The organism is Pseudomonas sp. GCM10022186 (genome assembly GCF_042656385.1).
Classification (GTDB): Bacteria; Pseudomonadota; Gammaproteobacteria; order Pseudomonadales; family Pseudomonadaceae; genus Metapseudomonas.
The window spans coordinates 144765-202435 of sequence record NZ_JBHSOU010000052.1; the positions used below are offsets into that span (position 1 = coordinate 144765).

The 57671-nt window shown below is 63.8% G+C and carries 45 protein-coding genes, 4 tRNA genes and 1 pseudogene (2 of these 50 cut by a window edge); 38 read left to right on the top strand and 12 right to left on the bottom strand.

Going from position 1 to position 57671, the window contains the following annotated elements:
* The 17 genes from ACFPU0_RS17800 to ACFPU0_RS17880 form a co-directional block, all read left to right on the top strand.
* Nucleotides 1-74: the 3' end of a succinylglutamate desuccinylase/aspartoacylase family protein gene (locus ACFPU0_RS17800; protein WP_377694588.1), read on the top strand. Its footprint begins 1039 nt before the window's first position; only the last 74 of its 1113 coding nucleotides appear in the window; its start codon lies beyond the left edge, outside the window; the stop codon is at nucleotides 72-74.
* A 19-nt stretch (nucleotides 75-93) separates the two neighbouring features.
* Nucleotides 94-858, top strand: a complete 765-nt coding sequence (gene aotP / locus ACFPU0_RS17805) for an arginine/ornithine transport ATP-binding protein AotP (RefSeq protein ID WP_377694589.1) — start codon at nucleotides 94-96, stop codon at nucleotides 856-858.
* Between the two features lie 96 nt (nucleotides 859-954).
* Nucleotides 955-1944, top strand: a complete 990-nt coding sequence (gene argR, locus ACFPU0_RS17810; protein ID WP_377694591.1) for a transcriptional regulator ArgR — start codon at nucleotides 955-957, stop codon at nucleotides 1942-1944.
* A gap of 582 nt (nucleotides 1945-2526) precedes the next feature.
* Nucleotides 2527-3747, top strand: coding sequence for an aspartate aminotransferase family protein (locus tag ACFPU0_RS17815; RefSeq protein WP_377694592.1), 1221 nt, complete (start codon nucleotides 2527-2529; stop codon nucleotides 3745-3747).
* Nucleotides 3748-3900: 153 nt separating this feature from the next.
* Nucleotides 3901-4917, top strand: a complete 1017-nt coding sequence (gene aruF, locus ACFPU0_RS17820; protein ID WP_377694593.1) for an arginine/ornithine succinyltransferase subunit alpha — start codon at nucleotides 3901-3903, stop codon at nucleotides 4915-4917.
* A 101-nt stretch (nucleotides 4918-5018) separates the two neighbouring features.
* Nucleotides 5019-6041, top strand: coding sequence for an arginine N-succinyltransferase (gene astA, locus ACFPU0_RS17825; protein WP_377694594.1), 1023 nt, complete (start codon nucleotides 5019-5021; stop codon nucleotides 6039-6041).
* Nucleotides 6042-7505, top strand: a complete 1464-nt coding sequence (gene astD / locus ACFPU0_RS17830; RefSeq protein ID WP_377694595.1) for a succinylglutamate-semialdehyde dehydrogenase — start codon at nucleotides 6042-6044, stop codon at nucleotides 7503-7505.
* Nucleotides 7502-8848: an N-succinylarginine dihydrolase gene (gene astB / locus ACFPU0_RS17835; protein WP_377694596.1), complete on the top strand. Its 1347-nt coding sequence runs from the start codon at nucleotides 7502-7504 to the stop codon at nucleotides 8846-8848. Before astD ends, astB begins: the two co-directional genes overlap by 4 nt.
* Nucleotides 8849-8858: 10 nt before the next feature.
* Nucleotides 8859-9146: a topoisomerase II gene (locus tag ACFPU0_RS17840; RefSeq protein ID WP_377694597.1), complete on the top strand. Its 288-nt coding sequence runs from the start codon at nucleotides 8859-8861 to the stop codon at nucleotides 9144-9146.
* Nucleotides 9147-9155: 9 nt separating this feature from the next.
* Nucleotides 9156-10154, top strand: a complete 999-nt coding sequence (gene astE, locus ACFPU0_RS17845; RefSeq protein WP_377694598.1) for a succinylglutamate desuccinylase — start codon at nucleotides 9156-9158, stop codon at nucleotides 10152-10154.
* 200 nt (nucleotides 10155-10354) lie between these two features.
* Nucleotides 10355-11359: a low-specificity L-threonine aldolase gene (gene ltaE, locus ACFPU0_RS17850; RefSeq protein ID WP_377694599.1), complete on the top strand. Its 1005-nt coding sequence runs from the start codon at nucleotides 10355-10357 to the stop codon at nucleotides 11357-11359.
* A 264-nt stretch (nucleotides 11360-11623) separates the two neighbouring features.
* Entirely contained in the window at nucleotides 11624-14248 is a 2625-nt protein-coding gene (gene alaS / locus ACFPU0_RS17855; protein ID WP_377694600.1) for an alanine--tRNA ligase, read from the top strand.
* A 100-nt stretch (nucleotides 14249-14348) separates the two neighbouring features.
* Nucleotides 14349-15584: an aspartate kinase gene (locus tag ACFPU0_RS17860; RefSeq protein ID WP_377694601.1), complete on the top strand. Its 1236-nt coding sequence runs from the start codon at nucleotides 14349-14351 to the stop codon at nucleotides 15582-15584.
* 188 nt (nucleotides 15585-15772) lie between these two features.
* Nucleotides 15773-15958, top strand: a complete 186-nt coding sequence (csrA, locus tag ACFPU0_RS17865; protein WP_003283978.1) for a carbon storage regulator CsrA — start codon at nucleotides 15773-15775, stop codon at nucleotides 15956-15958.
* 61 nt (nucleotides 15959-16019) lie between these two features.
* Nucleotides 16020-16110, top strand: a tRNA-Ser gene (locus ACFPU0_RS17870).
* Nucleotides 16111-16215: 105 nt separating this feature from the next.
* Nucleotides 16216-16292, top strand: a tRNA-Arg gene (locus ACFPU0_RS17875).
* A gap of 71 nt (nucleotides 16293-16363) precedes the next feature.
* Nucleotides 16364-16440, top strand: a tRNA-Arg gene (locus tag ACFPU0_RS17880).
* A gap of 45 nt (nucleotides 16441-16485) precedes the next feature.
* On the opposite strand, the gene ACFPU0_RS17885 is transcribed toward ACFPU0_RS17880, so the two are convergent.
* Nucleotides 16486-16989 (bottom strand): DUF4124 domain-containing protein, encoded by a 504-nt coding sequence (locus ACFPU0_RS17885; protein WP_377694602.1) that lies wholly within the window; start codon nucleotides 16987-16989, stop codon nucleotides 16486-16488.
* A gap of 316 nt (nucleotides 16990-17305) precedes the next feature.
* On the opposite strand from ACFPU0_RS17885, the gene mgtE reads away from it, so the two are divergent.
* Nucleotides 17306-18748, top strand: coding sequence for a magnesium transporter (gene mgtE / locus ACFPU0_RS17890; RefSeq protein ID WP_377694603.1), 1443 nt, complete (start codon nucleotides 17306-17308; stop codon nucleotides 18746-18748).
* 139 nt (nucleotides 18749-18887) lie between these two features.
* Here the strand turns inward: mgtE and ACFPU0_RS17895 are convergent, their stop codons facing one another.
* The gene (locus tag ACFPU0_RS17895; RefSeq protein ID WP_377694604.1) at nucleotides 18888-19217 is read right to left on the bottom strand and encodes an Arc family DNA-binding protein; all 330 of its coding nucleotides are present in this window, start codon (nucleotides 19215-19217) and stop codon (nucleotides 18888-18890) included.
* Nucleotides 19218-19721: 504 nt separating this feature from the next.
* Here ACFPU0_RS17895 and phnN point away from each other — a divergent pair.
* Nucleotides 19722-20306 (top strand): phosphonate metabolism protein/1,5-bisphosphokinase (PRPP-forming) PhnN, encoded by a 585-nt coding sequence (phnN, locus tag ACFPU0_RS17900; protein WP_377694606.1) that lies wholly within the window; start codon nucleotides 19722-19724, stop codon nucleotides 20304-20306.
* A gap of 3 nt (nucleotides 20307-20309) precedes the next feature.
* On the opposite strand, the gene ACFPU0_RS17905 is transcribed toward phnN, so the two are convergent.
* On the bottom strand, nucleotides 20310-20777 hold the full coding sequence (locus tag ACFPU0_RS17905) for an Lrp/AsnC family transcriptional regulator (RefSeq protein WP_377694607.1): 468 nt from the start codon (nucleotides 20775-20777) through the stop codon (nucleotides 20310-20312).
* 201 nt (nucleotides 20778-20978) lie between these two features.
* Here ACFPU0_RS17905 and ACFPU0_RS17910 point away from each other — a divergent pair, with 201 nt between their 5' ends.
* The 5 genes from ACFPU0_RS17910 (at nucleotide 20979) to ACFPU0_RS17930 (ending at nucleotide 27118) form a co-directional block, all read left to right on the top strand.
* Nucleotides 20979-24446: an indolepyruvate ferredoxin oxidoreductase family protein gene (locus ACFPU0_RS17910; protein WP_377694608.1), complete on the top strand. Its 3468-nt coding sequence runs from the start codon at nucleotides 20979-20981 to the stop codon at nucleotides 24444-24446.
* Nucleotides 24447-24558: 112 nt separating this feature from the next.
* A complete protein-coding gene (locus ACFPU0_RS17915; RefSeq protein WP_377694609.1) occupies nucleotides 24559-25611 on the top strand; it encodes a Leu/Phe/Val dehydrogenase in 1053 nt (350 codons plus the stop codon).
* Between the two features lie 108 nt (nucleotides 25612-25719).
* Nucleotides 25720-25796, top strand: a tRNA-Arg gene (locus ACFPU0_RS17920).
* 274 nt (nucleotides 25797-26070) lie between these two features.
* The gene (locus tag ACFPU0_RS17925) at nucleotides 26071-26481 is read left to right on the top strand and encodes a hypothetical protein (protein ID WP_377694610.1); all 411 of its coding nucleotides are present in this window, start codon (nucleotides 26071-26073) and stop codon (nucleotides 26479-26481) included.
* Nucleotides 26474-27118, top strand: coding sequence for a BRCT domain-containing protein (locus ACFPU0_RS17930; protein ID WP_377694611.1), 645 nt, complete (start codon nucleotides 26474-26476; stop codon nucleotides 27116-27118). Before ACFPU0_RS17925 ends, ACFPU0_RS17930 begins: the two co-directional genes overlap by 8 nt.
* A gap of 169 nt (nucleotides 27119-27287) precedes the next feature.
* Here ACFPU0_RS17930 and ACFPU0_RS17935 read toward each other — a convergent pair whose 3' ends face one another.
* The 4 genes from ACFPU0_RS17935 to ACFPU0_RS17950 all read right to left on the bottom strand — a co-directional run bounded on the left by ACFPU0_RS17935 (nucleotide 27288) and on the right by ACFPU0_RS17950 (nucleotide 31612).
* Nucleotides 27288-27488 (bottom strand): helix-turn-helix domain-containing protein, encoded by a 201-nt coding sequence (locus ACFPU0_RS17935; RefSeq protein WP_377694612.1) that lies wholly within the window; start codon nucleotides 27486-27488, stop codon nucleotides 27288-27290.
* A gap of 91 nt (nucleotides 27489-27579) precedes the next feature.
* Nucleotides 27580-30312: a hypothetical protein gene (locus ACFPU0_RS17940; RefSeq protein ID WP_377694613.1), complete on the bottom strand. Its 2733-nt coding sequence runs from the start codon at nucleotides 30310-30312 to the stop codon at nucleotides 27580-27582.
* A 554-nt stretch (nucleotides 30313-30866) separates the two neighbouring features.
* Entirely contained in the window at nucleotides 30867-31313 is a 447-nt protein-coding gene (locus tag ACFPU0_RS17945; RefSeq protein ID WP_377694614.1) for a hypothetical protein, read from the bottom strand.
* Between the two features lie 128 nt (nucleotides 31314-31441).
* Complete coding sequence (locus ACFPU0_RS17950; RefSeq protein ID WP_377694615.1) at nucleotides 31442-31612, bottom strand: hypothetical protein; 171 nt, start codon at nucleotides 31610-31612, stop codon at nucleotides 31442-31444.
* 1013 nt (nucleotides 31613-32625) lie between these two features.
* On the opposite strand from ACFPU0_RS17950, the gene ACFPU0_RS17955 reads away from it, so the two are divergent.
* Both ACFPU0_RS17955 and ACFPU0_RS17960 read left to right on the top strand, forming a co-directional pair.
* Nucleotides 32626-33213: a recombinase family protein gene (locus ACFPU0_RS17955; RefSeq protein ID WP_377694616.1), complete on the top strand. Its 588-nt coding sequence runs from the start codon at nucleotides 32626-32628 to the stop codon at nucleotides 33211-33213.
* Between the two features lie 1492 nt (nucleotides 33214-34705).
* Nucleotides 34706-34948: pseudogene (locus ACFPU0_RS17960) on the top strand (IS30 family transposase); the annotation flags it as partial.
* A gap of 213 nt (nucleotides 34949-35161) precedes the next feature.
* Here the strand turns inward: ACFPU0_RS17960 and ACFPU0_RS17965 are convergent.
* The 3 genes from ACFPU0_RS17965 to ACFPU0_RS17975 all read right to left on the bottom strand — a co-directional run bounded on the left by ACFPU0_RS17965 (nucleotide 35162) and on the right by ACFPU0_RS17975 (nucleotide 39056).
* Nucleotides 35162-35614, bottom strand: coding sequence for a hypothetical protein (locus ACFPU0_RS17965; RefSeq protein WP_377694618.1), 453 nt, complete (start codon nucleotides 35612-35614; stop codon nucleotides 35162-35164).
* Between the two features lie 1168 nt (nucleotides 35615-36782).
* Nucleotides 36783-37574, bottom strand: a complete 792-nt coding sequence (locus tag ACFPU0_RS17970; protein ID WP_377694619.1) for an SDR family NAD(P)-dependent oxidoreductase — start codon at nucleotides 37572-37574, stop codon at nucleotides 36783-36785.
* A 63-nt stretch (nucleotides 37575-37637) separates the two neighbouring features.
* On the bottom strand, nucleotides 37638-39056 hold the full coding sequence (locus ACFPU0_RS17975; RefSeq protein WP_377694620.1) for an aldehyde dehydrogenase family protein: 1419 nt from the start codon (nucleotides 39054-39056) through the stop codon (nucleotides 37638-37640).
* A 280-nt stretch (nucleotides 39057-39336) separates the two neighbouring features.
* Here ACFPU0_RS17975 and ACFPU0_RS17980 point away from each other — a divergent pair, with 280 nt between their 5' ends.
* From ACFPU0_RS17980 to ACFPU0_RS18010, 7 genes are all read left to right on the top strand, one after another.
* Nucleotides 39337-41661, top strand: a complete 2325-nt coding sequence (locus tag ACFPU0_RS17980; protein WP_377694621.1) for an enoyl-CoA hydratase-related protein — start codon at nucleotides 39337-39339, stop codon at nucleotides 41659-41661.
* Nucleotides 41662-41675: 14 nt separating this feature from the next.
* The gene (locus ACFPU0_RS17985; protein WP_377694622.1) at nucleotides 41676-42902 is read left to right on the top strand and encodes an acyl-CoA dehydrogenase family protein; all 1227 of its coding nucleotides are present in this window, start codon (nucleotides 41676-41678) and stop codon (nucleotides 42900-42902) included.
* Between the two features lie 63 nt (nucleotides 42903-42965).
* On the top strand, nucleotides 42966-43391 hold the full coding sequence (locus tag ACFPU0_RS17990; RefSeq protein ID WP_377694623.1) for a Zn-ribbon domain-containing OB-fold protein: 426 nt from the start codon (nucleotides 42966-42968) through the stop codon (nucleotides 43389-43391).
* 1 nt (nucleotide 43392) lies between these two features.
* Nucleotides 43393-44559, top strand: a complete 1167-nt coding sequence (locus ACFPU0_RS17995) for a thiolase C-terminal domain-containing protein (protein WP_377694624.1) — start codon at nucleotides 43393-43395, stop codon at nucleotides 44557-44559.
* 25 nt (nucleotides 44560-44584) lie between these two features.
* Nucleotides 44585-45811 carry an NAD(P)/FAD-dependent oxidoreductase gene (locus ACFPU0_RS18000; RefSeq protein ID WP_377694625.1) on the top strand — a complete coding sequence of 409 codons (1227 nt, stop codon included), beginning with the start codon at nucleotides 44585-44587 and terminating at the stop codon, nucleotides 45809-45811.
* A gap of 10 nt (nucleotides 45812-45821) precedes the next feature.
* Nucleotides 45822-46142, top strand: a complete 321-nt coding sequence (locus ACFPU0_RS18005; RefSeq protein WP_377694626.1) for a 2Fe-2S iron-sulfur cluster-binding protein — start codon at nucleotides 45822-45824, stop codon at nucleotides 46140-46142.
* A gap of 46 nt (nucleotides 46143-46188) precedes the next feature.
* Nucleotides 46189-47346 (top strand): acyl-CoA dehydrogenase family protein, encoded by a 1158-nt coding sequence (locus tag ACFPU0_RS18010; protein WP_377694627.1) that lies wholly within the window; start codon nucleotides 46189-46191, stop codon nucleotides 47344-47346.
* A gap of 60 nt (nucleotides 47347-47406) precedes the next feature.
* Here ACFPU0_RS18010 and ACFPU0_RS18015 read toward each other — a convergent pair whose 3' ends face one another.
* Both ACFPU0_RS18015 and ACFPU0_RS18020 read right to left on the bottom strand, forming a co-directional pair.
* Nucleotides 47407-50085, bottom strand: a complete 2679-nt coding sequence (locus tag ACFPU0_RS18015) for a LuxR C-terminal-related transcriptional regulator (RefSeq protein ID WP_377694628.1) — start codon at nucleotides 50083-50085, stop codon at nucleotides 47407-47409.
* Nucleotides 50086-50143: 58 nt separating this feature from the next.
* Entirely contained in the window at nucleotides 50144-51313 is a 1170-nt protein-coding gene (locus ACFPU0_RS18020) for an aromatic ring-hydroxylating oxygenase subunit alpha (protein WP_377694629.1), read from the bottom strand.
* Between the two features lie 220 nt (nucleotides 51314-51533).
* Here ACFPU0_RS18020 and ACFPU0_RS18025 point away from each other — a divergent pair, with 220 nt between their 5' ends.
* From ACFPU0_RS18025 to ACFPU0_RS18045, 5 genes are all read left to right on the top strand, one after another.
* Nucleotides 51534-52739, top strand: coding sequence for an acetyl-CoA C-acetyltransferase (locus tag ACFPU0_RS18025; protein WP_377694630.1), 1206 nt, complete (start codon nucleotides 51534-51536; stop codon nucleotides 52737-52739).
* A gap of 12 nt (nucleotides 52740-52751) precedes the next feature.
* On the top strand, nucleotides 52752-54911 hold the full coding sequence (locus tag ACFPU0_RS18030; protein WP_377694632.1) for a 3-hydroxyacyl-CoA dehydrogenase NAD-binding domain-containing protein: 2160 nt from the start codon (nucleotides 52752-52754) through the stop codon (nucleotides 54909-54911).
* Between the two features lie 11 nt (nucleotides 54912-54922).
* Complete coding sequence (locus ACFPU0_RS18035; protein ID WP_377694633.1) at nucleotides 54923-56194, top strand: 3-hydroxyacyl-CoA dehydrogenase NAD-binding domain-containing protein; 1272 nt, start codon at nucleotides 54923-54925, stop codon at nucleotides 56192-56194.
* Nucleotides 56195-56231: 37 nt separating this feature from the next.
* Nucleotides 56232-57032 carry an enoyl-CoA hydratase-related protein gene (locus tag ACFPU0_RS18040; RefSeq protein ID WP_377694634.1) on the top strand — a complete coding sequence of 267 codons (801 nt, stop codon included), beginning with the start codon at nucleotides 56232-56234 and terminating at the stop codon, nucleotides 57030-57032.
* A gap of 206 nt (nucleotides 57033-57238) precedes the next feature.
* On the top strand, nucleotides 57239-57671 hold the start of the coding sequence (locus ACFPU0_RS18045; RefSeq protein ID WP_377694635.1) for a LuxR C-terminal-related transcriptional regulator. 2024 nt of this gene lie beyond the right edge of the window; only the first 433 of its 2457 coding nucleotides appear in the window; it begins with the start codon at nucleotides 57239-57241; the stop codon falls past the right edge of the window.

Genomic DNA, 57671 nt, shown 5'->3' on the forward strand with positions numbered 1-57671 from the left:
CACAACCTGGACTGTGGCTGGCCAAGGTGGCCGGCCGTGAACCCATTCGTCAGGGACGCCTGCTGAGCGACTGAGCCAAACGAGACCGAGACCATGTACAAACTGGAAGTCCAAGATCTGCACAAGCGCTACGGCAGCCACGAAGTGCTCAAGGGCGTGTCCCTGGCGGCCAAGGCCGGCGACGTCATCAGCATCATCGGCTCGAGCGGCTCGGGCAAGAGTACCTTCCTGCGCTGCATCAACATGCTGGAGCAGCCCCACGGCGGCAAGATCCTGCTCAATGGCGAGGAGCTCAGGCTGGTGGCCAACAAGGACGGCGGCCTCAAGGCGGCCGACCCCAGGCAGCTGCAGCGCATGCGCTCGCGCCTGGCCATGGTGTTCCAGCACTTCAACCTCTGGTCGCACATGAGCGCCCTGGAGAACGTGATCGAAGCGCCGGTGCATGTCCTCGGCGTACCGAAGAAGGAAGCCATCGAAAAGGCCGAGCACTACCTGGCCAAGGTGGGTGTGGCCCATCGCAAGGACGCCTACCCGGCGCACATGTCCGGTGGCGAGCAGCAGCGTGTGGCGATCGCCCGCGCGCTGGCCATGGAGCCGGAGGTGATGCTGTTCGACGAGCCCACCTCGGCGCTGGACCCCGAGCTGGTGGGCGAGGTGCTCAAGGTCATGCAGGACCTGGCCGTGGAAGGCCGCACCATGGTGGTGGTCACCCATGAGATGGGCTTCGCCCGCGAGGTGTCCAACCAGCTGGTGTTCCTCCACAAGGGCCTGGTGGAGGAGCGCGGTTGCCCGAAGGAAGTGCTGGCCAATCCGCAATCCGATCGCCTCAAGCAGTTCCTTTCCGGCAGCCTGAAGTGATCTCCGACGCGGCGGCCCCAGGGCCGCCGCACCGCATCCGAAGCCCGTATACGCCTTGTTCCTTCCCATTTGCCGGGGTCTGCTAAGCTGCCTGCCATGACTGCCCATCGAATCGCCTTTCTCCTCTGGCCCGGAACCAAGGCACTGACCCTGGCGCTGGCCGAGGAAGCCCTGCGTGTCGCTCAGCGACTGCATCCGGAAGTGGTTTACGAGATGTCTTTCCTGCAGGCCGAACCGGCCGCCGAGGGCGCCTGGCGCCTGCCCGGCGAGGCCTGGACCGGCAAGCTGGAGGGCCAGCAACGCCTGTTCCTGGTGGCCGACGAGCCGCCGGCGCAGATGTCCCCGGCACTGTCGGCGGCCATCAAGCAGCTGGTGCGCGCCGGTTGCGTGGTCGGCGGCCTTTCCGCCGGCGTCTATCCGCTGGCTCAACTAGGGCTGCTGGATGGTTATCGCGCCGCCGTGCACTGGCGTTGGCAGGACGATTTCGCCGAGCGCTTCCCCAAGGTGATCGCCACCAGCCACCTGTTTGACTGGGATCGCGATCGCCTCACCGCCTGCGGTGGCCTGGCGGTACTCGACCTCCTGCTGGCGCTGCTGGCCCGTGACCACGGCGCCGAGTTGGCCGGCGCGGTGTCCGAGGAACTGGTGGTGGAGCGTATCCGCGAAGGCGGCGAGCGCCAGCGCATCCCGCTGCAGAACCGCCTCGGCTCCAGCCACCCGAAGCTGACCCAGGCCGTGCTGCTGATGGAGGCCAATATCGAGGAGCCGCTGACTACCGACGAGATCGCCCAGCATGTCTGCGTGTCCCGTCGCCAGCTGGAGCGGATCTTCAAGCAATACCTCAACCGCGTGCCCAGCCAGTACTACCTGGAGCTGCGCCTGAACAAGGCCCGGCAGATGCTGATGCAGACCAGCAAGTCGATCATCCAGATCGGCCTGTCCTGCGGCTTCTCCTCCGGCCCGCACTTCTCCAGCGCCTACCGCAACTTCTTCGGCGTCACCCCCCGCGAAGACCGCAACCAGCGCCGCGGCGCCAGCCCCTTCGAGGCCCAGCCGCAGCCGGTGGCGGTGGCCGAGCGGGGCTGATCCCTCTCTCTGTGCCCCTGCTTCATTCTCTTGTAGGGGCGAATTCATTCGCCAAGGGCAGCAACGCTGCCCCCTTGCGGTCCGGTAGGGCAGGCCTGCGGCCTGCTTGGCGAATGAATTCGCCCCTACGGTCGGTTCCTCTATTCCTTTCCTCGATACCCACCAGTCACCCCGTGGAGTCAGTACCCCGGATGAAATCCGGGAAAAATCCCACCGCCTGTGCCCCTGCTTCATTCTCTTGTAGGGGCGAATTCATTCGCCAAGGGCAGCAACGCTGCCCCCTTGCAGTCCGGTAGGGCAGGCCTGCGGCCTGCTTGGCGAATGAATTCGCCCCTACAGTCGGTTCGCCTTTCCTCTACTCGAATACCCACCGGTCACCCCGTGGAGAAAATTTCCCGTCTGGTGCGTAGCAGCGGCGATCAGCGTTTAAACTGCGCCTTCCCGACGCTTTCTGTCGCATTTCCATAAGCGCCGGTTTTCGTGGGGTTGGCGCTGTAAGAAGTTGTCGCATGGCGGCAATGCCAACCCAGAATCAGTCCCTACAATCCTTTCATCACTAGCCGTACATGGCAGGAGAAACTGATGTCCGTTGAGCATGCGCAGGTCGAGCGCGCCGATTTCGACAAGGTGATGGTTCCCAACTATGCCCCCGCCGCTTTCATCCCGGTGCGTGGCCAGGGTTCCCGAGTCTGGGACCAGTCCGGTCGCGAGCTGATCGATTTCGCCGGTGGCATCGCTGTGAACTCCCTGGGCCATGCGCACCCGGCACTGGTCAAGGCGCTCACCGAGCAGGCCAACAAGATCTGGCACGTGTCCAACGTCTTCACCAACGAGCCGGCCCTGCGCCTGGCGAAGAAGCTGGTGGACGCCACCTTCGCCGAGCGCGTGTTCCTCGCCAACTCCGGCGCCGAGGCCAACGAGGCGGCTTTCAAGCTCGCCCGCCGTTATGCCCATGACGTCTACGGCCCGCAGAAGTACGAGATCATCTCGGCAACCAACAGCTTCCATGGCCGCACCCTGTTCACCGTGACCGTTGGCGGCCAGCCCAAGTACTCCGACGGCTTCGGTCCGAAGATGGAAGGCATCACCCATGTGCCCTTCAACGACCTCGACGCCCTGAAGGCGGCCATCTCCGACAAGACCTGCGCCGTGGTCCTTGAACCCGTGCAGGGCGAGGGCGGCGTGCTGCCGGCCGACAAGGCCTACCTGGAAGGCGCCCGCAAGCTGTGCGACGAGCACAACGCGCTGCTGGTGTTCGACGAAGTGCAGAGCGGCATGGGCCGTAGCGGCCATCTGTTCGCCTACGAGCACTACGGCGTGACCCCGGACATCCTCTCCAGCGCCAAGAGCCTGGGTGGCGGTTTCCCCATCGGCGCCATGCTGACCACCAGCGAGATCGCCAAGCATCTTTCGGTGGGCACCCACGGCACCACCTACGGCGGCAACCCCCTGGCCAGCGCCGTGGCTGAAGCGGTGCTGGACGTGATCAACACGCCGGAAGTGCTCAGCGGCATCAATGCCAAGCATGACCGTTTCAAGACCCGCCTCGAAGCGATCGGCGCCAAATACGGCATCTTCACCGAAGTTCGTGGTCTCGGCCTGCTGATCGGCGCCGTCCTCTCCGATGCCTGGAAAGGCAAGGCAAAAGACGTGCTGAACGCTGCGGAGAAGGAAGCCGTGATGGTCCTGCAGGCCAGCCCGGACGTGGTGCGCTTCGCGCCCAGCCTGGTGATCCCGGATGCCGACATCGACGAAGGCCTGGACCGTTTCGAGCGGGCCGTCGCCAAGCTGACCCAGGCGTAAGCCACAGCGATACGCAGCGCAGGGATGCGCTGCGCGTATACCCCAGGGATGAAACGGATTCATGCGTGAGCCCGGGCCATAGGGGCCCGGCTTTTCTCCGGATGGAACCACTGGTTCGTCCGGAGTCTTTAACAAGAAAAGGAGTGACCCCCCATGCTGGTGATGCGCCCCGCGCAAATGGCCGATCTCGCTGAAGTCCAGCGTCTGGCTGCGGATAGCCCCGTGGGTGTCACTTCGTTGCCGGACGACGCCCAGGTCCTGGGCGAGAAGATCGCCGCCTCCGAGGCGTCCTTCTCCGCCGAAGTGAGCTTCAATGGCGAGGAGAGCTACTTCTTCGTCCTCGAAGACAGCAGGACCGGCCGCCTTGCCGGCTGTTCGGCGATAGTCGCCTCCGCCGGCTTCTCCGAACCCTTCTACAGCTTCCGCAACGAAACCTTCGTGCACGCTTCCCGGGAGCTGAAGATCCACAACAAGATCCATGTCCTGTCGCTCTGCCACGACCTCACCGGCAATAGCCTGCTCACCAGCTTCTACGTCGAGCGCGACCTGGTGAACACGCCCATCGCCGAGCTCAACTCCCGTGGTCGCCTGCTGTTCATGGCCAGCAACCCGGAGCGCTTCGCCGACGCCGTGGTGGTGGAGATAGTCGGGTACAGCGACGAGCAGGGCGAGTCGCCGTTCTGGGACGCCGTGGGGCGCAACTTCTTCGACCTCAACTACACCGAGGCGGAGCGCCTGTCGGGCCTCAAGAGCCGCACCTTCCTCGCCGAGCTGATGCCGCACTACCCGATCTACGTGCCGCTGCTGCCCGACGAGGCCCAGGAAGCCATGGGCCAGGTGCACCCGCGGGCGCAGATCACCTTCGACATCCTGATGCGCGAAGGCTTCGAGACCGACAACTACATCGACATCTTCGACGGTGGCCCGACCCTGCACGCCCGTACCTCGAGCATCCGCTCCATCGCGCAGAGCCGTGTCGTGCCGGTGAAGCTGGGCGAGCCGGGCAAGGGAGGCCGCCAGTACCTGGTGTGCAACGGCCAGTTGCAGGATTTCCGCGCCATAGTCGCTGATCTCGACTGGGTGCCCGGCAAGCCCGTGGCGCTGAGCGAGGAGGCCGCCGATGCCCTGGGCGTCGGTGATGGGGCCAGTGTGAGATTGGTAGCTATCTAACGAGCTGGAAGCCGGAAGCTCGAAGCTGGAAGCCGGGCTTCCGTTTTGTGCAATCCACTTTCAGCTATCAGCTTCAAGCTTCCAGCTTTAATGGAGTGACTATGATCGTTCGTCCTGTACGCAGCGCCGATTTACCGGCCCTGATCGACCTGGCGCGCAGCACCGGCGCAGGCCTGACCACGCTGCCGGCCAATGAGGAGCGCCTGGCGCATCGCGTCGGCTGGGCGGAGAAGGCATTCCGTGGCGAGGCCGAGCGCGCCGACGCGGATTACCTGTTCGTCCTCGAGGACGACGATGGCACCGTCATCGGCATATCCGCCGTGGCCGGCGCCGTGGGCCTGCGCGAGCCCTGGTACAACTACCGGGTCGGGCTGACCGTCAGCGCCTCCCAGGAGCTGCATATCCACCGGCAGATTCCCACCCTGTTCCTGGCCAACGACCTGACCGGCAACTCCGAGCTCTGCTCGCTGTTCCTCCATGCCGGCCACCGCAGCGGCCTGAACGGCCGGCTGCTGTCCAAGGCGCGCTTCCTGTTCATCGCCGAGTTCCCGGAACTGTTCGGCGACAAGGTGATCGCCGAGATGCGCGGCATGTCCGATGAGAAGGGCGTTTCTCCCTTCTGGGAAAGCCTCGGCCGGCACTTCTTCAAGATGGAGTTCTCCCGCGCCGATTACCTGACCGGCGTCGGCAACAAGGCCTTCATCGCCGAGCTGATGCCCAAGTTCCCGCTCTATACCTGCTTCCTGTCCGAGGCGGCGCGCAACGTCATCGGCCGCGTGCACAACGACACCGAACCGGCGCTGGCCATGCTCAAGGGCGAGGGTTTCAGCTACCAGGGCTATGTCGATATCTTCGACGCCGGCCCGGCCATCGAGTGCGAGACGGCGAAGATCCGCGCCGTGCGCGACAGCCAGAGCCTGGTACTGGCCGTCGGCACCCCGGGCGACGATGCCACGCCCTTCCTGATCCACAACCGCAAGCGTGAAGACTGCCGCATCACCGCCGCGCCGGCCCGCCTGGCCGCCGGCACCCTGGTGGTGGACGCGCTGACGGCCAAACGCCTGAAACTCTCAGCCGGCGCCTCGGTCCGCGCCGTGCCGCTGTCGGCCAAGGAGTCCGTATAAATGAGTACCCATTTCATCGCTGGTAACTGGCAGGCAGGGCAGGGCGAATCCTTCGATTCTCTGAACCCGGTAACCCAGGCGGTCGTCTGGTCCGGGCGTGGTGCCGATGCTGCCCAGGTTGAAGAAGCCGTGAAGGCGGCCCGTGCCGCGTTCCCGGCCTGGGCTCGCCGCCCGCTGGAAGAGCGCATCGGCATCCTCGAACGCTTCGCCGTGGTCCTGCGCGAGCACGCCGACGAACTGGCCCGTCGCATAGGCGAGGAAACCGGCAAGCCGCTGTGGGAGTCCGCCACCGAGGTGACCAGCATGGTCAACAAGGTCGCCATCTCCATCCAGAGCTACCGCGAGCGCACCGGCGAGAAGAGCGGCCGCCTGGCCGATGCCACCGCCGTGCTGCGTCACAAGCCTCACGGTGTGGTAGCGGTGTTCGGCCCGTACAACTTCCCCGGCCACTTGCCCAATGGCCACATAGTGCCGGCGCTGCTGGCCGGCAATGCGGTGATCTTCAAGCCCAGCGAGCTGACCCCCGGGGTCGCCGAGCTGACGGTCAAGTGCTGGATCGAGGCCGGCTTGCCGGCCGGTGTGCTCAACCTGGTGCAAGGTGCCCGTGAAACCGGCGTCGCCCTGGCCGGCAACCCGGGTATCGACGGCCTGTTCTTCACCGGCTCCAGCCGCACCGGCAACCTGCTGCACCAGCAGTTCGCCGGCCGCCCGGACAAGATCCTGGCGCTGGAGATGGGCGGCAACAACCCGCTGGTGGTGGATCAGGTCCAGGACGTGGACGCCGCCGTCTACACCATCATCCAGTCGGCCTTCATCTCCGCCGGCCAGCGCTGCACCTGCGCGCGCCGCCTGCTGGTACCGCAAGGCGCCTGGGGCGATGCACTGCTGGCGCGCCTGGCGACGGTCGCCGGTTCGATCAAGGTCGGTGCCTTCGATGAGCAACCCGCGCCCTTCATGGGTTCGGTGATCTCCCTGGCCGCTGCCCAGCAGCTGATGCAGGCCCAGGAACAGCTGCTGGCCAAGGGCGCCAAGGCCCTGCTGCAGATGACCCAGCCCCGGTCCGGTGCCGCGCTGCTCACCCCCGGCATCCTCGACGTGACCGCCGTGGCCGAGCGCCCCGACGAAGAATTCTTCGGCCCGCTGCTGCAGGTGATCCGCTACGCCGACTTCGACGCTGCCATCCGTGAGGCCAATGCCACCCAGTACGGCCTGGCCGCCGGCCTGCTGTCGGACTCCGCCGAGCGCTACCAGCAGTTCCTCATCGAGAGCCGCGCCGGCATCGTCAACTGGAACAAGCAACTGACCGGTGCCGCCAGCAGCGCGCCCTTCGGTGGCGTCGGCGCCTCCGGCAACCACCGTGCCAGCGCCTACTACGCCGCTGACTACTGCGCCTATCCGGTGGCCTCGCTGGAAAGCGAAACCCTTGCCCTGCCTGCAACCCTTACCCCAGGAGTCAGCCTGTGAACGCCTATGAAGTGAACTTCGACGGACTGGTCGGCCCGACCCACAATTACGGTGGCCTGTCCTACGGTAACGTCGCCTCGCAGAGCAACAGCCAGGCGGTCTCCAACCCGAAGGAAGCCGCACTGCAGGGCCTGGGCAAGATGAAGGCGCTGATGGAGATGGGCTTCAAGCAGGGTGTGTTCGCCCCGCAGGAACGCCAGGACGTCGCCGCCCTGCGCAGCCTGGGCTTTTCCGGCACTGACGCCGAAGTGATCGCCCAGGCCGCCAGGGAAGCCATGCCGTTGCTGGCCGCCTGCAGCTCCGCTTCCAGCATGTGGACCGCCAACTCCTGCACCGTCAGCCCTAGCGCCGACACGGCCGATGGCCGCGTGCACTTCACCGCCGCCAACCTGAACTGCAAGTTCCACCGTTCCATCGAGCACCCGACCACCAGCCGCGTGCTGGGCGCCATGTTCGCCAACGACAGGTTCTTCGCCCACCACGCCGCGCTGCCGGCCGTGGGCCAGTTCGGCGATGAGGGCGCGGCCAACCACACCCGCTTCTGCAAGGGCTACGGCGAGGCCGGCGTGGAGTTCTTCGTGTTCGGCCGCAGCGCTTTCGACAGCCGCTTCCCGGCGCCCCAGCGCTACCCGGCGCGGCAGACCCTGGAAGCCTGTCAGGCGGTGGCCCGCCTGCACGGTCTGGGCGCGGAGGGCGTGGTCTACGCTCAACAGAACCCGGCGGTGATCGACCAGGGTGTGTTCCACAACGACGTGATTTCGGTGGGCAACGGCGAGGTGCTGTTCTACCACGAGGATGCCTTCCTCGAGACCGACAAGGTGCTGGCGGAGCTGGATACCAAGCTGGGCAAGCGCGGCGGCAACTTCAAGGTGGTACGCGTACCGCGCAGCGCGGTGAGCGTGGAGGACGCGGTGCGTTCCTACCTGTTCAACAGCCAGCTGCTCAGCCGCGACGACGGCGGCATGCTGCTGATCGTGCCGGAAGAGTGCCGTGGCAACGCCAATGTCTGGAACTACCTGAACGAGCTCACCGCGGGTCAGGGCCCGATCCGCGAGGTGAAGGTCTTCGACCTCAAGCAGAGCATGCAGAACGGCGGTGGTCCGGCCTGCCTGCGTCTGCGCGTGGCGCTGAAGGAAGACGAACTGGCGGCGGTGAACCCGGGTGTGATCATGACCCCGGAACTGCACGCCACCCTCACCGCCTGGGTCGAGAAGCACTACCGCGATCGCCTCAGCGAAAGCGACCTGGCCGACCCGCAATTGCTGGTGGAGTGCCGGACGGCATTGGATGAACTGACGCAGATCCTTAAACTGGGCGCTGTCTATCCCTTCCAGCTCAACTGAGAGACCTGAAATGTCCGATGCCCTGCAACTCATCCTCGAAGATACCGACGGCACCCAGCTCGAAACCTCCTGCACCCGGTTCGCCGTCGTCTGGCAGGGCAAGGAAGTCTGGATCCAGCAGGCCGGCAACGGCCAGCTCCTGATTGGCGTGGACGTGGAGGAGGGCGACACCGAATACGCCAACCTCCTGCTGCGCCCGCTGGCCACCAACCTGGTCAGCCTGCAGCTGGAAATGGAACCGGCCGACGCTGATGACGACGACCATGTGCATGGTCCCGACTGCGACCACGATCATTGAGGTAACAGGATGCTAGCCCTCGGAAAACTGCTCGAACTGACCCTCGCCGGCCGTGAGCCGACCGAGAAGATCCAGCTGACATCCGGGGGCGTGCGCCTGCACTGGCTGGGCGAGGGGGCGCTGGACGTCACCCCGCCCGTCGCCGGCGACAGCGGGCTCGACCTGCTGCTGTCCGCCGGGGTGCACGGCAACGAGACCGCACCCATCGAACTGCTGGACCGCCTGGTCCAGGCCATCGCCCGCGGCCAGTTGAAACCGCGCGCCAGAATTCTCTTCCTGCTCGGCAACCCGGAAGCCATTCGTCGCGGCGAACGCTTCGTCGAGCAGGACGTCAACCGCCTGTTCAATGGCCGCCACGCCGAATCCAGTGGCTTCGAAGCCATGCGCGCCGGCGAGCTGGAGCGCTACGCCGCGGCCTTCTTCAGCAAGCCCGAGCGCGATCGCCTGCATTACGACCTGCACACCGCCATACGCGGTTCGAAGATCGAGCAATTCGCCCTCTACCCCTACGTCGAAGGGCGCGAGCACTCGCGACTGGAGCTGGCCCGGCTGCGAGAGGCCGGCATCGACGCCGTGCTGCTGCAGAACAAGACCGGCATCACCTTCAGTTCCTACACCTATGCCCAGCTTGGCGCCGAGGCGTTCACCCTGGAACTGGGCAAGGCGCGCCCCTTCGGCAGCAACCAGGAGGTCAACCTCGATCGGCTGGAGGCCCGCCTGCATGCACTGATCGAGGGCTGCGAGCCCCAGACCGATGGCGAGTGCCTGGATGGCCTGCAGCTGTTCTCGGTGTCGCGGGAGATCATCAAGCACAGCGAGTCCTTCCAGCTTCACCTGGCGCCGGATATCGAGAATTTCAGCGAGCTCCCCGTGGGCTACCTGCTGGCCGAGGACATCGCCGGCACCCGCTGGGTGGTGGAAGAGCAGGGCGCGCGCATCATCTTCCCCAACCCCAGGGTGAAGAACGGCCTGCGCGCCGGGATTCTCGTGGTGCCCGCCGAGGTGTAGGGTGGACCACGCTTCACCGGTCCACCAGCGGAGCCTGGCCTGGCGACGGAAGGTGGATAGAAAAGCGCTATCCACCCTGCGCTGGCTCGCGTGTGCCGGTGATTGCCGGTAACAGAACCTCCCTTTCACCCTTTCTGCACCTGTACCCGCAGGGCGGCGAGCCTTAGGATCGGGCTCTTCGCCCATCCAAGGAGCCCGGCATGAGCCTGATCGACCTGCGCAGCGACACCGTCACCCAACCCACCCCTGGCATGCGCGAGGCGATGCAGCGCGCCGAGCTGGGCGACGACGTCTACGGCGAAGACCCCACGGTCAACCGCCTGGAAGCCAGCCTCGCCGAGCGCCTGGGCTTCGAGGCCGCGCTCTTCGTTCCCACCGGCACCATGAGCAACCTGCTGGGACTGATGGCCCACTGCGAACGTGGTGACGAGTACATAGTCGGCCAGCAGGCCCATACCTATAAATATGAAGGCGGCGGCGCCGCGGTACTGGGCTCCATCCAGCCCCAGCCCATCGACGGCGAGGTCGATGGCAGCCTGGACCTGGCCAAAGTGGAGGCCGCCATCAAGCAGGACGACTTCCACTTCGCCCGCACCCGCCTGCTGGCCCTGGAAAACACCATGCAGGGCAAGGTGCTGCCCCTGGACTACCTGGCGGCGGCCCGCGAGCTGACGCGTCGTCGCGGTCTTGGCCTGCATCTGGACGGCGCCCGCCTGTACAACGCGGCGGTGAAGCTGGGCGTGGACGCCCGCGAGATCACCCGCCACTTCGACTCGGTTTCCGTGTGCCTGTCCAAGGGCCTCGGCGCACCTGTGGGTTCAGTGCTCTGCGGCAGCGCGGCGCTGATCGCCCGGGCCCGGCGGCTGCGCAAGATGGTCGGCGGTGGCATGCGCCAGGCCGGCCTGCTGGCAGCTGCGGGTCTCTATGCGCTGGACCATCAGGTCGAGCGGCTGGCGGACGACCACGCCAATGCCGAGCGCCTGGGCGCCGGGTTGCGGGAACTGGGCTACGTCATCGAGCCGGTGCAGACCAATATGGTCTATGTGCAAATCGGCGAGCGCGCCCGGGCACTGGGCGACTTTCTGGCCCTGCGCGGCATCCGTGTGAGTCCGGCGGCGCGTCTGCGCCTGGTCACCCACCTGGATGTACAGGCCGCAGACATTCCTCGGGTGGTCGAGGCTTTCGCCGCTTTCCGGCAGGTCTGAGGCGTCGGCGCACACAAATAGGCGCCTTCTATCGCACAAAGGCACTATCCCGTTGGCGCAGGGCCGATATAATGCGGCCCTTTGCCGGTGATTCGTATGCCTCTCGCCTGAGGGCTGCGAATTTCGCGCGCAATGTCGGAAACAGGCAGGAAGTGTCGGAATTCTCCGGAAAGCCTGCTGCCTTCTTGCCAATTTCCGCTTGCCGTCCTTCGCCGATAACGATTTGCACCCGCCTTCGTGGCCGCAGTTTCCGTGGAAGAACCTATGAAAAGCGCAGAAATCCGTGAAGCCTTCCTCAGCTTCTTCGAAGAGAAGGGGCATACCCGTGTCGCTTCCAGCTCCCTGATTCCGGGCAATGACCCGACCCTGCTGTTCACCAACGCGGGGATGAACCAGTTCAAGGACTGCTTCCTTGGCCTGGAAAAGCGCGCCTACACCCGCGCCACCACCAGCCAGAAATGCGTGCGCGCCGGCGGCAAGCACAACGACCTGGAAAACGTGGGCTATACCGCGCGCCACCACACCTTCTTCGAAATGCTGGGCAACTTCAGCTTCGGCGACTACTTCAAGCGCGACGCCATCCACTACGCCTGGGAATTTCTCACCGGCGACAAGTGGCTGAAACTGCCGAAGGAAAAGCTCTGGGTCACCGTCTACGCCAGCGATGACGAAGCCTATGACATCTGGACCAAGGAAGTCGGGATTCCCCACGAGCGCATGGTGCGCATCGGCGACAACAAGGGCGCGCCCTACGCCTCCGACAACTTCTGGGCGATGGGCGATACCGGCCCCTGCGGCCCTTGCACCGAGATCTTCTTCGACCACGGCCCGGAAATCTGGGGCGGCCCGCCCGGTTCCCCGGAAGAGGACGGCGACCGCTACATCGAGATCTGGAACAACGTGTTCATGCAGTTCAACCGTACCGCCGACGGTGTGATGCATCCGCTGCCGGCGCCGAGCGTGGACACCGGCATGGGCCTGGAACGCATCAGCGCCGTGCTGCAGCACGTGCACTCGAACTACGAGATCGACCTGTTCCAGAGCCTGCTGAAAGCCTCCGCCGAAGCCATCGGCTGCGCCAACGACGACGCGCCTTCGCTGAAGGTGGTGGCCGACCACATCCGTTCCTGCAGCTTCCTGATCGCCGACGGCGTGCTGCCGTCCAACGAAGGCCGTGGCTACGTGCTGCGCCGCATCATCCGTCGCGCCTGCCGCCACGGTAACAAGCTCGGCGCCAAGGGCAGCTTCTTCCACAAGATCGTCGCCGCCCTGGTGGCCGAGATGGGTGAAGCCTTCCCCGAGCTCAAGCAGCAGCAGGCGCATATCGAGCGCGTGCTGAAGACCGAGGAAGAGCAGTTCGCCAAGACCCTGGAGCAGGGCCTGAAGATCCTCGAGCAGGACCTGGTGGGCCTGAAGGGCAAGATGATTCCCGGCGAAACCCTGTTCAAGCTCTACGACACCTACGGTTTCCCGGTCGACCTGACCGGCGACATCGCCCGCGAGCGCGGCCTGACCATCGACGAAGCCGGTTTCGAGCGCGAGATGGAAGGCCAGCGTGAGCGCGCCCGCGCCTCCAGTGCCTTCGGCATGGACTACAACGCGCTGGTCAAGGTGGATGCCGATACCGACTTCACCGGCTACGTCTGCACCTCCGGCGAAGGCAAGGTGATCGCCCTGTTCAAGGACGGCCAGGCCGTCGAGCAACTGGGCGAAGGCGAGGAGGGCGTTCTGGTCCTCGATCGCACTCCCTTCTACGCCGAGTCCGGCGGCCAGATCGGCGACTGCGGTTTCATCAAGGCCCAGGGCCTGCGTTTCGACGTGCGTGACACCACCAAGGCCGGTGGCGCCTTCCTGCACCACGGTGTGGTCGACCATGGCGCCCTGCGCATCGGCTCCGGCGTCACCGCCCAGGTCGATGCCACGGTGCGCCAGGCCACCGCCCTGAACCACTCGGCCACCCACCTGCTGCACGCCGCGCTGCGCCAGGTACTGGGCGACCACGTACAACAGAAAGGCTCCCTGGTGGACAGCCAGCGCCTGCGCTTCGACTTCAGCCATTTCGAGGCCATCAAGCCCGAACAGCTGAAGGCCCTGGAAGACATCGTCAACGCCGAGATCCGCAAGAACAGCGAGGTCGAGACCGAAGAGACCGACATCGACACCGCCAAGGCCAAGGGGGCCACGGCGCTGTTCGGCGAGAAGTACGGCGAGCAGGTGCGCGTGCTGACCATGGGTGGCGGCTTCTCCGTCGAGCTCTGCGGCGGCACCCACGTTTCCCGCACCGGCGATATCGGCCTGTTCAAGATCGTCAGCGAGGGCGGCGTGGCTGCCGGCGTGCGTCGTATCGAGGCGGTGACCGGCGCGGCCGCGCTGGCCTACCTGAACGGCGCCGAGGAACAACTCAAGGAAGCCGCGGGCCTGGTCAAGGGCAGCCGTGACAACCTGCTGGACAAGCTTTCCGCCCTGCTGGAGCGCAACCGCCAGCTGGAGAAGGAGCTGGAGCAGCTCAAGGCCAAGGCAGCCAGCGCCGCGGGCGACGATCTGGCCGCTTCCGCCATCGAGGTGAAAGGTGTGAAGGTCCTGGCCGCGCGCCTGGACGGGCTGGATGGCGACGCGCTGCTGGCGCTGGTCGACCAACTGAAGAACAAGCTCGGCCGGGCGGTGATCCTGCTCGGCGGTGCGCTGGAGGGCAAGGTGACACTGGTCGCCGGTGTCACCCAGGACCTGACCGGCCAACTCAAGGCCGGCGATCTGATGAAGCAGGCCGCGGCGGCGGTCGGTGGCAAGGGCGGTGGCCGTCCTGACATGGCGCGTGGCGGCGGTACCGACGCCTCCGCCCTGGAGCAGGCCCTGGCCCTGGCCGCACCGTTCGTCGAGCAGGGTCTCTGAGACCCTCCGCCAGTGGCCCGCCCCACGCCCGGCGGGCCTTGGCAGTGCACTGCGTTGATTGTTTAATGGGCGCCCTTCACGGGATTAGGCGGCTTTTGAAATGGCTTTGATCGTACAGAAGTTTGGGGGGACCTCGGTCGGCACTGTCGAGCGCATCGAGCAGGTGGCCGAGAAGGTGAAGAAGTTCCGCGAAGGCGGTGATGACATCGTGGTCGTGGTTTCCGCCATGAGCGGCGAGACCAACCGCCTGATCGATCTGGCCAAGCAGATCAGCGAGCAGCCGGTACCGCGCGAACTGGACGTGATGGTATCCACCGGCGAGCAGGTGACCATCGCCCTGCTGGCCATGGCGCTGATCAAGCGTGGCGTGCCGGCGGTTTCCTACACCGGCAACCAGGTGCGCATCCTCACCGACAGTGCCCACAACAAGGCGCGCATCCTGCAGATCGACGACCAGAAGATCCGCGCCGACCTCAAGGCTGGCCGCGTCGTGGTGGTTGCCGGCTTCCAGGGGGTGGATGAGCACGGCAATATCACCACCCTCGGCCGTGGCGGCTCCGACACCACCGGCGTGGCCCTGGCGGCGGCGCTGAAGGCCGACGAGTGCCAGATCTACACCGATGTAGATGGCGTCTACACCACCGACCCGCGCGTGGTACCCCAGGCCCAGCGCCTGGACAAGATCACCTTCGAAGAGATGCTGGAAATGGCCAGCCTCGGCTCCAAGGTGCTGCAGATCCGCTCGGTGGAGTTCGCCGGCAAATACAATGTCCCGCTGCGCGTGCTGCACAGCTTCCAGGAGGGTCCGGGCACCCTCATTACCCTTGATGAAGAGGAATCCATGGAACAGCCGATCATCTCCGGCATCGCCTTCAACCGCGACGAAGCCAAGCTGACCATCCGTGGCGTGCCGGACATCCCCGGCGTGGCCTTCAAGATCCTGGGCCCGATCAGTGCCGCCAATATCGAAGTGGACATGATCGTGCAGAACGTGGCGCACGATAACACCACCGACTTCACCTTCACCGTGCACCGCAACGACTACCAGAACGCCCAGCGCGTGCTGGAGCAGACCGCCCGGGAAATCGGCGCCCGCGAAGTGATCGGCGACACCAAGATCGCCAAGGTGTCCATCGTCGGTGTCGGCATGCGTTCCCATGCTGGCGTCGCCAGCCGCATGTTCGAAGCCCTGGCCAAGGAAACCATCAACATCCAGATGATCTCCACCTCGGAAATCAAGGTTTCCGTGGTTATCGAAGAGAAGTACCTCGAGCTCGCGGTACGTGCCCTGCACACCGCTTTCGAGCTGGACGCCCCGACCCGACAGGGCGAGTAAGGCAGTTCACGAAAGGCGCGGCTCACCCCGCGCCTTTTGTCGTTTTTTTGGCCGCTTCGGTGGAACTTTCCTTTTGCCGGGGCTGGTCAATACTTGGGTGTAAGCTCCAGCGGCGATTCCGTGCCGGGGCCGTAACCATTTCTTTTTTGCAGACTGTTGTCCCGAAACGAATCCGTAAGGAGAAAGGAATGCTGATTCTGACTCGCCGGGTCGGAGAGACCCTGATGGTGGGTGACGATGTCACTGTGACCGTGTTAGGCGTGAAAGGTAATCAGGTGCGCATAGGCGTCAACGCCCCGAAGGAGGTAGCTGTGCACCGTGAGGAAATCTACCAGCGCATCCAGAAAGAGAAAGACCAGGAACCAAGCCACTAATTTTTCTGCATTTTTTGCTTTGCAAACGGGGAAAACATGGATATCATGCGCCCCGTGTTGCGGAGAGGTGGCCGAGTGGCCGAAGGCGCTCCCCTGCTAAGGGAGTACACCTCAAAAGGGTGTCGGGGGTTCGAATCCCCCCTTCTCCGCCATATTTAGTGTTATGGGGCGGTTCAGCGATAGATCGATAAGTTACTGAAAATTATCGAAAAGTAGTTGACTGGAACGAGAAAGACCCTATAATGCGCGCCCACAACGCACTCATAGCTCAGCTGGATAGAGTACCCGGCTACGAACCGGGCGGTCGGAGGTTCGAATCCTCCTGAGTGCGCCATATTCAAGATGTCCGATTAGCATCGGAATCATGAAGAAACCAGTGGTGATCTGGTCTAAAAACACCAACACGCACTCGTAGCTCAGCTGGATAGAGTACCCGGCTACGAACCGGGCGGTCAGAGGTTCGAATCCTCTCGAGTGCGCCATACCGAAAGGGCCTGCAGAAATGCAGGCCCTTTTTCTTTGTGCCTTCAACGGCCGGCCTTCACGCAGCCTTCCTCGTCGAACGTCACCTGGTGGCTGGCGCCCCTCTTCGGCTTGTAGTGATAGCTGACACGACCGTTGCGGCTACTGATGCGATCCGGCTTTCCCAATGCGCTCTCCACGTCCGTGCGGGTCATGCCACTGCGAATCTGTTTGCGGATGATGGCCTGGCGGCGCTCCTGTCGGGAAATCAGGCCGCCGCACACGACATCTCGCTCGCCTGTTACGACAACTTCCCTGGGAAGTTCAGGACTTCCCTTGCTCGAAATCGGAATGTGCTCGGTGCTTGTTTCCCGGCGAATCGGCTCGCTGTCGAGAAGGTTCGGAGTCCGCGTGCGTTGTTCTTCCATCCGGCTGCCCGGCGGGCAGCCATGCTGGTTGAAGCTGAGGTTGCCGTCTTCATCGCTGCAGCGAAACACCTGCGCCGCGTACGGCGGGGGTTCGGGCCAGCAGGGCAGGGTAGCGAGGAGGATGATCGAGAGTCGTTTCACGGTGCCGTCTCCTTGGCATGGGCTCTCGAGCGTATCCGGGCCTCCCGGCTTCGCGCGGGTGTCCTACAGTCTGTTGGAGGCGTCGCAGCAGGGTGTAAGGAATCTCAGCTTTGCGATGCAAGCGATTGTTCTTTCCATGATTTTGTAACGCGCGGGCCAGTCGGCGGTGGTATCATTGCGCGGTCAGCCCCGCCGGGGCATTCGGACAACCATCATGGACTTACCCAGTAGTTACTCAGAATCCCGATTGCACAATCGCGAAATGACTGTCTGACCCCTTCTGGCGTGCTCTGCCACTGGGGGTGGAGCGCGCTATATGACTGAAGTAGAAGCCAAAAAGCCGCAAGAGAGCCTGCAGGACCGTCTGGCCCAGGTGATCGACCTGCTGCATCGCCACAAGGTGGTGGAAGACCTGACCCACCGCCAGGAAGGCCAGCACCGCGACCTCGTTGAAAACCTCGTCCACCGGCAGAATCTCGCCGAGCTGCAGCGCAAGCTGGACGAGCTGCACCCTGCCGACATCGCCCATATCCTGGAAGCCTTGCCGCTGGACGATCGCCTGACCGTCTGGCAGCTGGTCAAGGCCGAGCGCGACGGCGACATCCTCCTCGAAGTGTCCGATGCCGTCCGTGAATCGCTGATCGCCGACATGGACGATCACGAGCTGCTCGCCGCCGCCAAGGAAATGGACGCTGACGAGCTGGCCGATCTCGCGCCCGAGCTGCCGCGAGATGTGATCCACGAACTGATGGAATCCCTCGATGCGCAGCAGCGCGAGCGCGTTCGCTCGGTGCTGTCCTACGAGGAGGATCAGGTCGGCGCGCTGATGGACTTCGAGATGGTCACCATCCGCGACGATGTGGCCCTGGAAGTGGTGCTCCGTTACCTGCGCCGCCTCAAGGAGCTGCCCGGCCATACCGACAAGCTCTTCGTGGTGGATTACGACGGCATCCTCAAGGGCGTGCTGCCGATCAAGCGCCTGTTGGTGAACGACCCGGACAAGACGGTGGCCGAAGTCATGGCCACCGACCCGGTGAGCTTCCATCCTGACGAAGATGCCTACGACGCGGCCCAGGCCTTCGAACGTTACGACCTGGTCTCCGCTCCGGTAGTGGACAAGAACGGCAAGCTGATCGGCCGTCTGACCATCGATGAGATGGTCGACCTGATCCGCGAGGAGAGCGAGAGCGAAGTCCTCAGCATGGCCGGTCTGCGCGAAGAGGAGGACATCTTCGCCTCGGTCTGGAAGTCAGTGGGCAACCGCTGGGCCTGGCTGGCGGTCAATCTGGTCACCGCCTTCATCGCCTCACGGGTCATCGGCCTGTTCGAGGGTTCCATCGAGAAGCTGGTGGCCCTGGCTGCGCTGATGCCCATAGTCGCCGGTATCGGCGGCAATTCCGGCAACCAGACCATCACCATGATCGTCCGCGCCATGGCGCTGGACCAGGTGGGCACCGGCAATACTTCGCGCCTGGTGCGCAAGGAGCTCGGGGTCGCCCTGATCAATGGCCTGATCTGGGGTGGGGTGATCGGCCTGGTGGCCTACTACCTCTACGGCAGCTGGTCCCTGGGTGCGGTGATGACCGGCGCCATGACGCTCAACCTCCTGCTGGCGGCGCTGATGGGCGTGCTGATCCCCATGACCCTGGTGCGCATGGGGCGCGACCCGGCCATGGGGGCCAGCGTGATGATCACCGCCATGACCGACAGTGGCGGTTTCTTCATCTTCCTGGGCTTGGCCACGCTGTTCCTGCTCTGATGGCTCAGTCGAAGAAGCCGCCCCTGGGGCGGCTTTTTCATTTGTGGGGCGAGCAGGCTTGAGCTGCCGTGGCGAAACCCGGCGCGCAACCATGAAAAAACCGGCAATTGCCGGCTTCTTCATTCGATGCGGGTTGGCCTCAGGACTCTTCGACCGCTGCCAGTTCCGCGTCGTGGGCGATCAGTGCGACCAGGGCATTCTGCTGGCGCCGGGACAGCTGGCGGAAGCGTTGCAGCAGTTCGCGTTCGTGCAGGGTCAGCTCCGGGCTGTCCAGGCGCATGGAAACACCTTCATCCAGCGCGCCTTCCTGGAGCATGCTCTGCTCGAGGCGGGCGATGATTTCGGAGTTCATGCTGCGGTGGTGGTTGCGGGCCACGACAGCAATGCGCTCGCGCATGCCCTCGGGGAGACGTACGACGAATTTGTCAGCCGTGCGACTGGAATAAATAGCCTGTTTCATAGGGCGCATACATTCATTCAACCGGTTAGTTCAGGAAAGCGATGCTGGCGATGAGCTGCAAGATTGTCACCGGTTTGACTGTCCTTGGCAGCAATTGTTCAACCAGCTTCGCGATTCGAATCGGTATGACCCTGAGGTCAACTAAACGTTTCCTTGACGTCAATTTGGTGTCAGATTGTGATTGGAATGGCGGCTTTTTGCCAGCTCCAATTGTCCGAGTCACGATTGGTTGATCACTTCGATTGTTCCCAATTCGCTGTAGGACGACCTCTCTGCACCGGGCATTCGATCTGGTCCTGTAACCTCGGATGCCTTTGCTGCCCTGCTGGTCGATCACGGCAAAATGATGCCTTCTCGCCATCATCCTTAAGGGTAGCCGCTGTTGTCTGACCACGCCGCGTGCGAAAGAGTCCTTTGATCCTGCATAAAACGGGTCCAGAATTTTCACTTTGCAATCTCGTTCTCACTTCGGGCACGCTCCAGGGGCTGGACCTCCTCCTTGCAGGTGTACAGATGACAGGCAGGCTGATCTATCTCATAGGACCTTCCGGCTCCGGCAAGGACAGCGTGCTCGATGCCGCGCGCATGACTCTGGCGGGGCAAGGCTGCCGCGTCGCCCGCCGGGTCATTACCCGTTCCGCCGAAGCCCGCGGTGAGTCGGCCGAAGCCGTCAGTTCCGAAGAGTTCGCACGGCGCGAAGCCCAAGGGGAGTTCGCCATGAGCTGGTACGCCAATGGCCTGTCCTACGGCATCCCCGCAGTGATCGACGACTGGTTGGCTGCGGGCGACGACGTGCTGGTGAACGGCTCGCGCGGCTACCTGCCGGAAGCCCGGCGGCGTTATCCGCATCTGCTCGCCGTCCTGCTGACGGTGGAGGACGAGACGCTGCGCCAGCGCCTGCATGCACGCGGTCGCGAGTCGGCGGAGGAGATCGAAGCCCGCCTGGCGCGCAACGCCGGCTTCGCCGATACCCTGTTGGCCGGCGAGAATCCCGATCTCTGCCTGCTGGACAACTCCGGCTCCCTGGCCCAGACCTGCCAGCGCCTGCTGCAGCTCATCGAGGACCATCGCCCGGCCGCCTTGCCGGACTCCGCCTGAGCCTCAGTCCAGCGGCAATTCCGTGGTGCGCTTGACCTCGCTCATGGCGATGTTCGAGTGCGCCTCCAGCACGTGGGGGCGTTGCAGCAGCTGGTCGCGCAGAAAGCGCTCGTAGCTGGCGATGTCCCGCGCCACCACCTTCAACAGGTAATCCGAGCCGCCGGCCATGGTGTAGCACTCCTGCACTTCCGGATACCCGACTATGGCTTCCTCGAACTCGGTGAGGTTGTTGCGGCCGTGGGCGGACAGCTTGATGTTGACGAACACGGTGATCGAAAAACCCAGCAGCCTGGGGTTGAGCAAGGCCACCTTGCGCTCGATCAGGCCTTCTTCCTGCATGCGGTGGATGCGCCGCCAGCAGGGCGATTGCGACAGTTCCACCTTCTCTGCCACCTCGGCGGCGGAGAGGTCGGCGTCGTGTTGCAGCAGGCGCAGGATCTTGCGGTCGATGGGGCTGAGTGGGTTCTGCATGAATCAGTCCGAAATCTTGTTGTTGTTGGAAGAGTCATGCGCAAGTCTGGCTTCGAAGCTCGAAAATAGAAAGAAAAAATCAGCACCGATCAGTCATCTTCTTGGCCATGCGTCCGAGGCAGAGATCCTGCCTGGGACTGAATCGAAGATGGCATCCACCGTTGCCATCGAGGTCGCCATAAAAACAAAAGGAGCGCCCGCATGTCTCTGGCCGAGATCCGCCTGGATGACAAATACCGCCTCGAAACCGGTCATCTCTACCTCACCGGCACCCAGGCACTCACCCGCCTGCCGATGCTGCAGAAGCAAAGGGACAAGGCCCACGGCCTGAATACCGCCTGCTTCATCTCCGGCTACCGGGGTTCGCCGCTCGGCAACCTCGACAAGAGCCTGTGGGAAGCCAAGTCCTTCCTCAAGGAAAACCACATCCACTTCCAGCCGGGCGTCAACGAAGAACTGGCCGCCACGGCCGTCTGGGGCAGCCAGCAGACCAGCCTGTTCCCCGGCGCCCGCTACGACGGCGTGTACGCCATGTGGTACGGCAAGGGCCCGGGTGTGGATCGCTGCGGCGACGTCTTCAAGCACGGCAACTCGGCCGGCGTATCGCCCCATGGCGGCGTCCTGGTGCTGGCAGGCGACGACCATGGCTGCAAGTCCTCGACCATCGCCCACCAGAGCGAGCATGCCTTCATCGCCGCCTCCATGCCGGTGCTGAACCCGGCCAACGTCCAGGAAATCCTCGACTACGGCATCATCGGCTGGGAACTGTCCCGCTACAGCGGTTGCTGGGTGGCGCTGAAGACCATCGCCGAGAACGTCGACTCCTCCGCCGTGGTGGAAGTCGACCCGCTGCGGGTCGAGGTGAAGATCCCGGAAGATTTCGTCCTGCCGGAAGACGGGGTGCACATCCGCTGGCCGGACCCGCCCCTGGCGCAGGAACAGCGCCTGAACATGTACAAGATCTACGCCGCCCGCGCCTTCGCCCGCGCCAACAACCTCAACCAGGTGACGCTGGATTCCCCCAACCCGCGCCTGGGCATCATCACCACCGGCAAGTCCTACCTCGACGTGCGCCAGGCCCTGAACGACCTGGGCCTGGACGAAGAGCTCTGCGCCAAGGTGGGCCTGCGGGTGCTCAAGGTGGGCATGAGCTGGCCGCTGGAACCCGTCTCCGTCCACGAATTCGCCGAAGGCCTGGATGAAATCCTGGTGGTGGAGGAGAAGCGCAGCATTCTTGAGGACCAGCTCACCGGCCAGCTCTACAACTGGCCTGTGGACAAGCGTCCGCGCGTAGTGGGCGAGTTCGACGAAGAGGGCAACTCCCTGCTGCCCAACCTCAGCGAACTGACCCCGGCCATGATCGCCCGGGTCATCGCCAAGCGCCTGGCGCCCATCTATTCCAGCGAGCAGATCGAATCCCGCCTGGCCTTCCTCGCCGCCAAGGAAAAAGCCCTGGCCGCGCCCAAGCACAAGACCCAGCGCACCCCGCACTTCTGCTCCGGCTGCCCCCACAACAGCTCCACCAAGGTGCCGGAAGGCAGCCGCGCCCAGGGCGGCATCGGCTGCCACTACATGACCCAGTGGATGGATCGCAACACCGACACCTTCACCCAGATGGGCGGGGAGGGCGTCACCTGGATCGGCCAGGCGCCTTTCACCGATACCCCGCACGTCTTCCAGAACCTGGGTGACGGCACCTACTTCCACAGCGGCCATCTGGCCCTGCGCGCGGCGGTGGCCTCCGGGGTCAACATCACCTACAAGATCCTCTACAACGACGCCGTAGCGATGACCGGCGGCCAGCCCATCGACGGCGAGCTGCGCGTCGACCAGCTCAGCCAGCAGGTATTCGCCGAAGGCGTCAGGCGCATTGCCCTGGTCTCCGACGAGCCGGAGAAGTACCCGACCCGCGACACCTTCGCGCCCATCGTCACCTTCCACCACCGCCGCGAACTGGACGCCGTGCAGCGCGAGCTGCGGGAGTTCAAGGGTGTGTCGGTGATCATCTATGACCAGACCTGCGCCACCGAGAAGCGCCGTCGCCGCAAGCGCGGCAAGTTGGTCGACCCGGCCAAGCGCGCCTTCATCAACCCGGCCGTCTGCGAGGGCTGCGGCGATTGCGGCGTGAAGTCCAACTGCCTGTCGGTGCTGCCCCTGGAAACCGAAATGGGCCGCAAGCGGCAGATCGACCAGAGCGCCTGCAACAAGGACTTCTCCTGCGTCGAAGGTTTCTGCCCGAGCTTCGTCACCGTGCACGGCGGCAGCCTGCGCAAGCCCGAAGCGGCGGGCGCCAAGGCGCTCTTCGTGGCCCTGCCGGAGCCGCGCCTGCCGAGCCTGGACCGTCCCTGGAACATCCTCCTGCCTGGCGTTGGCGGCAGCGGCGTGACCACCGTCGGCGCGCTGCTGGGCATGGCCGCGCACCTTGAAGGCAAGGGTTGCACCGTGCTCGACCAGGCTGGCCTGGCGCAGAAGTTCGGCCCGGTGGTCACCCACATCCGCATTGCTGCAAAACAGGACGACATCTACGCCGTGCGCATCGCCGCTGGCGAGACCGACCTGCTGCTGGGTTGCGACCTGGTGGTGGCGGCCGGCGAAGAGGCCTTGGCCAAGCTCAACGACCGCATCGCCCACGCTGTGGTCAACAGCCATGAGGCCGCCACCGCCGAGTTCACCCGCAACCCCGATGCCCAGGTGCCGGGCGCCGCCATGCGCGAAGCCCTGGTGGAAGCGGTGGGCGAAGCCAAGACCCATTTCGTCGACGCCACCCGCCTGGCCACCCGCCTGCTGGGTGACAGCATCGCCACCAACCTGTTCATGCTCGGTTACGCCTATCAGAAGGGGCTGGTACCCATCTCCGCCGAGGCCATCGACAAGGCCATCGAACTGAACGGCGTATCGGTCGCCCTCAACCAGCAGGCCTTCCTCTGGGGACGCCGTGCCGCCCACGACCTGGCGGCTGTGGAAAAGCTGGCCCGTCCGGCAGATATGGAAGCGCCGCGCTCGGAGAACCTGGAAGAGATCGTCCAGCACCGCGCCGACCACCTGCGCGCCTACCAGGACGCCGCCTACGCCGAGCGCTACCGCGCCCTGGTGGAGCGCGTGCGCCAGGCCGACAGCGGCGAGGACAAGGCCCTGACCCGCGCGGTCGCCCGCTACTATGCCAAGCTGCTGGCCTACAAGGACGAGTACGAAGTGGCGCGCCTCTACAGCGATGGCACCTTCCGCAAGCAGTTGGAGGCCCAGTTCCAGGGCGATTACCACCTGGAATTCCACCTGGCTCCGTCCTGGCTGGCCAAGCCCGATCCGGTCACCGGCGAGCCGCGCAAGCGCCGCTTCGGGCCCTGGATGCTCAAGGCCTTCGGCGTGCTGGCCGGCTTCAAGTTCCTCCGTGGCACCGCTTTCGACCCCTTCGGCTACAGCGAGGAGCGCAAGCTCGAGCGCGAGCTGATCGGCGAATACGAAGCGACCGTCGCGCTGCTCATCAAGGAGCTGAAACCGAGCAACTACGCCGCGGCCGTCGCCCTGGCCGAGCTGCCGGAGCAGATCCGTGGCTACGGTCCGGTCAAGGAGCGTGCCCTGGCCAAGGTCCGCGAGCAGGAGAAGCAGCTCCGCGCCCGCCTCACGGCCAACGAGATCCAGGTGCTGCACCTGTTCGACCCGGCCGCCTGATAAAGCCCCTCTCCCTCCGGGAGAGGGGTTGGGGTGAGGGATGCGTCGGTTCGACGTCTGCCTCACCCATCCCCTTACCCCTCGTACCTGACAACAATTCAGAGGAACCTCCATGTCCGTCTTCACCCATGTCGAGTTCGATCAGCACGAGCAGGTGGTCTTCGGCCACGACAAGGCCAGCGGCCTCAAGGCCATCATCGCCATCCACAACAGCAACCTCGGCCCGGCCCTGGGTGGCTGCCGGATGTGGTCCTACCTGAACGACGAGCAGGCCCTGCGCGACGTGCTGCGCCTGTCCCGTGGCATGACCTACAAGTCCGCCCTGGCCAACCTGCCGCTGGGCGGCGGCAAGGCGGTGATCATCGGCGATCCGCACCGCGACAAGAGCGAAGCGCTGTTCCAGGCCATGGGCGACTTCGTCGACAGCCTGGGCGGCCGCTATATCACCGCCGCCGATTCCGGCACCGGCGTCGCCGAGATGCGCATCATGGCCGAGCGCAGCCGTCACGTGGCCGGTGCCGGCACCCGCGAAGCCCTGGGCGGCGGCGTGCGCGACGGCAACCCGTCGCCCTCCACCGCCTACGGCACCTTCGTCGGCATCCGCGTGGCGGTGAAGCACCGCCTCGGCCGCGATGACCTGGCCGGCCTGCGCGTGGCCATCCAGGGCGTCGGCCAGGTGGGCTTCAGCCTGGCCCAGTACCTGAAAGCGGCCGGTGCACAACTGTGGGTCTGCGACATTCACGAAGCCAACGCCCGCCGTGCTGCCGAGCAACTGGGGGCCCAGGTGGTTGGGCAGAATGACATCTACGGCCTCGATGTGGACGTCTTCGCCCCCTGCGCCATGGGCGGCATCGTCAATCCGCAGACCCTCGAAGCCCTGCGCGCGCCCATCATCGCCGGCGCCGCCAACAACCAGCTGGCCGACGCCGGCCTGGCCGAAGAACTGCGCCGCCGCGGCACCCTCTACGCGCCGGACTACGCCATCAACGCCGGCGGCATCATCGACGTCTGGTACGAGCGCAGCGGCGGTAGCGAAGCCGCCCTCAAGCAGCATGTCGAGGGCATTGGCGAAACCCTGCGGGAGATTTTCGTCCGCGCCGACAGCGAAGGCCGCACCACCACTGCGGTGGCGGATCGCCTCGCCGAAGAGCGCTTCGGTCGCTGATCGCAAGGCCTCGCGGGACAGCTGTCTCGCGAGGCATGACAAATTGCGCGGACGTCGCTAACATGCCGCCCGTCCCCCAGGCGTCGCCAACTCCGGCGGGCCTGCCGCGTCCCAGTAGCTCAATTGGATAGAGCATCCCCCTCCTAAGGGGAAGGTTGGTGGTTCGAACCCACTCTGGGACGCCATATACGTCGCGGCATCCAGCTACTCGCAGCCAACTGAGCCGATTCCCATGGGTGCATAGTGGGTGCAAATGGAACTGCTGTGTCACTGCACCAGCCAGGCTGGTCTGCTTGCCCGCCTTGTAATTTCCCCCATCCATCACCTTCTGATGTTCTAGTCTTCATTTCCGCAGTGCAGCTCAAAATTTTGACCAGCACGTTCAGCCTGGTGCAGCTGTAGCTCGATGGCTTCGCGTGACGGCAGAATTCCCAAAATGCATGGACAGCGGAGATCACCATGGTAGGCACCTCCCTCATTCGTCATCCTTCTTCGGCACCTGACCGTACAAAGCAGAGCTGGGCAGAAACCTGGCAAGGGCCCGACCGTGGTCTGATCAAGTGCTGGGAAACCGGCCGCGTTCTAGCCGCCCAGGATCCTGACCTGGCAGCTCGCTGCAATGCCGGAGAACTGCCGCCCCTGCATTGGAAAGGCGGTGTTGCGCGCCAACTGAAGAAGAAGGAAAAGTTCGGCGCGCTCTCCTATCTGGCCCAATGGCAGGGCTTGCGGGGCCAAGATCTGGAAATCGACCTAGAAGCTGAAGTCACCCTTACATGCTCCTCTACAGGCATGGTCGTGACGTTCACGCCTGACGTTACAAAGCTGGCCGAGCAACAGAACAGCGCAGACGAAGGAGAGAGCAATGGCTGACCTGCATGAGGAGTTCCAGAATAGTCGTTTCTTCCATGAAGCCCGCATCGACCGACGCTCCGCCGATGCCTTGGTTGGTCTTGCCGCTGGCATCACCGCAGACGGACGGATTAACCAGCAAGAGGCTGAGTTTCTGGAGAACTGGATCGCGAGCAATCTTGCACACCTAGACGATCCAGTAATCAACCTTCTCTACCGCCGCCTTTCCGACATGCTCGCTGACGGCGTGCTTGATGCAGAGGAAGCAGCCGAACTGCTGACCACCCTGCGCAACTTCGCCGGCTTGAGCACTGCCCGGCCTCGCGCAAGCGACAATGCCTACACCCCACCCACTGATCTACCACTCTGCAGGCCGGCTCCGGAACTAAAGTGGAACGGTCGTCTGTTCGTGTTTACCGGCGTTATGGCCTACGGTCCGCGCAAGGACTGCGAAGCGCTGGTTATCGATCGCGGCGGCCAGATAGGCGCGGGCGTCAGCAAGAAGATCCACTACCTGGTGGTTGGCGCCATTGGCAATGAACAGTGGTTGCACAGCACCTACGGCACCAAGATCAAGAAAGCCGTTGAACTTCGTGACGCCGGAGCGCCTCTTGCGATCGTGAGTGAGGAACACTGGCAGAAGGCGGTTTTTGGCTGAGTCTGTTCTTCAGGGGACACGGTGTCCGGTCGTCCCAAAGGAGCATGGCTTCGAATGACTCAGCCTCGCGGTGGGAGAGCAATAAGGTGCGTAACGCAGGTGACTGCCCTTCACCAAAGGTGGGTTGGTGAAGGGTAGTCGATCAGTTTGCCTTGGATAGCGTAACCGTCTACCGGGCGTTTTCTTTTGCGAGGCGGTTCAGCCAGGCCTCCAATTCCTTCACGAGAATGAGACGCCGTTTGCCTGATTTGAACGAAATAAGTTCCCCCTTGGAAATGGCTTCATAGGTCGCAGAGCGCGTGTGGCCAGAGTAATGAGTGCTTTCCTCAACGCTCACGGCGATAGGGGTAATGGGATTCGTTTTATTCATTCTTTTCTCCTTACACACCTACGATGAACTGGTAATTGATACAAGGGACTGGTCTTGGTTGGAGTGGGTTATTACAGGGCTAGTTGGCGACTCATACAGCACTCCCGCAGCCCAGCATGCTGATGTCCACCCCCTTTCCCTTCAGCATCTTCAGCGACAGGAAGAGCATTTCCCGCCCGTCGGCCATACCGGCATACGGCTCGCACTTCTCAAAGTAGGGTTCCTCCTGGATCAGTTTCAGGAATTGCTTGCCGTTGTCGATCACCGGCGCGCGGCGCTCTTCCTGCGCGCAGTAGCGGGTGTAGGCAGCGTGGGCCAGGACCGGGTCGAGGATCAGGTGCTGCTCAGTGATCGTGTACTGCAGGCCTTCGTGCAGATAAACCTGGCCATTCTTCGCCTCGTCGGCGGCGCGGGAGATCGCCACAAGCACCGCGATCTTCTCCATCACGAGGTCGATCTCGCTCTGCACGTAGGCGGTGCCGGCACCGCTGGAGCGCTCAGTGACGATCTGGATGATTGGTTCGAGCTCAGCGAGGGCCTCGAGCAATTGCTGCTGCACGCAGACCTCGCGCAGCTTCCACAGCCCCACCAAGACGACCTGCAGCGAGTAGCGCGGGCGGTCATCCATATCCTCCGGGAGCAACTTGGACGCCTCGCCCATCAGGTTCTCCACCTCGGCAAGGGAGGTGGTCAGCGCGCTCGTCATGAGCGTCTTACCCAGGCGCCGCAGCTGTTGGCGGTTCTTCTTCGCGAAATTGAAATAGTCACGGCGTGGGCCACGCTTGACCTTGGTCAAGTGGACACGAATGCTGCGCTCCTGAATTGCCGGCACCTCGATCTCCTGTTCGGAGATCACGATGCACGGCGCCGACGCCGGGATGGCCACCGCCTCGGCGCCGAAGCGGCTCAGGCTGCGCGAGTTCGGCCGCCCTTTCAGCGTTGCTTCGCCGTTCCAGGTTGCCTTGATCCGTTCCCCCACGTCCTTGTAGGCCGAGCTGGTCATCTTCGAGCGGTTGTATTCCTCGACAATGCGCGGCACGGTAGTGGTCCCGGCGAGGTAGTCGAGCATGCCGTAGTGCGAGGTCGACGGGGCGCTGACGCCGTTGTCGAGCTGCATGTAGTCAGTGCCGTTCAACCAGGTGATCAGGCCCGCCGTCATCGACTTGCCGGAGCCGGCACTGCCCCACAGGGAGAGCACGGGGAACTGGCTGAACAGGTGCATCAGGTGGGTGCGGAAGTGGCAGGCCACGGACCAGCCGACCATCATCCCGACTTCGTAAGGCCTGTTGATCTTGAGCAGGTTGGTGAGCGCAGCGTCGATCTCCAAATCCGCTTTCTCTGCCATGGTGCAGTGGGCGAAGTACGGACGCGCCTGTAGGGTGCCGAGGTATTGGTGTGTGCCGCGCATCTTGACCGAATTCACGCTCATGTCCGGCTCGACATAGGTGAATACCGGGATGTTGTCGATGAAATCAAGGTGAACCCCGCAGGCGTACACTTGGTAAATCTCTCCCACAGTCTGATCCTCCTGGTGAACAGCCAGCATGATCCGCTGTACGTCCGTGTCGGTTCCTTGGAAGCTCACGCCGAGACCGCTGAGTTCGCGGCAGAAGGCACTGCGACTGAGGAAAGAGTCTTCCTTGAGCAGCACCGAGCCCAGCTCGACGCCGCCCTTCATCACCGCCATGCGGGTAGCCACGCGGCGCGGACTGGTGCCATCCTGTGGCACGTCAATAAACACGTCATGCGGCTGGAGGGTGAAGTTGGTGATACGCCGCTTGGTGTCGCCGACCTTCACGTAGTAGCCGTCGGCCAATACCTCGGCCCTCAAGCTAAGATCGTTGTCGTCCGTGTTGCTGCTCCCTGCGGCGATCGGACAACCCTCGCACGGGCGCTTGCTCAGCAGGGTGCGGATGGGATTGCAGCCAAAGCTGAAGCTAGGGGTGTGCCCGACGTAGCGCACCTGCGCTTCGATGTGGTCGCGGCGCGCCTTGGCGGTGCTGTACGTGCTCGACTTGCCGTTGCTGGCCAGCCGCGAGGCCAGGCTGTCGGCGACGGTCTGCGGCACCTCGGCGCGCACCAGATAGGTGGCGAGCTGGGTGGCCTGCTGGTTGAAGCTGGCGTCGCCTTTGATGTCCTTGTTGTCGCAGAGCATCTGGATGCAGGCCGGCACCGGCTCGCGGATCTTCTCCATGTCCGACGAGCTGGCGATGATCACCACCTTGGGCTTGGTGTTGACGCGCTTCTTGGCCTCTTCAAACCTGGCCTTCAGCTCATGCGCCACCAGCCCCTGCGGGTCGTCGAACTCGATGTTGCGCGGGCCTTTCACCCACTCGCGGTAGGTCGCCTCGTCCAGGGTCTCCAGCTCGTCGGCGGTCACCGGCACGCGGTAGTTGCCATCGGCGCGCTGCAGGTTGGCGATGCGGAAGCTGTTGCCCCGGCCGCCACTGTACACCGCGTAGTCGAGGCCGAGGACGAACAGCTCGCGGGCCATCTCCTTGTAGATTTCCGGCAGGCGCAGCATGAACCGGCTGCCGGTGAACAGGCTTTCCGGGACCAGCACATGCAGGCCCTTGGAACCGGACAGGTAGACCTGGATCACTGACTTCGGCACGCCCATGGTGACGAGCTTGCCGACCAGTTCCTGGCCGCTGCGGATGGCCTGCGGCAGGTCGTCCTTGCAGTCGATGTCGACGTAGAACGGCCCCCGGTAACCCAGCTTGTCGCGGTTGCGCGGCACGTCCGGGTCGGTGCCGTCGGCGACCATCTGGTTCAGCGCCAGGATGGTCAGTTTCTTTGCCCCTGCGGCCTTGGCCAGTGCCACCGGGTCCTGGTCGCTGTTGCTGTGCAGAGGCGTCCACGCATCATGCTCGTAGCGCTGGAAATAGTGGTACGACATATTATATTCCTCTCGGGTTAATAAATTTGACGTCGCCGGTATATAACTCCGGCAGAAAGTGGTCTGGTTTATGCCTGTCGGTCGCAGATCGAAAAACAATTGGCGAGCCAGCCGAATACGGCGTTATCCAAGTGGTCAGCGAAATTTGTGAGATAAAATGGGGGCGCGAAGAAGTATTTGGGCATGACGGATGGAATATGCCAGGCCTTCTTCGGCAGTGTTTTAATTTAATTGCTGGGAGTGATTGTTATTTATATTTATAGATCGCCCAGATAGTCCCTATGAGTGAAGTGTGTGTAGTTGAGAGGGTTGGGGCAGAAGCCGCCAATGAGTTGAGGATGATACTTGATCTCCGCTCTTGCTTTATGGGGCGGTTATTTTTCTCAGTCTTCGGTTTGATAATTAATAAGCTTCTGGATTGTTTTTTATAATTGCTAAGCAGGTCCGGGACTTTCTGAATTTTCAGGTTGCGTGAGGTTTCATGGGGTGCCACGTTGCGTGGCTTCCTTAGCCATGTGTTCAGCCAAAGTTTGAAATGGCTGAATAGTTCGCATCTTCTGGTCAGTACAGCGCTGCAAGACAAGAGGGCGTTTGTGCTTGGGGTAGCGCTGGCCCTGCTCGTCAAACGTAGGGCGGAAAATGCGGCAGTCAGACTCGTTCAGTCCACGCTTTTCGAAAACCTTGCGGAGGTTGCTGGTGGAGGGGCGATTGGGCAGATCCACCATCAGTAGATCCCCCAGAGCCAGCTGGTTGTAGCTCAAGGCCAAGGCGTCGTAGAGAACGGTGGATTGGCGGAACTGGGGGCCCCGGGTACTGGCCTCGATCGTCAAATGGTCGTGACTGAGCGTGCCAGTCTTGATGACCTTGAAGGTAGCATCGTCAGTATTCCATTCAGGTTTTTTTACAGATTCGTCCTTGCTATCCATGCATCTAGCTCCATTCGGTTATGACTACGTGCATCTACTGCGTGATTCAAGTATGAGACGACTTTTCCGAATGCGTTGGCAGAGGACATGGATTTATCTCGTTTTCCGGGGGAATGTTGCTTTGTTTTTTAAGCAAAAGTGCCGGAGCCAAATAGCCCGAAAGCCTTGTTCTTGAGCGCTTTGATGCGATTTCTTACGCCCGTTTGAAATTTTTTTTTTTGCGCAGTTCCGGAAAAGTAGGCTATGGGTATCTGCTTGATGCGTTTGTTCACGCCCCCCCCCGAGACGCTGGTATGCATGGTGGAACTCCCCATCACCAGCTGCTGATCTCAAAGCCCCTGACTGTCGAGACCAGGCGACGCTTGCGAGCGTCTTGAAGGTGTGTCAAGGCAGGCTGGCCAGGGCAGATGGGTAGCCGTTGGTATTAACCTTCGAGCGAGATTCGTGAGCGCTGGGTTCAGCGCGACACCAGATCCAGCCAGTCGGCCCATTCGGTCACTCACCCACCACGCAGTTACTCGACGTGGCGTACTGCAAATGGAGCAGTGCACGCTGGTCAGATGGGTTGGGCGTAATGTTGCGGTGAAGTGCGCCCGAGATCTGTCGAATCCCAGGATTTGTCCCAATTGACTCCCCGAGAGTGGCAGGCAAACCGCGCTGACCTCGTCCAGCAGTGCGACGGTTGCTTCAATTCATTGCATACCCTCAACAGCCGACTAAGCGGCTTAGGAAACTTTCGGCCATTTTCTTGGGCGTAGTTTCTCGCAGGCACGTTATTTGACAAGGTTAAGCTTTAGAAAAACGTAGAGGGCCTGGGGTAAGGTGTTAGTTGGGTCGGTTTGATTTTTCGGAAATGTATAACTTGGGGTCTAAGTTGTGTAGTGGGTGATGTCTCAAGATGGATTGGCTATTTTCAGTGTTTTTGTACAGTGTACCGATGGTTTTTTTAGAATAGAAAATATGGTGAGAAGCTCTGTCTTGAGTGGTGAGGGCTTTTGTTTTTTAAAAAAGTGTGGGCGGGGTGGTCGATTATTGTATGAGTATTATTGGTGGCTTCCTGCGGATATTTCAAAATAATCTTGCTGATTTAGTGATTGGCGTGGTGTGTTGTTATATATATGTATGTGGACTTGTATGTATTTATTTGTCTTGGGTTTCCATTAATCAAAGCCGGGAGGTTTCAGGCGGTTTCCCAAAAGGGCTGGCTCATGTGAATGCAGGGAAGTCCCGGCCTAAACCTCCCATATAAGTAGGGTTTTCTTTTTGAGAGGTAGGCTATCACAGCATCTAAAGCGTATATGGGAGAAGAACGATGGATATTGGTTATGCCCGCACCTCAACCATTGAGCAAGAGGCTGGCTTTGAGGCCCAGCTGCGTGAACTGGAGCGGTGCGGTTGTGAAAAGATATTCAAGGAGCAGGTGTCATCCGTTGCTCATCGTGCCCAGTTAGATGCGGCGATTGAGTTTTCCCGCGAGGGGGACACCTTCGTTGTCACCAAGCTTGACCGGTTGGCCCGCTCGATCGGGGACTTGCTCCAGATCCTGCGCCGACTGGAGCTAAAGATGGTTGAGGTGCGGATCCTCAATCTGGGCCTGGATACCAGCACACCCACCGGCAAGCTGATTTTGACCGTATTGGGCGGGGTGGCCGAGTGGGAGAGAACCATGATGCTCGAGCGGCAGCGCGAGGGGATTGCCAAAGCGAAGAAGGCCGGCAAGTACAAGGGGCGCAAGCCCATCCACGAGGACAAGCGAGCCGCCATACTGCGCCTGGCTGGCGAAGGTATGCCCAAAGCCAGGATTGCCCAGCAGGTAGGCGTTGGCCAAGCCACCGTTTACCGTGCGCTGGCATCCAGTCGGGAGGCCGGCGCCAGCGCTTACCCAGGGGGCAATTTATGACGGCAGAGGAGCGATTGCGCAGGCTTCAAAGGACCAAGAAGGCAGAGGCCGAAGGTAAGCACAAAGGCCGCGTCATTGATGCCGACCTGCACGCCTGGATCAAGCTGTGCTTGGAAGGAGGCATGTTGATCAGGAATGCAGCCACTGTTTACCAATGCCCCAAGGCCTCGGTGCAGAAGAGGGTGCAGGCACTCCTTGTCCTTGAGCGTGAACTATGAACGCGACAAAACCCTCACCGAAAACTAGGTCTGAACTCGTCCCGGATCTCCCCGCTCGGTAGCCCAACGCTTTCAAAAGAGCGTCCAGCGAAGCAGGTGGCGAGGCTACAGCTTCACGCTCCACCTTGTTAGGAGATTCTGCCTGGGGATTCATGGGACTACCCTTCCTGTGCCAGCCGGCAAAGGTCGGCGAGCCATCGTGAGGTTCAGCAGGGTGACGGCATCCCCAACGCGCAGCATGCTCAACACAACTGAGGAAGCGCACCTTCATGTAGCTGAACTGGCGTTTGCTCAGCGTCAGGGCGCGACGCGATCTGCCTGGTCACTCATGCCCCGCCCGCTGGATGCGCTTTTCGCCCCCCGGTAACCCGCAGCGGTATTGACCACGTTCGCTCGCCGTGCGGCAGCCAGTCGAGCTGCCTGACATCAGCTCCGTTGGCTAGCGTGCAGACGACGTTGCGCCCCTGGGGCGCTTAACGTCCAGGTGCTTGCCTGAACCTGACGCGTGAAGTCCTGTGCGGGCGGCCGTAAGGAGCCGGCAGGGAGGGGGACGGTGGCTCCCGTAGGGTGGAGTATTGTCCTTCTACCTTTCCTTATTCTTTATTATATATATTTTATATTTAATAAATATTTATATTATTAGAGGAGGGGGTCTGGAAAAAAGGCAAGGTGCCTAGGTGAAAATTACCTCATCGGACGACCCTCAGAAATTAAGTCGCTAAGTCATCATGCTTGACATAGGGACTTGTTGGCTGGGTAGCTCGCTTGGGTTGGTGTTTTGGTTGTTTTGGATTTTTTCAATAAAATCAATGCCTTGTGATTTTCATCTGGCTACTGTGTTTTGTGGAAGAAATCGTCATTACCGCTACGCGCTCTACGGATTTGGGTGAAAATTGAAATTGCAAGAAAATACTCGTTAAAGTAGTTAAGAAATGGTGAGTACGAAAGCGTAGAACTTAGAAACTCAATTCTTGGTCAAAAAATAGCTAAGCGAAGATTGTTGCCTCATTTTCCGCGCAACAGCCAACTTTGCGGTTCGGGCTGAGGAACTACGCTCGACGCAGCCGCCTGTTGTTGCACCTGCACATCGGTCCGGTGAACACCATCACCGTCCGGCGTGAACTGGACATCAATGCCCGCTGCCCGCTATCGGCTGCTTTCGGCTGTGGATTCAACCGATGGATGCAACACACTAGATCCTGGGTAGCCAGGAGGAGTGTTGCAGATGCAGCAAAGACCCCCGGATCCATTGCACCGAAAGCCAGAGGGCACTGATGCGGGATCGTTGGAAGCAAGGTGACTCGCTCCAGTAGATCGCGCCGCTATTCGATCGGAACCATTCCTCGCTCCAACGCATACTGGCGTAAACCGGCGGGATACGCCTGGCGACCCGGAGGTGCTCCCTGTTGGCGTTGACGCTGGCCGAGCGTGAGGAGATATCGCGAGCACTCGCTGCCGGGGGAGGCGTCCACATAAGGATTTCCCGAACTGAAAGGACCACGGGCAGGCCTTCCCGAGCAGAAGGCTGGCTGGACTTTTCCTGGAATTCATCTGGGCTAACCACTGGAACGCCAATGAGGCTGGCTCAGTAGTGGCTTCGACCAACCATAACGCGTGGCCTTGAGTCGAGGCCCACCTTCTGCGTCCCATGTTCGGAGCCACAAACCGAATGCACAGACTCTGTGGATGGGGCCTTCTCGTGTCCTGGCGCATGAGGCCTTGTCAGCGCGCTATCGAATATCGCCACAGAAAATATCGTAGTCACCGTCTGCGGGCGCCGTGCGAAGTACGATGGAGTAGTCGCCCGAGCGAAGTGTCGAGAGCGGCACGGGAGCGGACCTTGACAACCGCCAGACATCACCTTGGACGAGGCGGTAGGTGGTTATGGTCCTGTTCAGCTCATAGCTGGGTGAGGCGCCCGGACTCGCACAGGTGCCAGGGTAGATGAAGGTGTAAAGGTGGACGGGTCTTGTCACGTAGAAAGGCACGCCACCGACCCTTAACGAAATGTCCGTTTCATCCCCCCGGGACGCGAGCGTTGCCCAAGCGATTTCCCCGGCATTCCTCGGTGTGGCGTTCAATTTGACTGAGACGATCTCTTTCTTTGCATCGCTGGCCGAGCTTGCGCACCCGCACAGGCCGACAGCGGCCATGATCAATGCCAGACATTTTGCTGCGTTCATCGCTGCCCTCCTGCTGTGAGAAGCGCGTTGCAATGGTCACATTTTCACTATAGGTGCCGGCCTGACGGTGGGTGCTCCAGCCCTGCCAAGTGGTCACGGTTGAGATGTTCTGGAAATGAGGGAGCGATTTCAGCAGGTACCGCGGAGTTTGATCAGAGCTTCCATAACTGCTGTGCTTAGCAGTCGTGGTAACCAAGGAAATAGGCTTAGAGAAGCAGGCGAGACGGATCCACTGAACGGGCCGCGTCGCTACCGGTACGAAGTGAGGTACGCACGGTTTGCGCACTTCGGCAGGGCGTACCTGATGAGGTCGGATCTAGTCCTCGGTATTGGTTTGCTCGCTGACTAGAGTTCACTGGCCAGAGCGAGGAAGGCGACAATCTGAATCGTCTTTGAACTTGAGCAGGGTTGCATCGTCACCGTTACTTCGCTCCTCTCCGATTGTTTCTACAGGAATCCGCACGTGAGGCAGTTAACAGGGAAAACAGCTGCGCGCCCCCAAACACCAGAGTTGTATCTGGCAAGAGGCACGACCTACGAGCGGCGAGTCCGCGCATGGTTGCTTCGCTATGCAAACCTGGAATCCCCTGGGTACGCCATTGTCTGGACAGAGCGATTGTCTATCACCTGCCACACTTCCTGCACGGCACTCCTTTTGTTGCCATGGGGCAGAAGTGAGGTTCGTTTAACGGCAGACAATTTGTGCGAGTGGAGCTAGATCCTGCATCTGAAACTCCCTGACGTCTCGGAGGAACTGCTCCAACTAATCATGGTGACGCTAGTGCCCTGCGGTGGGACTAACTTCACCTCGGCGTTCGTGAAAAGCTCGATGCGCTCTTCGTTATCGCACAGGGTGAAGAAGCTACGTCCGCCCCACGGCAATCGTACTAGGCAAGAGACCTGGGAAATCAACTGGCGAAGCTCCGCCTTGCTGGCACCAGTCTGACTGGGTTTGCGGCTGTCGCCATGCCCCCAAAGGTCCGGTGCAATGATGTGCCAGTCGGCGGAGAGTCCGCGGCGACCCAATCCCAGTTGCGGCAGTGGTCGAACCCTCCATGCACCAGCAGCGGTGCATGGAGGGCTCGCCTCATTCGACGTATTAAAGTTTCAGGCGCTGCGACTCGAAGAATCTCGAAACTGGCAAATGGCTGGTCATGGAGCTCCATTTTCAGCGCGGATACTGGGCGTCGTCTACGCGCAGGCAGATGCCGGTGACGAACTCGGAGGCTGGCGATACCAAGTAAAGCAGGGTGCTGTCCAATTGCTCCGGCAGGCCCGCACGTTTGCGCGGCAAGCGCTCGACCATGCGTTCGCGAAAGCGCGCTAGGTGCTCTTCGGTCATCTCGGTTTCGAACAGGCCAGGCGCAATGGCGTTCACGTTGATGCCGTGCTTTGCCCACTCCAGCGACAGGGCTTCGCTCATGCGGATAACCGCGGCCTTCAACGAGCAATAGAACGCCGCCCCCATACCGCTGCTGTAGTGCAGGGCACCGACCGAGGCGATGTTGACGATTCGTCCCGGGCGGCCGGAGTCGATCAGTTGCCGGGCCACCTCGGTGGCGAGAATGTAGGGTGCGCGCAGATTGGTGGCGAAGAGTTCATCCATCTCCTCCAACTGCGTATCCAGCGCTGCACCAGTCCGCCCGATACCCGCGTTGTTGACCAGGATGTCGATGGTGCCGTGGGTTCGGGTCATCTCTTGGATGCACGCCGGCAGTGCAGCGGCGTCACGTAGGTCAAGGCATTCGACCAGGGCCTGACCGCCGGCTGCGGTGATTTCCTCGGCCACCTGCACCAGGCGCTCACGGCGTCGACCGCAGAGGATCACGCGAGCACCGGTCATGGCCAGCACGATGGCGAAGCGCCGGCCCAGGCCGCTGCCCGCGCCGGTTACGAGGGCAAGTTGGTCGGACAGATCCACGCGCGGTGGCACGCCCGCATTCAAGGATGCGTCGTTCATGGAGTTTTTCCGTTCAGGGTTGGCGGCCGCGATCCCGGCGGGTCGCGGCCGCATGGAGAGGGGTCAGGCGGACTTGGGGACGAAGATGGATTTCGGCTGGGTGAACTCCATCAGCCCGGCGACGCCGTTCTCCACACCGATGCCGGATTGCTTGTGGCCACCCAGCGGCACCAGGGGCGAGGACTCCAGGTTCTGGTTGATCCACACGGTGCCGGTTTCCAGGCGTTTGGCGATCTCCAGGGCCTTGGCCACGTCCTTGCTCCACACCGCACCGGCCAGGCCATAGTCGCTGGCGTTGGCGCGGGCGATCACCTCGTCGATGTCACTGAAGCGCAGTAGCGGCAGGATCGGGCCGAAGGCCTCCTCGGCGACCACGCGGGAGTCCTCCGGCGGGTTGTCCACCAGGGTCAGCGGCATGAAGTAGCCCCGCTCTGGCACTGCGGCGCCTTCCAGCAGGACCAGACCGGCGTCGCGGGCTTCGTTGCGCAGCTGCAGCACGCGGCGGTACTGCGGCAGGTTCTGGATCGGGCCGAACAGCATGCCAGGCTGCATACCGTCACCGATGGGCAGGGTTTGCGCCAACTGGTGCAGCTTGTCGCGCAGGCGTTCGTAGATGCTGTCGTGGATGTACAGGCGTTTGCAGGCGACGCAGACCTGGCCGCTGTTGAAGAAGGCACCCATGAACAGCTTCAGCGCCACTTCGTCGACGTCCACGTCCGGCAGCACGATGGCGGCGTCATTGCCGCCCAACTCCAGGGTGATGCGTTTCAGATCCTTGGCGGCGGATTCCATGATGCGCTTGCCGGTGGCGGTGGAGCCGGTGAAGGAGATCTTGGCGAAGCCCTTGTGACTGGTCATCAGGGGGCCGAGGTGGTCACCGCCACTGATGATGTTGAGCACTCCGGCGGGGAAGATGTCACGGGTCAGCTCGCCCAGGCGCAGGGTGGTCAGCGGGGTGAAGGGCGAGGGCTTTAGCACCATCGTGTTGCCGGTGGCGAGGGCGTGGGAGATCTTCCAGGCGGCCAGCAGGATCGGGAAGTTCCACGGCACCAGGGCGCAGACCACACCCAGCGGCTCGTGGTGTACCTCTACGCGGCGAGCGTCGGTTTCCTCGACCACTTCCACCGGCAGTTCCAATTGGGCGATGCCGCGAATCCAGAAGGACGCGCCGAGAATTTCCTCCTTGGCCATGGCCAGCGGGCGACCGTGCTCAAGGGTGAACAGCTCGGCCAGCTCGTCGGCATGCTCGACCATGCGCTGGGCGAACTGCTGGAGCAGTTGGCGGCGCTGTTGATGGGGGGTGGCCTTCCACGCCGGGAAGGCCTTGCGGGCGCAGGCCACGGCCTGATCCAGCTCGGCCTGGCCGGCATCGGGAGCGTGGCCGATGACCTCGGCGGTAGCCGGGTTGAACACTTCCAGCAGGCGTTCGGTGTTGACGGGTTCTGCGCCTATGGTCATCTGCGCGGCAAGGGCGAAAGGCATGGTGACTCCTTCTAGGGCTCTTGTTGTTGTGGGTCCACCGGGGTCTTAGCGATCCGGCGGGCGGGGAAGTCGCGTTATTTAACTACGGTAATTAGATAAAAAATCAGCGTCAATCACCTGATTGTCCTTTTTCAGCCGCGCACCTGGCTTGTCACGGCATGGGGCTTTTCAAGTTAAATCTATTCTTGTTAGATTAATTGCACCTAGCGCCACTCCCTCTACGGAGCGCTCGGCACAGAACAACAACAAGGGCTCGGCCCATTGCCTTGAGGAACTGCAGATGCTCAATCCTGCTACCACCGCGGTAATCATCGGCGTCGGCGAGTACGTCGACCGTCCCGCCGAGCTGCAGCAAGCCCTGGAACCCCTGGCGCTCATGGAGCACGCCGCGCGCGCCGCAGAGCGCGACGCCGGCGTTGAACTGCTGGCGCAGGTGGAGTCCCTGGAAGTGGTGGGTTTCGTCAGCTGGCGTTACCAGGACCCGGCCGCCAGCCTTTGCCAGCGTCTGGGCATGACCCCGGCTCGGCGAGTGAACGCCTCCATGGGTGGCGAGACGCCGGTGCGCTTGTTGCATGAGGCAGCACTGCGTATCGCAACGGGTCAGGCCCAGAGCGCGCTGATCGTTGGTGGTGAGGCGATGAGCTCGATTGGCAAGGCGCGAAAGCAGGGCATTCGCCTGGACTGGACGCCGATGGCCGACAAGGACAAGGCCTGCCGCTTCGCCAATGACTCCATCGCCACCCGGCCGCTGGCACGTTCCCTCGGCATCCGTGAGCCGGCGCAGATGTACCCGCTCTACGAGATGGCCTGGCAGGCGCGCCAGGGCCTAACTCCGGCCCAGGGCCGTGAGGAGTCGGCGCGGCTATGGGCTCGCTATGCGCGGGTCGCAGGGAACAACCCCAATGCTTGGCTGGACAACGCTCCGTCGGCGGCGGCCATTGCCGAGCCGAGTGAGGAAAACCGCCTGATCTGCTGGCCCTACTCGAAGTGGATGGTGGCCAATCCCAACGTCAATCAGGCCTCGGCGATCCTCGTCACCAGCCTGGCCCGCGCCCGCGAGCTGGGCGTGCCGGAAGAGCAACTGATCTATGTCTGGGGTGGTGCTAACGCCAGCGAACCGGATGATTTCCTCGACCGTGCCGACTATTCCCGCAGCGCCGCCCAGGAGGCGGTGCTCGACGCAGCGGTCGACCTGGTGGGCGGGCGTGCAGCGGCCTTCGACAGGCTGGAACTGTACAGCTGCTTCCCGGTGGTGCCGAAGATGGCGCTGGCCAATCTCGGCCTGGATCCCGACGGACCACTGGAACCGACGGTATGCGGTGGCTTGAGTTTCTTTGGCGGCCCGCTGAACAACTACATGGGGCATGCCGCCTGCAGCATGGTCCGGGCCTTACGCGAGCTGCCAGATGGCCGTGGCCTGCTGTACGGCCAGGGTGGCTTCGTCACCAAGCACCAGAGCCTGGTGCTTGGGCGGCGTCCGGCGGAAAATCCGCTATCGCCCACGGCATTTCTGCAGCAGTTAGTGGACGTACAACAGGGCGTAGTGCCGGCGTTGCTGGAGGACTACAGCGGGCCTGCGCAGATCGAGACCTACACCGTGCTGCACGCCCGCGACGGCCAGCCGCAACAGGGCGTGCTGGTGCTGCGCACGCCCAAGGGGGCACGGGCCATGGCGCGGGTCTGCCCGGAGGACGAAGCAGTTATGGCACTGCTGCTGTCGCTGGAGCGCAATGCCGTGGGTAGCCAGGGCTTCGTCCATACCGACGTGTTCGGCAAGCCGCGCTTCCGCCTGGGTGAGGTTGCCGAACCAGCGGTGTACCGCTACGCCCGCGTCGAGCGGCGCGATCACATCACCCTGGTCACCATCGACCGCCCAGAACAGATGAACGCCCTGCACCGTGACGCCAACGCCGAGCTGGCGCAGATCTTCGACGATTTCGCCCGCGACCCCGAGCAGTGGGTGGCGATCATTACCGGAGCGGGGGAGCGCGCCTTTTCCTCCGGTAACGACCTGAAGTACACCGCCAGCGTCATGGCTCGGGGCGAGCGCGTCGAGGTACCGGTAACCGGCTTCGCCGGCCTTACCGCGCGCTTCGACCTGAACAAGCCAGTGATCGCCGCCGTGAACGGCGTGGCCATGGGCGGCGGTTTCGAGATCGCCCTGGCCTGTGACCTCATTGTCGCTTCCGAGAGTGCCTCATTCGCCTTGCCGGAACCCAAGGTCGGCCTCGCCGCCCTGGCCGGCGGCCTGCTGCGCCTGCCGGAACAGGTCGGCCTGAAGCAGGCCATGGGGATGATCCTCACCGGACGCACGGTGAAGGCCGAAGAGGCGCTGGCGCTGGGGCTGGTCAACCAAGTGGTTGCGCCGGCGGAGTTGTTGGATGCGGCGCTGCACTGGGCCGAGCAGATAGTCGCGTGCAGCCCGATGTCCATCCGTGCTTCCAAGGAAGCGGTTCGCCGTGGTCTGGAAGAGCCCTCGCTGGAGCAGTCCTATCAGGCCCAGGGTGGTTTCCCGGCAACCCGCGCGCTGTTCCGCTCGGCGGATGTGCTGGAGGGGCCGCGCGCCTTCGCCGAGAAGCGCAAGCCGCGCTGGACCTCGAACTGAGAGGAGGCCAGGCGATGAATATTCAATGGAGCGAAGAGGAAGCAGCATTCCGCCGCGAGGTCCAGGACTTCTTCGCCAGCGAGCTCGATGACGAGCTGTGCGCAGCGGGGGGCTGGATGACCAGCGTCTATGGCGACCATGAGCCCTGCCTGCGCTGGCAGCGTAAGCTGCTCGAGCGCGGCTGGCTGGCGCCGACCTGGCCCGTGGAGCACGGCGGCTGCGATTGGAGCGTGGCGCAACACTACATCTTCGCCCAGGAAAAGGCTTACGCCGGGGCGCCGCCGGTCTCTCCAATGGGCATCCAGATGTGCGCGCCGGCGTTGATCGCCTTCGGCACGCCGCAGCAGAAGGACTTCTTCCTGCCGCGCATGCTCAGTGGCGAGCACTTCTGGTGCCAGGGGTACTCCGAAGCGGAAGCTGGTTCGGACCTGGCGGCCCTGAGCATGTCGGCAGTGGAGCAGGGCGACGACCTGGTGTGCAACGGCACGAAGCTGTGGAGTACCCACGCCCATGTGGCGAACTGGGTGTTCTGTCTTGTGCGCACCGCGCGCGAGGACAAGCCGCAGAAAGGCATCACCTTCCTGCTGATCGACATGCACAGCGCCGGAGTAGAGGTGCGGCCGATCGTGTCCCTCACCGGCGAGCACATCCAGAACGAAATCCACTTCAGCGACGTGCGGGTGCCCAAGGCCAACGTGGTCGGGCGCATCGGCGACGGCTGGACCGTGGCCAAGTACCTGTTGGAGTTCGAGCGCGGCGGTGCAGCCTACGCGCCGCAGATGCAGGTGCGCCTGAGCGAGCTGCGCGAGGTCGCGCGTTGCGCGCCGGCCGACCGTGGTGGCTACCTGGCGGATGACCCGCTGTTCATGGCACGCCTGGCTGACGTCGAGTGCCAGGTCAACGCGCTGGAGCTGTACGAGCTGGAGACCCTCTCCACGCTGTCCCGCGGTGGTTCGCCAGGGGCCGCCGCCTCGGTGATGAAGATCCTCGGTACCGAACTGCAGCAGGCAGTCACCGAGCTGGGGCTCGAGGCCGCCGGGCACTACGGTGCGGCCTTCCAGCCCCAGGCCGGGCGCCCTGGCGGGCCGGTGCTGCGACCTCATACCAGAGGCACTTTCCTCGGCGAACGCGCGGCTGCCCTGGCCCCCCTGCGCTATTTCAACGAACGCGCCGGGACCATCTATGCCGGTGCCAACGAGATCCAACGCAACATCCTGGCCAAGACCGTCCTGGGTCTCTGAGCCACGTCCGAATCCGCAGAACAAGAACGGCCTCGAGCCATAACGGGAATCAGGAGTCACACAGTGAAAGGTATAGGCGCCGATGGCGAATACTGGGCCGCGCTTGCCCAGGGCAAATTGAAAATGCAGCGTTGCAACGGTTGCGGTCAGTGGCATTGGCCGGCGGTCTGGCGCTGTGGCGAATGCGGTAGCTGGGAGCAGAGCTGGCACGAAGTGGAACCGCGCGGCCGCATCTACAGCTGGACCCGCTCCTGGTACGACTTCGGTGGTCCGCGCGACCTGCCAGTGCCCTACGTCAGCGTCGTGGTGGAACTGGATGGCGCTGGTGGCAAGCGCCTGCTCGGCACCCTTGATGCCTCCGACTTGGAACCGGCCATCGGCCAGCGGGTAAGCGCCCGGCCGCGCGCAGATGAATTCGAGGGCGAGCCGCTGCTATCGCTGCGCTGGAGCCCCGATCACTCGGCTCTCGCCATAGGGGAGGGCCATTGAGATGACCGGTATGAACCTGCGGAATGCGGTATCCGTGGCCGGCATCGGTCTGCGTCAGTACAAACGCGGCAAGGCGCCATTACCTGAGCAGGGCGTGCTGGTGCACGCCATCGTCGATGCCTGCGAGGATGCCGGCTTCGACCCGGCGCTGATCGATGGCTTTGTTTCCTACGGCGACGACAAGAACGAGCCGGTACGCCTGATGTCCGACCTGGGCACCCGCGAGTTGCGCCTTAACGCGCAGATGTGGGGTGGTGGCGGCGGTGGTATCGCTGGGGCTTTCGGCCTCGCCGCCTCGGCTATCGCCACCGGCCAGGCGACCGCTGTGGTGGTATTCCGCGCCCTGGTGCAGAACAACAGCGGTCGCATGTCGGCGGCGGTGATGCGCCACCACCTCAACGACCACCTTGTCGGTGCCGGGCTGGTGTCGCCGGCGCAGATCTGTGCTCTGCGCGCGCAGCGACTGTACGAGCACCACAAGGTGCCGCAAGCGGTGGCCGAGGAACTGGTGCGCGCTTCCTACTACCACGGCTCGCGCAACCCCGAGGCCACCGCCTTCGGCCAGCCTTTGGACCTCGACGCATACCGCCACGGGCGCCGGATCGCCGAACCGTTCCGGCTGTTCGATTGCTCGCGGGAGAACGACGGCGCTGGCGCGCTCCTGCTGGTTTCCAGCGAGCGCGCCCGCGACCTGCGCAAGACGCCGGTACGCCTGCTCGGCGTGGCCAACGGCACAGCCAAGGGCTGGGGCGACCTCTGCGAGAACGACCTGGACTACGCCTCAGCCGGTTTTCGCCCCATCGCCCAACGGCTGTGGGAACAGACCGGGCTGACGCCCGCCGACGTCGACGTGGTGCAGCTGTACGAGAACTTCAGCGCCCAGGGCGTGGCTTCGTTGATCGATCACGGCTTCTGCACCTACGAGAACGTCGCCGAATTCATCCGCTTCGAAAACCTGATCGCACCGGGCGGCCGGCTGCCGGTGAACACCGCCGGCGGCAACTTCGCCCACGGCTTCGTCCACGGCATCGGCATGGCCATCGAGTCGGTGCGAGTGCTGCGGGGCGAGTCGGCCAACCCGGTGCCCGACGCGAAGATCTGCCTGATGGCCGGCGGCCCCGGGGCGCCGACCGTGAGCTCGGCGCTGTTCGGCCGCGACGACCTGTAACCAGCTACGACTGGAGGACATCATCATGTCGAACCCACCCCACTGCATCATCGTCGGCGGCAGCCACGCCGGCGCCCAGGCCGCAGCCAGCCTACGCCAGGAAGGTTACACCGGGGCCGTCACGCTAATCTCGGCGGACGGGCTGATGCCGTATCACCGGCCGCCACTGTCCAAGGCCTTCCTCTGTGCCGACAAAGGTGACGAGGAACTGCTGATCCGCCCGGCCGAGTTCTACGAGCGGCAGAACATCGAGGTGCGCCTCGGCACCCGTGTTAGCGAGGTGGATGCGCCGACCCGCAGTCTGCTCTGCGACAACGGCGAGCGCCTGGACTACACCCAACTGATCCTGGCGACCGGCGCCGACGTGCGCCGTCTGGCACTGCCCGGCGCCGAGCTGCCCGGCGTCTGCTATCTGCGTACCCGCGACGACGTACTGAAACTGCGCGAGTTCATGCGTCCGCAGGGACGTGCGGTGATCATCGGTGCTGGCTACATCGGCCTGGAAACGGCGGCCTCGCTGCGCAAGCAGAGCATGCAGGTGACTGTGCTGGAGGCGCAGTCGCGTGTTCTGCAGCGCGTTACGGCGCCTGAGGTATCGGAGTTCTACAGCCGTGTGCATCGCGAGGAGGGCGTGGAGATCATCCTGGATGCCGCTCTCGAGTGCATTGTCGGCGAAGGGCGTGTGGAGGCCGTGCTGCTCGCCGACGGCCGGCGCCTGCCCGCCGATCTTGTGGTCGTGGGTATCGGCGTGCTGCCCAACGTCGAACTGGCACGACAATTGGGCCTGGACTGCGACAACGGCATTGTCGTCGACGAGCAGGCTCGAACGGCCTGCCCCGGCGTGTACGCCGTGGGCGACTGCACCCGTCATCACAATCCCCTCTACGACGCCTGGCTGCGTCTGGAGTCGGTGCAGAACGCCACCGACCAGGCGCGGGTCGCGGCTCAATCCATCTGCGGTAAAGCGGCGGCTTACAGGGCACTGCCCTGGTTCTGGTCGGATCAATACGACCTCAAGCTGCAGATCGCCGGGCTCTCGGCGGGCTACGACCACGTGGTGATCCGTGGCGATTACAGCCAGGGCCGCAGTTTCTCGGCCTTCTACTTCCACGGCGATCGCCTGCTGGCGGTGGACGCGGTGAACCGGCCGAAGGAGTTCACCTTCAGCAAACGTTTCCTGGCCGAAGGCCGCACGGCCGATCCGCGCCTGCTGGCTGATGAATCGGTCGATTTCCAAGCCTGTTTCAATTGAGGGGCCCCCTATGCCGCTGATTACTTTCGTCGCCCACGATGGCTCCGCCTACGAGGTGGAGGCCGCGACGGGCAGCAACCTGATGCAGGTGGCGCTGGCCAACGGCATCGACGGAATCCTGGGTGAGTGTGGTGGTTCGTGCAGCTGCGCGACCTGCCACTGCTACCTGGAAGCGAAGGACTACGCGCGACTGGAAGCGCCCAGCCGCATCGAGCGCGAGATGCTGGATTGCGTGGCTGAACCCCAAGCCACCAGCCGCCTGGGCTGCCAGGTGGTGGTGAGTCCGGAGATGGACGGCATGGTGGTACACATGCCGGCCTCGCAGTACTGATTCGCCCCGTCCTGAACACAAACACAAGATTGAGGAGATGGTCAGCATGATGCCGCGGATGATTTTCGACGCCGAGCATGAACAATTCCGGGATAGCGTGCGGCGCTACGTGCAGGGCGAGATCGCCCCGCGCGCCGAGGCCTGGCGCAAGGCCGGGCAGGTAGACCGACAGGCATGGCGCGACCTTGGCGCTCAAGGCTACCTACTGATGTGGGCGCCGGAGGAGTATGGAGGCCTGGGCATCGACGACTTCCGCTACGACCAGATCCTCTATGAGGAGAACGTCCGCTACGGCGAGGTTGGTTTCTACATGCAGCTGCATTCGCGCCTGGTGGCACCTTACATTGGCCATTTCGGCAGCTCCGAGCAGAAGGCGCGCTTCCTGCCCGGCTGCATCAGCGGTGAAACCATCCTGGCGGTGGCGATGACCGAGCCGGGTGCCGGTTCAGACCTTGGCGGCATGAAGATGCGCGCGGAGGACAAGGGCGACCACTGGCTGCTCAACGGTTCCAAAACCTACATCTCCAACGGTCTGATCGCCGACGTGGTGCTGGTGGCGGCGCGTACCGTGCCGGATTCGCGCTACGGCATCGGCCTGTTCCTGGTGGAGGAGGGCATGCCCGGCTTCAGCCGTGGGCAGAAGCTGCACAAGATGGGCCTGGATGCCCAGGACACGGCAGAGCTGTTCTTCCAGGACGTGAAAGTGCCCAAGGCCAACGTGCTGGGAGACGCGACCAAGGGCTTCAGCTACATGATGCAGGGCCTGGCTGAGGAACGCCTGACTGGCTCGGTGCTGTCGCTGGCCAGCGCGCAGACCGCCTTCGACCTGACGATGGAATACATCCAGGAGCGCAGCGCCTTCGGCACCACCATCGGCAGCTTCCAGAACTCGCGCTTCAAGATGGCCGAGCTGCGCTCGCAGCTGGACAGCGTGCAGACGTTCCTCGACCAGTGCGTGCTGCTGCACAACCGGCGCGAGCTCAGCGGCGAGGTGGCGGCGCAGATCAAGCTGCTGACCTCGGAGCTGGAAGGCAAGGTGATTGACGAATGCCTGCAACTGTTCGGCGGTGCCGGCTACATGGAGGAATACCGAATCTGTCGCATGTATCGGGATGCCCGCATCACGCGGATCTTTGCCGGTACCAGTGAGATCATGAAGGAAATCATCGGCCGCAAGCTCGGCCTGGATGACCGTCGGCGCTGATTCGCTGGCCATTGCGCGCCAACGGGAAGGGCGCTGCGTTCGCGCAGCGCCCTTCGTCTTTCAGATCAGCCGCATGTGACGGGCCAGCGATACCGCTTCAGTGCGGCTGCGTGCACCTAGCTTGGCATTGATGCTGCGCAAGTGGGTGCGCACGGTGGTTTCCGAGACGAACAGCTTCTCGGCCATCTCGTTGTTGCGCATGCCGGTTTCCAGCAACGCCAGCACCTCGATTTCACGTGGCGAGAGGACGACGCTTTCCTGCAGCGGCCTGGTGTCACTGGCCAGGGCCTGGCCGAGCTGCGCCATGAAGCGCTCCAGCAGTGGGTCGTGGCCGCTGTCGTTGCGCAACAGTGCACGGTTGGTCTCGCACCAGCGCAGGGCCAGGCGACAGATGTCCGACCCTTCGTCGAGGAACAGGCGGCTGTAACCTTGGTCGATGGCATGGCGCAGCGGTGCAGCCAGCAGTTCCAGGGCTCGCTCGTCGTTCTGCTCCAGGTTCAGGTAGGCACGTGCCAGGAGGATCTGCAGCTCCAGGCAACGGCGTACCCGGCCATCCTGTCGGGCTAGGGTGATGGCCTTCTCCAGTTCATCCAGGGTGGCCGGGCCCGGGCGCCCCTCGACGGCCAGGCGAAATTGCATCAACGCCGGCCAGTCCGCCTCGTGCTGGTGAGCCACCAACTGGCCGGTGCCCTGTTGCCCGGACTGCGCCGTGGCGCGCCGGTAGGCGTAGCTGGCGCCAGCCAGGTCGCCCTGTTTCCAGGCCATCCAGGCACGGCCGAGCCAAGCGCTGTTGCTCAGTCGCGGGATCTCGTGCACGCAGCTCAGGGCGTCCAGTTCGTCCAGGTACTCGTTGGCCAGGTTCGGCTCTTGCCGCAGCAGGTGAATGCGCGCCATCAGCAGGTGCGCGTAGATCAACTGGTCGGGCGTGCCGTTCTCGGCGATCAGCGGCAGGATCTCGCTCAACAGCTGTTGGCTGCGACCCAACTCGTTGCGCTCGTAGAGGGCGATGGCCAGGGTTACGTCGTTGAGGCTGCGCCCGCCGGTGCGGTACAGCGGATGTGGCGGCGGCCCTGCAGCGTAGTCTGGAGACAGCTGGCCAAGGGCGGTGCTCAGGCGGCCCTGGATCAGGTCGATGGCGGCGCTGAAGCTGTTGGCCATGAGGCGGGTGAAGCTGCCTCGCGGACCGCCGCCTCCGACGACGGCGGTCAGGGACTGGGCCAGGGCACGGCGAGCCGCGGCGAAGTCGTTGGCGGCGATCTGGCCGTAGATGATGATGTGCAGCATCACCTGCTGATGCAGGGGGTGGGCTTCTTCCAGCAAGTCGCGCTCGCCATCGAGCAGCGCCAGGCTTTCGTGGGTGCGGTCGACCATGGCCAGGCTTACCGCGCGGATGGCCTGGCACTCGCGGCGCTGCGCCGGAGCCAGCTCGGCCTCCAGGGACAGGACGCCGAGGCGCTGCTGCACCTCGCTGTGGCGGCGACCCAGGCCCAGGGCCCAGCCCAGGGTCAGGCTGAGGGTGCGGTGGTCGCGCACGCTGTCTGCCGGTAGCTGGTCGAACCAGCGCAGCAGCAGGCGCGAACGGCCCTGGGCCAGCAGGTCCGGGGATATCTGCTCGATCAGGCGCAGGGCCTGCTCGGCGCAGCCGGCCTGCAGGAAGTGGTTCACCGCGGCCACCGGCTGGCCGTGCAGCGCGTACCACTGCGCCGCGCGGCGGTGGATGTCGCGGTGCCGCTCGGCGCCGGTGCCGCCCTGCAGGATGTCGGCGAACAGGCCGTGGTAGCGGTAGCGCTCGCGACCCGGGTCGACCCGGCTGATGAACAGCTGGTGGCGCTCCAGGTAGGCGATCCGCTCGCGGCTGTCATGGCGACCCAGGGCGTGGTCGCAGAGCTCGGCGTCGAACTCGCCGAGGTTGCTCGAATCGGCGAGGAACTGCCGTACCTCGGCCGCCAGGCCGTCGAGCACATGCCGCGAGACCAGCTCGCCCATGGAGGCGCCGCCAGCGCCGATGCGCTGCCGCAGCTGCTCGTCGCTCAGCGGGCCGTCGAGGGTGCCGCTGAACAGCCCGAGGAAGGCCGCCCAGCCGCCGCTGCGGCGCTGCAACAGGGCTAGCTGCTGGTCGTTGAGGCAATTTCCGGCGCGTTCGCGCAGCAGCCGACGGGTTTCCTCGGGGCTGAAGCTGAGCTGGTGCGCGGTTATCTCCAGTACCGCGCCCTTGGCGCGCAGTCGTGGCACACCGATGGCCGGAATGCTGCGCGAGCCGATGACGATTTCGCTGTCGCTGCCCAGGCGCTTTAGCAGCTCGCGCATGAAGCTGAGCACGCCCTCGTTGACTATCACCTCGAACTCGTCGAGGAACAGGCAGAAGGGCGTTGCCAGCAGCACGCTTTCCAGACGCTCGACGGGGTTGTGGCCGACGTCTTCGGCGGGCTCGCGAGCGAACACCCGATCCAGGCGGCGAGCGAAGTGCTCGATGTCGTTGTCGTGTTCGGACACTGTCAGCCAGTGGCACTCGCGGCGTTCCCGGCGCGCGGCGAAGAACTGCCGGAGCAGGGTGGTCTTGCCGTAGCCCATTGGCGCGTGGACCAGCGTCAGAGTGCGTGGAACCTGGTTGAAGCGTTCCAGCAGTTGTACGCGGGGGAGCACGCAGGGCTGGTCCCCGCGTGAGTGGGCGCGAAAGGTCGCGAGATTGGTTACATCCGTCTGCAGTGGGCGGATGGCAGAGGTCTTGTTGTTGATCATCGTGCCCCCTTTGCCGAGGTGCGAATGGGCGATGCGCGGCAGGTGCCGCGTGGATGCCTCAGTTCATGTGCTTTTCCAGGGTCTCGTACTGCATCAGGATGCAGTGCTCCAAGCCCGAGTAGACGACGTCGATCTCGTCCAACACACCGGTTCGCAGGCCCTTGTAGCAGTACTCGGCAGCGACGAAGTCTTCGTTGCCGAAGACCCCGAGCACGGTTTCGTAGGAGGTCTTGTAGAGCGCCTCGGACTTGGGGTTGTCCGGCTTGTTCAGGGTGAGCATGTGGTACATCACCCGGGTTTTCCCGGCCGCCACCGGCACCACGATCATCACGCTCATGTAGTAGGGGCTGGTGATGATCACGGTGTTGGGGAATAGCAGGTAGGCGTGGGTGATGGTCTTGTGGATGTTCTTCTCATTCTCCAGGCCGCCGGGGGCGAACTCCACCTTGCCGGACACCTGGCGGATGTGATCGCCGATGCGTGTGACCACCGTCGGCACGTCGGCGAACAGCGGGCCCACCGAGTTGGCGTGCAGGCGTTGCACGTGGTAGCCCTCGAGGAACGGTTCGATGACCTGCTTCCAGTTGGAGTCGAGGTCGAACTGCTTGTGCCCGTAGAGATGCTGCTGGCCCAGTTGCAGGGCGTCGAGGTCGGCGACGATCGCGTCGTCGATCAGGCTGAAGTCAGCTTCGGCGTCGCGGTCGAGGATGGCCCAGACAATACCGCCGGCCTCCTTGCTGGGCAGTTCCACCAGATTGCGCTTCTGCTTGTCCAGGCAGTCGAAGGTCTCGCCACGGGCGACCCCGGCCAGGCTGCCGTCCAGGCGCCAGGACCAGGCGTGGTAGGGGCAGGTGATGCGCGCGCCTTTCTGCGCCTCGCAGCCGGTCACCAGTGTCGAGCCCTTGTGCATGCAGGCGTTGATGAAGACATGAACCTTGCCGTGTTGGTCGCGCGAGACGATCAGCGGCACCCCGTAGGCGTCGTGGGGTAGCAGGCTACCGGTGTCGGGCACCATGGCCGAGGGGGTGATGGCCACCGGCAGGCGACGGAACACCTGCTGCTGCTCACGCTGGAAAACATCGTCGTCGAGGAACATGGCCACCGGGCGGGTGGCGTGAATGGCCTCGCAGGCGGCCTCGTCGTGGGAGGGGATGGCGCGGATGGCCTCGATCTGGCTGGCGGTCAGGTCGCTCAGCCGCTGGTAGCGAATCGGGGTTTCGGTGCTCATCGCGGGTTCCTTCTGATTGTTGTTCTGCTGGTTCGAGGAATTAACTAACGCTGTTAGATTATTGCTCGAAATTGGTATTTGCAAGTCACCGCTGGGCGCCTCGCCAGCCCGATGACGGAATCGTCGGAAGCGACGAAGGCGCGCACGTTGGCCGACGCTAGCATGCGAGCCGTCAGCCTCCCGTGGGGAGGCCCATTCACGCATTGGAACGGAGTCGACGGTGACAGACGCATACCTCTACGACCACGTCCGCACGCCCCGTGGCAAGGGACGGATGGATGGAGCCCTGGCTCAAATCACCCCCGTGCAACTGGCTGCGCAGACGCTGATGGCGCTGCGCGAGCGCAACCGCCTGGACACTGCCCAGGTGAACGACGTCATCCTGGGCTGCGTCGCGCCCATCGGTGAGCAGGGCGCCAACCTCGGGCGCCTGGCGGCGATCGTCGCGGACTATGCCGAGGTCGTGCCCGGGCAGCAGATCAACCGTTTCTGCGCTTCGGCACTGGAAGCGGTCAACCTGGGCGCCGCACTGGTTTCCAGCGGTCAGGCCGATGCCATCGTCGCCGGCGGCGTGGAGTCGATGTCGCGCACCCCCATGGGCGGCGACGGCGGTCCGTGGTACGCGGACCCGCAGACCAACTGGAAGTCCTACTACACCCCGCAGGGGGTAGGTGCCGACCTGATCGCCACCCTGGACGGCTACAGCCGAGAGGACGTGGACGCCTTCGCCGTGGAGAGCCAGCGCCGCGCCGCCTATGCATGGAACGAAGGCTACTTCGCCAACTCGGTTGTGCCGGTGCGCGATGTGATCGGCGAGGTAGTGCTGGCCCATGACGAGTACATGCGCCCCGGCACCCGCCCCGAGGACCTGGCGCGGCTGAAGGCCGCCTTCACCGCGATGGGCGAGTCCGGCTACGACGCCCTGGCACTGCAGCGCTATCCGCAGGTGGAGCAGATTCGCCACGTGCACACCGGCGGCAACTCCTCGGGCATCGTCGACGGCGCCAGCGCGGTACTCATCGGCAGCCGCGAGTTCGGCCGGCGCAATGGCCTGCAGCCGCGTGGCCGGGTGCTCGGATTCCAGTCCATAGGCAGTGAACCGACCATCATGCTCACCGGCCCCGCACCTTGCAGCGCCAAGTTGCTGCAGCGGCTGGGGCTGGACTTCGACGACATCGACCTGTTCGAAGTGAACGAGGCCTTCGCTTCGGTGGTGCTGCGCTTCATGCGCGAGACCGGAGTCGGTCACGAGCGGGTCAACGTCAATGGTGGCTCCATCGCTCTTGGACACCCCCTGGGGGCGACCGGCGCCATGCTGGTGGGCACCGCCCTGGACGAACTGGAGCGTCGCGGCGGCAAGCGCGCGCTCATCACCCTGTGTGCGGCAGCCGGCATGGCCACGGCGACCGTCATCGAGCGCATCTGAGGCAGAGTGGACATGCAAACCATCAAGTTCGAGATTGAAGACGGCATTGCCCTGGTCGGCATTGACGTGCCCGGGCGCAGCCTGAACATCCTCACCCCACAACTTCAGCGCGAACTGGACGAACTGTTCGCCCGTCTGGCCGACGACGACGAGGTCAAGGGCGTGGTCATCCATTCGGCCAAGGCACGTGGCTTCATCGCCGGCGCCGACCTCATGGAGCTGGTCGAAGCCTTCGAGCGCGGCACCAGCAAAGTCGAGGCGCGCGAGCAGAGCGCCTACCTGCAGGGCCTCACCCGGCGCATCGAGACACTCGGCAAGCCGGTGGCCACTGCCATCGGTGGCCTGGCCCTGGGCGGTGGCCTGGAGCTGGCCCTGGGTACCCATTACCGAGTGCTGAGCGAGCGCGCCGACGCCCAGCTCGGCCTGCCCGAGGTGAGCGTCGGCCTGCTGCCTGGTGGTGGCGGTACCCAGCGTCTGCCACGGCTGATCGGTATCACCCAGGCACTGCCGATGCTGCTCGACGGCAAGCCGGTGGGACCGCAGCGCGCTCTGGAACTAGGGCTGGTCGACGAACTGGCGGCGCCCGAGCAACTGCTGGCGCGGGCCAAGGCCTGGGTGCTGGCCAATCCCGATGCCTGTCAGCCCTGGGACCGCAAGGGCTGGAAACCCCGTGACCTTGGAAACCTGGCGTTCCCCCATGGCCCGTTGACCACGCGCATCGTCCAGGCCCACGTGGCCTCGCGCGGCAACTATCCGGCGCCACTGGCGATCCTCTCCTGTGTCGGCGAGGGTATGGTGGTCGACCTCGACACCGGCCTACGCATCGAACGCAATTACTTCGCCCAGTTGCTCACCGGCCCGGTAGCTCGCAACCTGATCCGTACCCAGTTCATCAACAAGGCAGCTGCCGAAAAGCTGGTTCGTCGCCCGCAGGGGTTCGCCAGCCGCAGCTTCGCTCGCATCGGTGTGCTCGGCGCCGGTCAGATGGGCGCGGGTATCGCCCGGGTGGCGGCTGTGGCCGGCATCGAGGTGGCATTACTGGACGCTTCCCTTGAGCACGCTCAGGCCGCCCATGCGCGCCTCGCCGACGACCTGGCACGCGCCGTGAGTCGTGGTCAGCTGGCGGCTGACAAGGCCGAAGCCGCGCTGGCGCGCATTCGCCCGACCGCCGACTACGCCGAGCTGGGCGCGGCCGAGCTGGTCATTGAAGCGGTGTTCGAGGACCTGGCGGTCAAGGCCGAGGTCACCGCCCGCGCCGTGGCGGCGATGCCCGCTGACGCCCTGTTCGCCAGCAACACGTCGACCCTGCCGATCTCCCTGCTGGCCGGCCAGTTCCCGCGCCCGGCGGATTTCATCGGCCTGCACTTCTTCTCGCCTGTGGAGCGCATGCCGCTGGTGGAGATCATTCGTGGCCGCGTGACCTCCGACGCGACCCTCGCCGCGGCCATGGACTTCGTCGCCCAGCTGCGCAAGACGCCGATCCTGGTCAACGACAGCCCTGGCTTTTTCACTAGCCGCGTGTTCGGCAGCTTCGTCGACGAGGGCTTCCTGATGCTCGAGGACGGCATCGCCCCGGCGCTGATCGAGCAGGCTGCGCGCCAGGCTGGGATGCCGGTGGGGCCGCTGGCGGTGGCCGATGAGGTCTCCCTGGAGCTGCAACTGAAGGTCAATCGACAGGCCATCGAGTTGGGCTTCGAGGAGCGCTTCCAGCGCGGTGCCGCCATCGACCTGGTGAAAACCATGGTCAACGAGTTCCACCGTCCTGGGCGGCGCGCCGGTGGCGGCTTCTACGATTACCCGGAGGAGGGCGGCAAGCGGCTCTGGGCGGGCCTGGCGCAGCATTGGCCGCAGGCGCCGCAGCAGCCGACGCTGGAGGAGCTGCGTCTGCGCATCCTGTGCATCCAGGCGCTGGAGTCGGCCCGTTGCGTGGAGGAGGGCGTGGTCACCGACGCCGCCGACGCCGACCTCGGCTCGACCCTGGGCATCGGTTTCCCGACCTGGACCGGTGGCGTGTTGTCGTACATCGACACCCTGGGCCTTACGGCCTTCGTCGAGCAGTGCGACGGCCTCGCCGAGCGCTGGGGCGAGCGCTTCCGACCCTCGGCCTGGCTGCGCCAGCGTGCCGAGGCCGGAGAGCGATTCCACCCGCGCCAGGCCCAGGCCGGGAACTGAGGTGCATGAGCGTGGCGGGCTTCCCTCTCGACCCTGCCGACGGTGACGCCTTCGCCGCCTCCCAGGACCTGCTGCTGCGCACCTGTGTGGTCGGCGCGGGGGTGATGGGCACCGGCATTGCCTTCACCTGTGCCTGCCACGGTTTGCCAGTGCGCCTGAAAGACGTCCGCGCATCCGCCCTGCAGCACGCGCTGCAGGAGATGGAGCGCCTGCTCGCCCGGCGCACCGATGCTGCCGGCGCGGCGCGGGCACGCGCGTCGGTCCGTGCACAGCTGGACTACCAAGGATTCGAGTGCGCCAGCGTGGTGATCGAGGCGGTGGTGGACAACCTCGGTATCAAGAACAAGGTGCTTGGCGAGGTGGAGGGATTGGTGGCGGAGGATGCGGTGCTGCTGTCCAACACCTCGTCGCTGCGCATCGACGACCTCGCCGCCGCTCTGCAGCGCCCGCAGAACTTCGCCGGCATGCACTTCTTCAACCCCGCGCCGGTGATGCCGCTGGTAGAAGTGATCCGCGGCCGCCAGACCAGCGACTACGCAGTGCAGACCGCCGTCAAACAGGCCCTGGCCATGGGCAAGATTCCCATCGTGGTGCGCGATGGCCCGGGCTTCTTGGTCAATCGCATTCTCATGGCCTACATCCACGCCTTTCTGCGATTGCTGGCCGAGGGGGTCGACTACCAGCGCATCGACCGGGCGGCCGAAGCATTCGGTTGGCCTATGGGACCGGCCTATCTGGAGGATGTGGTCGGCCTGGATGTCGGCACCCAGTCCTGTGACCTGATCTTCGCCAGCTACCCCGAGCGCATGCCGGCATTGCCGCGCAACGCCTTCCGCATGTTGCTGGGCGCCGGCCTCTACGGACAGAAGGGCGGCGCCGGTTTCTACCTGTACCAGACCGGCGCCGACGGCCGACCGGAGCGCCGCATCAACCCACAGGCGCAACGGTTGTTGCGCGAACGGCTCGCCGCCGAGGAATTGCCCATGGACGAGGCGCAGATCATCGACCGCTTGATGCTGCCGATGATCGTCGAAGCCGTGCACGCCTTGCAGGAATCGGTGGTGACCAGCGCCATGGAGCTGGACCGCGCGCTGTCCCTGGGCATTGGCTTCCCGCCTTTGCGCGGCGGTGCGCTGCGCTATGCCGACGAGCTGGGCGCGGCCGAAGTGCTGGCGCGCTGCGAGCGCTACCGCCACCTGGGCGAGGCCTACGAGGCACCGCTGCTGCTGCGCCAGCTAGCGCGCGATAACGGACGTTTCCATGCCACCGGCGACGGCCGCTAGCCGTCGACCCGAGATTACCTACCGAAGGACACAGCAGATGACCGATTCGTACCGCTACATCAGCTACCAGGCCGAGGGTTCGCTCGGCGTGTTGACCTTGAACCTGCCGGACAAGCTCAACGGCCTCAGCGCCCCGATGCAGGCGGAAATCCGTGACGTGCTAGCGCGCCTGCAGGAACAGGGCGAGGTGCGCGCTCTGATCATCACCGGGGCCGGGCGGGCATTCTCCGCCGGCGCCGACCTCGCCGATATCCTCGCCAAGGGCGATGGTCGGGCCCAGGCCGAGCAGACCTACCAAGCCATGGTTGAACAGTCCAATCCGCTGATCCGGGAGCTGCGCGCGTCGCCCATTCCGGTGGTGGCGGCGGTGAACGGCATTGCCGCTGGGGCCGGCGCTAGCCTGGCCCTGGCTGCGGACCTGGTGGTGGCGGCAGAGTCGGCCGGTTTCCTCATGCCCTTCATCCCGCGACTCGGGATAGTCCCTGACCTGGGCATGACCTGGTTGTTGCCGCGCCTGTGTGGCGAGGCGAGGGCGCGCGGAATGCTGCTGCTGGGCGAACGCCTGGGTGCACGCCAAGCCGCCGACTGGGGGCTGATCTGGTCGTGCGTCGCCGACGCCGAGCTGATGGCAGCGGCCCGCGGCCTGGCCGAGCGCCTTGCGGCCCTGCCGCGGCACGCCACCGCCGAGTTGAAGGCCTCGTTGGCCAGCGCCACGCGCTCGTCGCTAGCCGAGCAGCTGCAATACGAGGCCGAGCGCCAGCGCGAGTTGATCGCCCACGAGGCCTTCCAGGAAGGGCTGGTGGCGTTCCTTGGCAAGCGTGCACCAGTATTTCCTTGAGGGGCGCGAACGGTAATTGATTAACTATTGATGTTAGGTTTAGCTTAAGGCACCACAACAACAAGAAGGCGCCTGCCACGGATTCCTGGCGGCGCCAGGCGAGTGCCGAAGTCATGCCTACCATTCGTTCTGATGCAAGCCCAGCGGGCTTGGCGTTCCAAGATGTATACGCAGTTCTGGCGGATTGCGCCGTCGAGTTGCGCCCCTTGGTACGCCCTCGGCTGATTGCGCCACTGCTGGAAAATATCGAACAGCAGAAGATAACCCTGATCCAGGGGCCGGCCGGCAGTGGCAAATCTGTGCTGCTTGGCCAACTGCTCCAGGCTCTGGGGCCGGGCATGCACTCGGCGATTTTGTCGCTGGGCGCCGGCCTGGCTCCCGGTTCCTCCCTGCGCGCCACCCTGCTGTCGTTGTTCGCCCGACTATCAGCCATGGGACGCGGGCGCTCGCGCTTCGTGATCTTCATCGACGACGCCGACGAACTGCTGGCCCGCGAGCCCGGCGCCCTGGAGCAGTGCCTGGGCAGCCTGCCGCCCCAGGGCAGGCTGGTCATCGCCAGCCGGCGGCCTCTGCCGGCCTTCCACCGTGGGGTGGTGTCCGGACGCGAGCAGGCGCTGCGTCTCGAAGGCCTGCTGTTCA

Bases quoted from the DNA above. Each gene is read 5' to 3' on its own strand.
- ACFPU0_RS17895 (WP_377694604.1), bottom strand. From the start codon at position 19,217: ATGCGCCCTATGAAACAGGCTATTTATTCCAGTCGCACGGCTGACAAA.
- mgtE (WP_377694603.1), top strand. From the start codon at position 17,306: ATGACTGAAGTAGAAGCCAAAAAGCCGCAAGAGAGCCTGCAGGACCGT.
- ACFPU0_RS17905 (WP_377694607.1), bottom strand. From the start codon at position 20,777: ATGCAGAACCCACTCAGCCCCATCGACCGCAAGATCCTGCGCCTGCTG.
- alaS (WP_377694600.1), top strand. From the start codon at position 11,624: ATGAAAAGCGCAGAAATCCGTGAAGCCTTCCTCAGCTTCTTCGAAGAG.
- ACFPU0_RS18020 (WP_377694629.1), bottom strand. From the start codon at position 51,313: ATGAGCACCGAAACCCCGATTCGCTACCAGCGGCTGAGCGACCTGACC.
- ACFPU0_RS17985 (WP_377694622.1), top strand. From the start codon at position 41,676: ATGAATATTCAATGGAGCGAAGAGGAAGCAGCATTCCGCCGCGAGGTC.
- ACFPU0_RS18040 (WP_377694634.1), top strand. From the start codon at position 56,232: ATGACCGATTCGTACCGCTACATCAGCTACCAGGCCGAGGGTTCGCTC.
- ACFPU0_RS18000 (WP_377694625.1), top strand. From the start codon at position 44,585: ATGTCGAACCCACCCCACTGCATCATCGTCGGCGGCAGCCACGCCGGC.
- ACFPU0_RS17915 (WP_377694609.1), top strand. From the start codon at position 24,559: ATGTCCGTCTTCACCCATGTCGAGTTCGATCAGCACGAGCAGGTGGTC.
- ACFPU0_RS17860 (WP_377694601.1), top strand. From the start codon at position 14,349: ATGGCTTTGATCGTACAGAAGTTTGGGGGGACCTCGGTCGGCACTGTC.
- ACFPU0_RS17930 (WP_377694611.1), top strand. From the start codon at position 26,474: ATGGCTGACCTGCATGAGGAGTTCCAGAATAGTCGTTTCTTCCATGAA.
- ACFPU0_RS17910 (WP_377694608.1), top strand. From the start codon at position 20,979: ATGTCTCTGGCCGAGATCCGCCTGGATGACAAATACCGCCTCGAAACC.
- ACFPU0_RS18030 (WP_377694632.1), top strand. From the start codon at position 52,752: ATGCAAACCATCAAGTTCGAGATTGAAGACGGCATTGCCCTGGTCGGC.
- ACFPU0_RS17970 (WP_377694619.1), bottom strand. From the start codon at position 37,574: ATGAACGACGCATCCTTGAATGCGGGCGTGCCACCGCGCGTGGATCTG.
- ACFPU0_RS17975 (WP_377694620.1), bottom strand. From the start codon at position 39,056: ATGCCTTTCGCCCTTGCCGCGCAGATGACCATAGGCGCAGAACCCGTC.
- csrA (WP_003283978.1), top strand. From the start codon at position 15,773: ATGCTGATTCTGACTCGCCGGGTCGGAGAGACCCTGATGGTGGGTGAC.
- astE (WP_377694598.1), top strand. From the start codon at position 9,156: ATGCTAGCCCTCGGAAAACTGCTCGAACTGACCCTCGCCGGCCGTGAG.
- aruF (WP_377694593.1), top strand. From the start codon at position 3,901: ATGCTGGTGATGCGCCCCGCGCAAATGGCCGATCTCGCTGAAGTCCAG.
- astD (WP_377694595.1), top strand. From the start codon at position 6,042: ATGAGTACCCATTTCATCGCTGGTAACTGGCAGGCAGGGCAGGGCGAA.
- phnN (WP_377694606.1), top strand. From the start codon at position 19,722: ATGACAGGCAGGCTGATCTATCTCATAGGACCTTCCGGCTCCGGCAAG.
- ACFPU0_RS18010 (WP_377694627.1), top strand. From the start codon at position 46,189: ATGATGCCGCGGATGATTTTCGACGCCGAGCATGAACAATTCCGGGAT.
- ltaE (WP_377694599.1), top strand. From the start codon at position 10,355: ATGAGCCTGATCGACCTGCGCAGCGACACCGTCACCCAACCCACCCCT.
- aotP (WP_377694589.1), top strand. From the start codon at position 94: ATGTACAAACTGGAAGTCCAAGATCTGCACAAGCGCTACGGCAGCCAC.
- ACFPU0_RS17925 (WP_377694610.1), top strand. From the start codon at position 26,071: ATGGTAGGCACCTCCCTCATTCGTCATCCTTCTTCGGCACCTGACCGT.
- ACFPU0_RS17815 (WP_377694592.1), top strand. From the start codon at position 2,527: ATGTCCGTTGAGCATGCGCAGGTCGAGCGCGCCGATTTCGACAAGGTG.
- ACFPU0_RS17840 (WP_377694597.1), top strand. From the start codon at position 8,859: ATGTCCGATGCCCTGCAACTCATCCTCGAAGATACCGACGGCACCCAG.
- astA (WP_377694594.1), top strand. From the start codon at position 5,019: ATGATCGTTCGTCCTGTACGCAGCGCCGATTTACCGGCCCTGATCGAC.
- ACFPU0_RS17980 (WP_377694621.1), top strand. From the start codon at position 39,337: ATGCTCAATCCTGCTACCACCGCGGTAATCATCGGCGTCGGCGAGTAC.
- ACFPU0_RS18005 (WP_377694626.1), top strand. From the start codon at position 45,822: ATGCCGCTGATTACTTTCGTCGCCCACGATGGCTCCGCCTACGAGGTG.
- ACFPU0_RS18015 (WP_377694628.1), bottom strand. From the start codon at position 50,085: ATGATCAACAACAAGACCTCTGCCATCCGCCCACTGCAGACGGATGTA.
- ACFPU0_RS17945 (WP_377694614.1), bottom strand. From the start codon at position 31,313: ATGGATAGCAAGGACGAATCTGTAAAAAAACCTGAATGGAATACTGAC.
- ACFPU0_RS17955 (WP_377694616.1), top strand. From the start codon at position 32,626: ATGGATATTGGTTATGCCCGCACCTCAACCATTGAGCAAGAGGCTGGC.
- ACFPU0_RS17965 (WP_377694618.1), bottom strand. From the start codon at position 35,614: ATGAACGCAGCAAAATGTCTGGCATTGATCATGGCCGCTGTCGGCCTG.
- argR (WP_377694591.1), top strand. From the start codon at position 955: ATGACTGCCCATCGAATCGCCTTTCTCCTCTGGCCCGGAACCAAGGCA.
- ACFPU0_RS17995 (WP_377694624.1), top strand. From the start codon at position 43,393: ATGACCGGTATGAACCTGCGGAATGCGGTATCCGTGGCCGGCATCGGT.
- ACFPU0_RS17935 (WP_377694612.1), bottom strand. From the start codon at position 27,488: ATGAATAAAACGAATCCCATTACCCCTATCGCCGTGAGCGTTGAGGAA.
- ACFPU0_RS17950 (WP_377694615.1), bottom strand. From the start codon at position 31,612: ATGCATACCAGCGTCTCGGGGGGGGGCGTGAACAAACGCATCAAGCAG.